Annotated in this window: 3 protein-coding genes and 4 pseudogenes (2 of these 7 only partly in view); all 7 read left to right on the top strand. The window is 72.5% G+C overall.

Annotated elements, in window-relative coordinates:
- Positions 1–1,576, top strand: partial view of a type I polyketide synthase gene (locus Pflav_RS47815; RefSeq protein WP_332107730.1) — the 3' portion only. 10,139 nt of this gene lie to the left of the window's left edge; the window shows 1,576 of its 11,715 coding nt (coding positions 10,140–11,715); the start codon falls outside the window, past its left edge; its stop codon occupies positions 1,574–1,576.
- Positions 1,577–1,592: 16 nt separating this feature from the next.
- A complete protein-coding gene (locus Pflav_RS43150) occupies positions 1,593–10,730 on the top strand; it encodes a type I polyketide synthase (RefSeq protein WP_173033780.1) in 9,138 nt (3,045 codons plus the stop codon).
- Positions 10,694–22,924, top strand: a complete 12,231-nt coding sequence (locus Pflav_RS44740) for a type I polyketide synthase (protein ID WP_173033782.1) — start codon at positions 10,694–10,696, stop codon at positions 22,922–22,924. The genes Pflav_RS43150 and Pflav_RS44740 overlap by 37 nt, the downstream gene beginning before the upstream one ends.
- A gap of 72 nt (positions 22,925–22,996) precedes the next feature.
- Positions 22,997–34,393 (top strand): annotated as a pseudogene (locus Pflav_RS48360) (type I polyketide synthase); the annotation flags it as partial.
- Positions 34,394–34,561: 168 nt separating this feature from the next.
- A pseudogene (locus Pflav_RS49225) lies at positions 34,562–35,338 on the top strand (polyketide synthase dehydratase domain-containing protein); the annotation flags it as partial.
- 366 nt (positions 35,339–35,704) lie between these two features.
- Positions 35,705–45,467, top strand: a pseudogene (locus Pflav_RS49230) (type I polyketide synthase).
- 10 nt (positions 45,468–45,477) lie between these two features.
- Positions 45,478–57,671: pseudogene (locus tag Pflav_RS48380) on the top strand (SDR family NAD(P)-dependent oxidoreductase); its annotated part runs 5,953 nt beyond the window's last position; the annotation flags it as partial.

Genomic DNA, 57,671 nt, shown 5'->3' on the forward strand with positions numbered 1-57,671 from the left:
CGAGCTGGACGGTGGCCTGGCTGGCACCGTCGTACTCGCCCAGGCGCTGCACGACGCGGGCCTGGCGGCTCCACTGTGGTGCCTCACCCACGGCGCGGTGGCGGTGCGGGAAGGTGAGGCCGCAAGCGCGTCCCAGGCCGAGATCTGGGGGCTCGGCCGGACCATCGCCGCCGAGCTGCCGCAGAGCTGGGGAGGCCTGCTCGACGTGCCCGAGGCGGTCGACGCGCGTCTGGCCACCCGGATCCGCGACGTACTGGCGAGCGCCGCCGGGAGCGAGGACCGGCTCGCCGTACGCGACACCGGTGTCTTCGCGCACCGGCTCGTACCGGCGCCACTCGACGAGGCCGGCCAGACACCGCCCGCCTGGCACCCCGAGGGCACGACACTTGTCATCGGAGGTACCGGCGAGGTCGGTGCCCACATCGCCCGCGAGCTGGCCCGGGCCGGCGCCCAGCGGCTGGTGCTCGCGAGCCGGCCAGACACGGACACCGGCCCACTGCGCGACGAACTCGCCGCGCTCGGCGCCGGTGACGTGCGCGGCGTCGACTGCGACGCGACCGACTACGCGGCACTGGCATCCCTGGCGGACCGGCTGGCGCAGGACGGGCCACCGCTGTCGACCATCGTGTACGCGGCGGCAGCCGGCGACCCGGTGGCGCTCGCCGACCTTGACCTCGCCACCTTCGCCACGGCCATCGGCGTCAAGACGGCCGGCGCCCGAAACGCCGTCGCGCTCGCCCAGGAGCGAAACGTCGACACGCTCCTGCTCGTCTCCTCCGGCGCCGACCTCTTCGCCGAACGGGGACAGGCGGCGAACGCCGTGGGCGACGCATACCTGCGGGCCGCCGGACCGTCGATCTCCGTGGCCTGGTGCCGGCCCTGGTCCGGCCTCCGCGCCCTCTCGCCCGACCTCGCCGCGCTCGCAGTGGTCCGTACGATCGCCGCGGGCGGACCGGACATCGTGCTGGCCGACGTCGAACCGGTCACCGCGACAGCCGCGACGGCCGACGAGGGGGAGGCACCGGACGCCGGCGAACAGTGGCGGGCCGCCGCGCTATGGCGAAACGCCGAAGACCGCGGCGCCGCACTCCTCGACCTCGTACGAGACCTGGCCGCCCAGGTGCTCGGCCACTCCACAGTGGACGGCATCGAAGTCGAGCGCGGCTTCCTGGAGCAGGGCTTCGACTCCCTCACCGGCGTCGAGCTGCGCAACCGGCTCAAGCAGGCGACCGGTCTGGCCATCCCGTCGACGCTCATCTTCAACTACCCGGCGCCGGTCAACGTCGCGCAGTACCTCGCCGACGTCCTGAAGCACCAGGAGGCGGCCGACGCGCCGGGCGCTGCCGAGCTCGACCGGCTCGAAAGCGTCCTCACCAGCGCCGACCCGGACGCCGCCGAGCGGGTCGTCGCGCGCATGCAGGACCTCCTCGCGAAATGGAGAGCCGTGCCAGATCTGGAGATCGGGGGCGTCCCGGAACGGGATCTCCAGTCCGCCACCGTCGACGAGGTCTTCGACTTCATCGACGAGGAACTCGGGCTGTCGCTACGCCACGCCAACGACGCCGACCCTGCCTGACCGCCGAGGTGCGCAAATGAGTAAAGAAGAGAAGCTCGTCGACTACCTGAAGGTCGTCACCGCGGACCTCCAGCGCACCCGCCGGCGGCTCAAGGAGCTCGAGTCCGACGACCAGGACCCGATCGTGGTCGTCGGCATGGGTTGCCGCTTCCCCGGAGACGTGCGCAGCCCCGAAGACCTCTGGCAGCTCGTCGCCACCGGCGGCGACGGCGTGACCGAGTTTCCGCCCGACCGGGGCTGGGACGTCGACGCCATCTACGACCCCGACCCGGACCAGCTCGGCAAGACGTACGTGAAGGAAGGCGGCTTCATCCACGGCGCCGGTGAGTTCGACGCGGACTTTTTCGGTATCAACCCGCGCGAAGCCCTGGCCATGGACCCCCAGCAGCGGCTGCTGCTGGAGACCTCGTGGGAGGCGTTCGAGCAGGCCGGGATCGACCCGGCCGGGATGCGCGGCGAGGCCGTCGGCGTCTTCGTCGGCACGAGCATGCAGGACTACGGCGCGCTGGTGAAGACCGCCCCGCAGGGCATCGAGGGCTACTTCACCGTCGGCAACGCCGCCAGCGTCATGTCGGGCCGGCTCGCGTACACGTTCGGGTTCGAGGGCCCGGCGATGACCGTCGACACCGCCTGCTCCTCGTCACTGGTGGCCCTGCACGTCGCGATCCAGGCGCTGCGCAAGCGGGAGTGCTCACTCGCTCTGGTCGGCGGCGTCGCCATCATGGCCACACCCGCCGGCTTTGTGGAGTTCAGCCGGCAGCGCGGGCTCGCCGCCAACGGCCGCTGCAAGTCCTTTGCCGCCGCCGCCGACGGGACCGGCTGGGGCGAGGGTGTCGGCGTCATCCTCGTCGAGCGCCTCTCCGAGGCCCGCAAGCACGGCCACCGGGTCCTCGCGATCGTCCGGGGCACCGCGGTCAACCAGGACGGTGCCAGCAGCGGCCTCACCGCGCCGAACGGTCCCGCGCAGGAACGGGTCATCCGGCAGGCCCTGGCCGAGGCCCGGCTGACCGCCGCCGACATCGACGTCGTGGAGGCGCACGGCACCGGCACCACCCTCGGCGACCCGATCGAGGCAGAGGCGCTGCTGGCCACGTACGGGCGGGGTCGGGAAAAGCCGCTGTGGCTCGGCTCGATGAAGTCGAACATCGGCCACACCCAGGCCGCCGCCGGCGTCGCCGGGATCATCAAGATGGTCATGGCGATGCGGCACGGCATGCTGCCACGGACGCTGCACGTCGACGCCCCGACACCCGAGGTCGACTGGACGGCCGGCGCGATCGAGCTGCTGACCGAGCCGGTCGAGTGGAGCCCCAACGGGCATCCGCGCCGGGCCGGTGTCTCCTCGTTCGGCGTGAGCGGCACCAACGCGCACGTGATCCTCGAAGAGGGCGACGCCCCGGAGCCGGTGGTGGAGGATTCGGCCCCGGTGGTGCCGTGGGTGCTCTCGGCCAGGAGCGAGGCGGCGCTGCGCGGCCAGGCCGCGCGGCTGGCGTCGTTCGTCGCCGGCGGCGAGTCGAAGCCGGTGGACGTGGGCTGGTCGCTGCTGTCCCGGTCGCGGATGCCGCACCGGGCGGTGGTCGCGGGTCGTGACGTGGCGGAGCTGAGCGCGGCGCTGCGGGGTTTCGCCGACGCCGATCCCGAAGGTGCGGGTCCGGGTGGGGGTGCTGGTCGGGGTGTGGTGTTCGTGTTCCCCGGTCAGGGCTCGCAGTGGGTCGGCATGGCCGTGGAAATGCTTGAGGACTCGCCGGTGTTCGCGGCGGCGTTCGACGATTGCGCGTCCGCCCTAGCGCCCTTCGTGGACTGGGATCTGCGGGACGCCGTCGCCGATCCGGAGCTGCTGGAGCGGGTCGACGTGGTCCAGCCGGTGCTGTGGGCGGTCATGGTCTCCCTGGCCCAGGTGTGGCAGTCCTACGATGTCAAGCCGGCCGCAGTCGTTGGTCACTCGCAGGGTGAGATCGCCGCCGCCTGTGTCGCGGGTGCGCTGTCGCTTGAGGACGGTGCGCGGGTGGTTGCGCTTCGGTCGAAGGCGTTGCGGGAGCTGGCCGGCGGCGGCGCGATGGTGTCGGTGGCGGCGTCGGTGGAGCGGGTCGAGGAGCTGCTCGAAGGCCACGACGGTGTGTCGATCGCAGCAGTCAACGGCCCTGGTTCGGTGGTGGTGGCTGGCCTTGTCGCGCCGGTGGACGAGTTCGTCAGGTTCCTGGACGCGCGGGAGGTACGCAACCGGCGAATCGCGGTGGACTATGCGTCGCACTCGGTGCAGGTGGAGGCGATCGAAGCTCAGCTCGTCGAGGTGCTGGCGCCGGTAAAGCCACGGGCCGCCCAAACAGCTTGGTACTCCACTGTGGAGCGCCGTTGGGTCGACGGTACGCAGGCGGATGCCGGTTACTGGTACCGAAACCTGCGCCAGACGGTGTGGTTCGCGGCCGCCACGGAAACGTTGCTGGACGAGGGTTTCCGGGGTTTCGTGGAGGCCAGCGCCCACCCGGTACTGACGATTGGCATCCAGGACAGCATCGACGCGGCCGCCGCGCCGGCGTGGGTGACCGGCACGCTGCGCCGCGACGAGGGCGGCCCGCAACGCCTGTTCACGAGCCTCGGCGTGGCGTACGCCAACGGGGTCGACGTCACCTGGAAGCACGCGTTCGACGGCGTGCAGCCACGGACCGTCGAGCTGCCCACGTACGCGTTCCAGCACAGCCGCTACTGGCTCACCCCGCCCGCCGGCTCCGGCGACGTCACCGCCGCCGGCCTCGGCAGCGCCGGCCACCCGCTGCTCGGCGCGGCCGTCACCCTCGCCGACGGCGACGGGGTGCTGCTCACGGGCAGGATCTCCCTCAAGACCCACCCGTGGCTCGCCGACCACGCCGTCATGGGCACCGTGCTGCTGCCCGGCACCGCCTTCGTCGAGCTGGCCGTCCGCGCCGGCGACGAGATCGGCGCCGACCACCTCGAAGAGCTCCTCATCCAGGCCCCGCTCGTGCTGCCCGAGCGCGGCGGCGTACAGGTGCAGATCAGCGTCGGCCAGCCCGGCCCCGCCGGCCGCCGCGAGATCGCCATCTGGTCCCGCGTCGAAGACGGCGACCCGGAGTGGACCCGGCACGCCGAGGGCGTCCTCGCCACGACCCGGACCACCCCGGCCAGCACCGACGAGCTGGCGACCTGGCCGCCGCCGGGCGCCGAACCGGTCGCCATGGACGGCTGGTACGAGCGGCTCGTCCCGCTCGGCTTCGAGTACGGGCCGGTGTTCCAGGGCCTGCGGGCGGTGTGGCGCCGCGGCGAGGAGGTCTTCGCCGAGGTGACGCTCCCGGAGAGCCACCGCGCCGACGCGGCCCGCTTCGGGCTCCACCCGGCCCTGCTCGACGCCGCCCTGCATGCCTCCGGCGCCGGTGACTGGCGGGGCAACGGACTCGAAGGCCTCCCGTTCACCTGGAACGGGGTCCGGCTCAACGCCGCCGGCGCCGCCACCCTGCACGTCCGCCTCAGCCCGGCGCCCGGCGGGGGCATGGCCCTGCTCGTCGCGGACGCGTCCGGTGCACCGGTTGCGCAGATCGACTCGCTCGTGCTGCGCCCGGTCTCGACGCAGCAGCTCGACACCGCCCGCGCCGGCTCCGACGCGCTCTACCGGATGGACTGGGTCACCCTGCCCACCCCTGAGCGCCCGGTCAGCGGCGACACCTGGGTCCTCGCCGGAGCCGGCACCACCGACCTGGCCGCCCGCCTCACCACGGCCGGCATCCGGGCCTTCTCCTACCCCGACCTGGCCACCGCCGCCGCCCAGCACCGCGACAAGCCCGCCACGGTCGTCCTCGCCACGCCCGCGGTACACGGCAACGCCGGCCGCCCGGCACTGCCCGACGAGGTACGCGCGGCGACCGCCCATGCCCTGGACGGACTCCGGACCTGGCTGGACGAGCAGCCCTGGCCCGACCTGCCGCTCGTCGTGCTGACCTGCGGCGCGGTACCCGCCACGGCCGGCGAACCCGTCACCGACCTGGCCGGCGCCGCCATCTGGGGCCTCGTCCGCTCGGCCCAGGCGGAAAACCCGGACCAGTTCGTGCTCGCCGACCTCGACGCCGCACCCGCCTCGGCGGCCACGCTCGCCGCCGCCGTCGACGGGGGCGAACCGCAGCTCGCCGTCCGGCAGGGGACGCTCGTCGTACCCCGGCTCGCCCGCGCCAACGCCGGCGGGCTGCTCGTACCACCGATCGGCTCGGCGGCTTGGCGGATCGAGACCACCGGCCGCGGCACGCTCGACGACGTCCACCTCGCCGACGCGCCGGCCGCCGCGGCGGCACTGGAGCCCGGCCAGGTGCGCATCGCGGTCCGCGCCGCCGGCCTCAACTTCCGCGACGTCCTCGTCGCCCTCGGCATGTACCCGGACAAGGCGGCACTGGCCGGCTCCGAGGGCGCCGGCGTCGTGGTCGAGGTCGGGCCGGACGTCACCGGCCTCGCCCCCGGCGACCGGGTCATGGGACTGCTCACCGGTGGCTTCGGCCCGCTCGCCGTCACCGATCAGCGGATGCTCGTGCGGATGCCGGACGGCTGGACGTTCGAGACCGCCGCGTCCGTGCCGATCGTCTACCTCACCGCCATGTACGGCCTCGTCGACCTGGCCGGCCTCCGGTCCGGCGAGACCGTGCTGATCCACGCCGGCACGGGCGGCGTCGGCATGGCCGCCACCCAGCTCGCCCGGCACCTCGGCGCCCGGGTACTGGCGACGGCGAGCCCCGGCAAGTGGGACACGCTGCGAGACAGCGGGTTCGCCGAGGGGGAGTACGCCACCTCCCGCGCCCTCGACTTCGAGGCCGCCTTCGCGGAGAGCACCGGCGGGCGGGGCGTCGACGTCGTGCTCAACTCGCTCGCCGGCCCGTTCGTCGATGCCTCGCTGCGGCTGATGCCGCGCGGTGGCCGGTTCGTCGACATGGGCAAGACCGACCCGCGCGACCCCGGCGAGGTCGCGGAGCAGCACCCCGGCGTCCGGTACCAGGCCTTCGACCTCATCCAGGCCGGCCCGGACCGGATCAACGCGATGCTCCGCGAGCTCCTCGCGCTCTTCGCTGCCGGCTCGCTCACCCCGCTGCCTGTGCGCACCTGGGACATCCACCGGGCGATCGACGCGTTCCGCCACCTCAGCCAGGCGCGGCACATCGGCAAGGTCGTGCTGACCGTCCCGACGGGCTGGGAGAAGACCGGCACCGTCCTCATCACCGGCGCCACCGGCGGGCTCGGCGGTGCGGTCGCCCGCCACCTCGTTTCCGCGCACGGCGTACGCCGGCTCGTGCTGGCCAGCCGTTCCGGCCCCGCGGCCAACGGCGCGGGCGAGCTGCGGGACGAGCTCGCCGGGCACGGCGCGACCGTGCAGATCGTCGCCTGCGACGTCGCCGACCGGTCCGCGCTGGCGACCGTCATCGACGCCATCCCGGCCGAACACCCGCTCACCGGGGTGGTCCACGCCGCCGGCGTACTCGACGACGGCCTCGTCACCTCGCTCACCCCCGAGCGGCTCGACCGGGTCATGCGCCCCAAGGTCGACGCGGCCTGGCACCTGCACGAGCTGACCCGCGACCTGCCGGTCACCACGTTCGTCTTCTTCTCCTCGACCGCCGGCCTCTTCGGCGGCCCGGGACAGGGCAACTACGCCGCCGCCAACACGTTCCTCGACGGCCTCGCCCACCTGCGCCACGCGGAAGGCCTCGCCGCCTCCGCGCTCGCCTGGGGCATGTGGGCCGAGCGCACCGGCATGACCGCCCACCTCAGCGAAGCCGACATGCAGCGGATCGCCCGCTCCGGCGCCGCCATCACCATCCCCGAAGGGCTCGCGCTGCTGGACACGGCCAGCGCTCTCGGCGAACCCGCGCTCGCTCCCACCCGGCTCGACCTCGCCACCCTCCGGGCGCAGGCCGCCGCGCGGCCGATCCCCGCGCCGCTGCGGAGCATGGTCCGCCCGCCGGCGCGGCGCGCCGTCCAATCGGACGGGGCCACCGACAGCACATCGCTCATCCAGCGCCTCGCCGGACTCACCCGCGGGGAGCAGGAAAAGCTTTTGATCGACATGGTACGAGGGCAGGCTGCCACGGTGCTCGGACACGCCTCGCCCGACACAGTCGACGCCGGCCGCGCTTTCAACGAGATGGGCTTCGACTCTCTCACCGCGGTCGAGCTGCGCAACGGCCTCAGCGCGGTCACCGGCCTGCGGCTCTCCACGACGCTGATCTTCGACTACCCCAACGTGACCGCGCTCGCCGAGCACCTGCGCTCGCAGATCGCCGGTTCGGCCGGCGAGGTCGTCGTCCGGGCCCCCACCGTCGTGGCTGCCTCCGACGACCCCATCGCGATCATCGGCATGAGCTGCCGCTTCCCGGGCGGGGTCGACTCGCCCGAGCAGCTGTGGGCGATGCTGGCCGCCGGCGGCGAGGGCATCACCGGCTTCCCGGGCGACCGCGGCTGGGACATCGACGCCCTCTTCCATCCGGACCCCGACCGGTACGGCACCAGCCACGCCCGCGAGGGCGGCTTCCTCACCGGCGCGGCGAGCTTCGACCCCGGCTTCTTCGGCATCAGCCCGCGCGAGGCCACCGCGATGGACCCGCAGCAGCGGCTCCTGCTGGAGGCGACCTGGGAGGCGATCGAACGCGCCGGGATCGACCCGGCCTCGCTGCGCGGCACGCCGACCGGCGTCTTCGCCGGTGCGGGTGCCACCGACTACGCGACCCTGCTGGCAAACGACCCCGCCACCTTCGAGGGGTACGTGCTGACCGGCAACGCGGGCAGCGTCGTCTCCGGGCGCCTCTCCTACATGTTCGGCCTGGAAGGGCCGGCGGTCACTGTGGACACCGCGTGTTCGTCGTCGCTGGTGGCGCTGCACCTGGCGGCGCAGGCGCTGCGGCAGGGGGAGTGCGACCTCGCACTGGCCGGCGGCGTGACCGTGATGTCGACACCCGGGCTGTTCCAGGAGTTCAGCCGGCAGGGCGGCCTCGCACTCGACGGGCGCTGCAAGGCCTTCTCCGCGTCCGCCGACGGCATGGGCGCCGCCGAGGGCGTCGGCATGGTGCTGGTGGAGCGGCTGTCGGACGCGCGGCGCAACGGTCACCGGGTCCTCGCGACACTGCGGGGTAGTGCGGTCAACCAGGACGGTGCCAGTAACGGCCTGACCGCGCCGAATGGTCCGTCTCAGGAGCGGGTGATCCGCCAGGCCTTGGCGAACGCTCGCCTGACGCCGTCCGATGTGGACGCTGTCGAGGCGCACGGCACTGGCACTCGGTTGGGTGATCCAATCGAGGCGCAAGCACTGCTGGCCACGTACGGGCAGGAACGTGAGCGTCCACTGTGGCTCGGCTCGGTGAAGTCGAACATCGGTCATACGCAGGCGGCCGCTGGTGTGGCGGGCGTGATCAAGATGGTGCTGGCGATGCGGCACGATCTTCTGCCGCAAACGTTGCACGTGGACGCGCCGACGCCGGAGGTGGACTGGTCGGCCGGTCGTGTGGAGTTGTTGACCGAGCCGGTGGAGTGGAAGGCGAATGGGCAGCCGCGTCGGGCAGCTGTGTCGTCGTTCGGGATCAGCGGCACCAACGCGCACGTGATCTTGGAGGAAGGGGATCCGCTGCCGGTCGCCGAGCCGGCGGCCGACCCTGGTCCGGTGCTGCCATGGCTGCTGTCGGCCAAGAGGGAGCCGGCGCTGCTGGATCAGGTCTCGCGGTTGGCGTCGTTCGTGGCGGATGCTGGTGTGCGGCCGGTGGATGCGGCCTACACGCTCGCGACTGCCCGGTCCCGGTTCACGCATCGGGCATACGCGGTCGGCTCGACAGTGGAAGGTGCGACGTTCTCCACCGGCGTAACGCCGAGCGTCGGTCGGCTGGCTGTGGTGTTCACCGGTCAGGGTTCGCAGCGGTTGGGTATGGGCCGGCAGCTGCATGGTGTGCTCCCGGTGTTCACGGCGAAGTTCGACGAGGTGTGTGCGGCCTTCGACGGTTTGCTGCCGCGTCCGCTGGTCGAGGTGATGTGGTCTGACGCCGACGCGTTGGGCCAGACGTTGTATGCGCAGCCGGCGATTTTCGCGGTCGAGGTGGCTCTGTTCGCCCAGTTCGAGGCGTGGGGCGTGAGCCCGGACTTTGTGGCGGGTCATTCGATTGGTCAGATCGCGGCGTCTTATGTGTCCGGCGTGTTTTCGTTGGAGGATGCGGCGCGGTTGGTGGCGGCGCGTTCGTCGTTGATGCAGGCGTTGCCGTCTGGTGGGGCGATGCTGGCGGTACGCGCGACCGAGGCGGAAGTCCTGCCGCATCTGACTGACCTCGTGTCGGTGGCGGCGGTGAACGGGCCGGCGTCGGTGGTGGTGGCCGGTGACGGTGGCCAGATTGACGCGCTCGAATCCCGTTGGAGGGGTGAGGGTCGGAAGGTCAAGCGGCTGACGGTCTCGCATGCGTTCCATTCGCCGTTGATGGATCCGATGCTGGACGATTTCGCCGCCGCGTTGGCCGGTGTGGAGTTCCGGGAGCCGTTGCTGCCGTTCGCGGAGCCGGTGGAGACGGTCGACTACTGGGTGCGGCATGTGCGGCAGCCGGTTCGTTTCGCTGACACGGTCTCCTGGCTGGCTGAGCAGGGTGTGGGCACGTTCCTCGAACTCGGGCCCGAGGGTGTGTTGACCGCGTTGATCCCCGAGTCGAGCCAGGACGCTGTCGCGGTCGCGTCGTTGCGGGGGGATCGGGACGAGGTCGAGGCTGCGGTCGCCGCGCTGGCCGGGCTGCACAGTCACGGCGTCGACGTCGACTGGGAAGCGTTCTTCAGCCCGTGGCAGCCGCACGTTGTCGACGTGCCCACATACGCGTTCCAGCACTCCCGCTTCTGGGTCGACGACGCGGCTGCCCGTACCGGTGACCCGGTCGGACTCGGCCTGGCAGACGTCGGGCACCCCCTGCTCGGTGCGGCGGTCAGCCTCGCCGACGGCGACGGGATCGTCCTCACCGGCCGCCTGTCGCTGTCGACGCGCCCCTGGCTGGCCGGCTACGAGGTAGGCGGCGTACACGTGCTCCCCAGCGCCGCCTTCCTCGAACTCGTCGTACGGGCCGGTGACGAGGTCGGCGCCGACCTGCTGGAGGAGCTGACGCTCGACACCCCCTCGTGCTGCCAGAGCGCGGCGCGGTACAGGTGCAGGTGACGGTCGGCGCGGCCGGCGAGCAGGGCAAGCGACCCGTGACCGTCCACTCCCGTACAGAGGACGGCGAGGCGGACTGGCGGCGCCACGCCACCGGCACGCTGAGCAGCGCATTCGGCGCGCCGGCCGACGACCTGAAGCAGTGGCCACCGGCCGGCGCCCAGCCGGTACCACCGGTGGACAGCGAACTTCTGGGCTCGATCTGGCGGCGCGACGACGAGCTCTTCGTCGAGGCTGGACTGGATGACGAGACCGGCGGCCGGTACGGCGTGCACCCGGCACTGCTGGAGGCACTCCTCGGCGTGATCGGCGAGCCCGACACGATGTACGCGCGATGGAACGGCGTACGGCTGCTGGCCACCGGTGCGCCCGCCATCCGCGCCCGCCTGACCCCCACCGGCACCGACACCTGGGCCCTGCTCGTCACGGACCCGTCCGGGGCGGCGGTGGCGGCGGTGGAGTCGTTGACCTTGCGGCCGGTGCCGGTCGAGCAGGTGCGGTCGGGCTCCGACTCGCTGTTCCGGGTCGATTGGGTGCCCGGTCCGGCCGGTGAGGCGCTGCCGGATTCGGCGATGTGGGTGGCGGATGCTGGCTCGCTCGCTGGTCTGGGCGAGGTGCCCGGGGTGGTGGCGCATCGTGCGGTTGATGTGGTTGTGGTGTTGGGGTTGGTGCAGGGGTGGCTTGCCGACGGGCGGTGTGAGTCGTCGCGTCTGGTTGTGGTGACGTCGGGTGCGGTGGAGCCGGTGAGTGATCTGGTGGCTGCTTCGGTGTGGGGTTTGGTGCGTTCGGCGCAGTCGGAGCATCCTGACCGGTTCGTGCTGGTCGACACCGACGGTGATGTTCTGCTGTCTGGTCAGGAGCCGCAGTTGGCGGTCCGCGACGCGCGGGTGTTGTTGCCAAGGCTGGCGCGGGCGACGCCTGGTGGGCCGGTCGAGGAGTCGCCGTGGTCGGCTGACGGCACCGTGTTGATTACCGGTGGCACGGGTGGGCTTGGTGCGCTGTTGGCCCGTCATTTGGTCGCTACGCATGGGGTGCGGAGCTTGCTGCTGCTGTCCCGTTCTGGTCTCTCCGCGCCCGGTGCGGCCGCTCTGGTGGAGGAGCTGGCCGGGGCTGGTGCTGAGGTGGTGGTCCGGTCTGTGGACGTCACGGATCGGGCGGCGTTGGCCGCCGCTATCGATGGGGTGGATCTGCGGGCGGTCGTGCACACGGCAGGTGTGCTGGACGACGGCCTGGTCGAGTCGCTTACGCCTGATCGGCTGGCTGCGGTGATGCGGGCGAAGGCCGAGTCGGCATGGCATCTGCACGAGTTGACCGCTGGGATGTCGCTGGAAGCGTTCGTACTGTACTCCTCCGTCGCCGGTACCCTCGGCGCCGCTGGTCAGGGCAACTACGCTGCGGCGAACAGCTTCTTGGACGCGCTCGCCTCGTTGCGCCGTGAGCAAGGCCTGCCCGGGCTGTCGCTCGCGTGGGGGCTCTGGGACGCCGATGGCATGGGCGGGCGCCTCTCCGCGGATAGTCACGATCGGGTTTCTCGGGTCGGTGCGGGGCTGTCGCCGGAGCTGGGCCTGGAGCTGTTCGATCTGGCGACTGGGCATGTGGACGTGGGTGCGGTGTTGGTGCCGACTCGTCTGGACCTGGCCGCGATCCGGGCGCAGGCCGCGACCCGGCCGATCCCCGCACTGCTGCGCGGACTCGTGAAAATCACCGCCCGGCGGACCGTCGAGGCGGCACTACCCGGTGGCGGCTCAGCTCTCGCCGAGCGGCTGGCGGGGCTGTCCCGTGTGGAGCAGGAGCGGCTGGTGCTAGATCTGGTGCGCGGCCAGGCGGCTGCGGTGCTGGGCCATGGCTCGGCTGATGCGGTGGATCCGGTGCGAGCGTTCAACGAGATGGGTTTCGACTCGCTGACCGCGGTGGAGTTGCGTAACGGCCTTGCTGCGGTCACTGGCCTGCGGTTGCCGTCGACGCTTGTCTTCGACCATCCCAACCCGACCGCGTTGGCGGCGCATCTGGTCAGCCAGGTGGCTGGCTCCGATGTGGTGGCGGTGCGCCGCCCGGTGGTGGTGGCCGAAGAAGACATCGCGATCGTCGGGATGAGTTGCCGTTTCCCTGGTGGGGTGTCGTCGCCGGAGGAGCTGTGGGCGTTGCTAGCGGCTGGCGGCGATGGCATGTCGGAGTTTCCGTCCGATCGTGGCTGGGATGTCGATGCGTTGTTCGATCCGGATCCGGATCGGCCGGGTACGAGCTATACCCGCACTGGTGGCTTTCTGTCCGATGTGAGTGGCTTCGATCCGGCGTTCTTTGGGATTAGTCCGCGTGAGGCGACGGCGATGGATCCGCAGCAGCGGTTGTTGCTGGAGACCTCGTGGGAGGTGTTCGAGCGGGCTGGTGTGGACCCGGTGTTGCTGCGGGGCAGCCAGACCGGTGTGTTCGTCGGTACCAACGGGCAGGACTATGCCGCGCTGCTGGCTGGTGCGCCGGCCGGCTCTGAGGGGTACGTGATGACGGGTAACGGCGCGAGTGTGGTGTCGGGCCGGTTGGCGTACTCGTTCGGCCTCGAAGGGCCTGCGGTCACTGTGGACACTGCGTGCTCGTCGTCGTTGGTGGCGTTGCATTTGGCGGCGCAGGCGTTGCGTCAGGGTGAGTGTGATCTGGCGTTGGCTGGTGGTGTGACGGTGATGTCGACGCCGGGTGCCTTCGTCGAGTTCAGTCGGCAGCGTGGTTTGGCGGTGGATGGCCGGTGCAAGGCGTTCGCGGCTGCCGCTGATGGCACTGGTTGGGGTGAGGGTGTCGGGCTGCTGCTGGTGGAGCGGCTGTCGGATGCGCGGGCCAGTGGGCGCAAGGTCCTGGCGGTGCTGCGTGGTAGTGCGGTCAACCAGGACGGTGCTAGCAACGGTCTGACCGCGCCGAATGGCCCGTCGCAGGAGCGCGTGATCCGCCAGGCCCTCGCCAGTGCACGGCTGTCACCGTCCGATGTAGACGCTGTAGAGGCCCACGGGACCGGCACCCGACTAGGTGACCCGATCGAGGCGCAGGCGTTGCTGGCCACGTATGGGCAGGGTCGTGAGCGTCCACTGTGGCTTGGCTCGGTGAAGTCGAACATCGGTCACACGCAAGCTGCTGCTGGTGTGGCCGGGATTATCAAGATGGTGATGGCGATGCGGCACGGGACGTTGCCGCGCACGTTGCACGTGGACGCGCCGACGCCTGAGGTCGATTGGTCGGCCGGGAAGGTCGAGTTGTTGACCGAGCCGGTGCGGTGGGAGGCGAACGGGCATCCGCGCCGGGCTGGTGTTTCCTCGTTCGGAGTGAGCGGCACCAACGCCCACGTGATCGTCGAGGAGGGTGACGCACCTTCCGTCGACATCGTGGACGATCCGGCGCCGGTGGTGCCGTGGCTGGTGTCGGGCAAGACCGAGTCGGCGCTGCTGGCTCAGGCTTCGCAGCTGGCGTCGTTCGTGGCGGATGCTGGTGTGCGGCCGGTGGATGTCGCGTACACGTTGGCGACGGCGCGGGCCCGGTTCGCGCATCGGGCGTACGCGGTCGGCTCCACAGCGGATGGCTTGGGCTTCTCGACCGGCGTGACACCGAGCGTTGGCCGGCTGGCTGTGGTGTTTACCGGTCAGGGTTCGCAGCGGCTGGGTATGGGCCGGCAGCTGCATGGTGTGCTGCCGGTGTTCACTGCCAGGTTCGACGAGGTGTGCGCCGCGTTCGACGGCCTGCTGCCGCGTCCGCTGGCTGAGGTGATGTGGTCCGATGCTGAGGCGTTGGGCCAGACCTTGTATGCCCAACCGGCGATTTTCGCGGTTGAGGTGGCGTTGTTCGCGCAGTTCGAGGCATGGGGTGTGAGCCCGGACTTTGTGGCCGGTCATTCGATCGGTCAGATCGCGGCGTCTTATGTGTCCGGTGTCTTCGACCTGGCGGATGCGGCTCGTCTGGTGGCGGCGCGTTCCTCGTTGATGCAGGTGCTGCCGTCTGGTGGGGCGATGCTGGCGGTCCGCGCCACCGAGGCCGAGGTGTTGCCGCATCTGACGGACCTGGTGAGCGTGGCTGCGGTGAACGGGCCCACGTCGGTCGTGGTGGCCGGTGACGGCGGCCAGGTCGACGCGCTCGAAGCCCTCTTCCGCGCTGAAGGCCGGCAGGTTAAGCGGTTGACGGTCTCGCATGCGTTCCATTCGCCGTTGATGGATCCGATGCTGGACGATTTCGCCGCCGCTCTGGCCGATGTGACGTTCCGGGAGCCGTTGCTGCCCTTCGCGGAGCCTGTCGCGACCGCCGGCTACTGGGTGCGGCACGTGCGGCAGACGGTTCGTTTCGCTGACACCGTTTCGTGGCTGGCTGGGCAGGGTGTGGGCACTTTCCTAGAGCTCGGGCCGGACGGAATCCTGACCGCGCTGATCCCCGAGTCGAGCCAGGACGCGGTCGCGGTCGCGTCGCTGCGCGGAGATCGGGACGAGGTCGAGGCCGCGGTTACCGCGTTGGCCGGGTTGCACAGTCATGGCGTCGAGGTGGACTGGGAGGCGTTCTTCGGCCCGTGGCAGCCCCGGATCGTCGACGTGCCGACGTACGCGTTCCAGCGCTCCAGGTACTGGATCGACGAGACCGGGACACCGGCCGATGTGGCCGCCGCAGGCCTCGGCGCCGCCGGGCACCCGCTGTTCGGCGCGGCGGTCAGCCTGGCTGATGGTGACGGTGTGGTGTTGACCGGTCGCCTGTCGCTGTCGACGCATCCGTGGTTGGCCGACCATGTGGTGGGTGGCGCGGTGTGGCTGCCGGGTACGGCGTTTGTGGAGATGGCGGTCCGGGCTGGTGACGAGGTCGGTGCCGATCTGCTCGAGGAGCTGACCCTCGAGGCGCCGCTGGTGTTGGCCGAGCGCGGCGCGATCCAGATCCAGGTGACGGTCGGAGGGGCGGACGGGCAGGGCCGCCGCACGCTGTCGATCCACTCCCGACCCCAGGACGGCGACCCCGGGTGGACCCGCCACGCCAGCGGCCTGCTCGCCACCGCACCCGCACACGCCGCTCCCGAGCTGCTCGCCCAGTGGCCGCCGGCGGGCGCGGTGGCGCAGTCGGTGGACGAGATCTACCCGGCGTTGGCGGCGCTGGGGCTGATGTACGGGCCGGTGTTCCAGGGCGTCCAGGCTGTGTGGAAGGCCGGCGACGACCTATTCGCGGAGGTCGCTCTGCCGCAGACGGCGGTGGATCAGGCGGGTCGGTTCGGGTTGCACCCGGCGTTGTTGGATGCGGCGCTGCATTCGTTGAACGTCAGTGGCTGGGATGGCCCTGGCTTGGCGGGTGTGCCGTTCGAATGGCGTGGCGTACGGCTGCACGCCGCCGGCGCCGGGGGCCTACGTGTACGCCTCTCCCGGGCAGCCGCTGGCGGGATCGCGCTCGCCATCGCCGACCCCACCGGCATGGCCGTCGCGTCGGTCGAGTCGCTGGCGTTGCGGCCGGCGACGGTCGAGCAGACCCGATCCAGCTCCGATTCCCTGTTCCGCGTCGATTGGGTGCCCGGCCCGGCCGGTGAGGCGTTGCCAGATTCGACCGTGTGGGTGGCCGATGCCGGCGCTCTGGCGGCGTTGGGCGAGGTGCCCGGGGTGGTGGCGCATCGGGCGCTGGATGTGGCTGTGGTGTTGGGGTTGGTGCAGGGGTGGCTTGCCGACGAGCGGTGTGAGTCGTCGCGCCTGGTTGTGGTGACGTCGGGTGCGGTGGAGCCGGTGAGTGACCTGGCTGCTGCTTCGGTGTGGGGTTTGGTGCGTTCGGCGCAGTCGGAGCATCCTGACCGGTTTGTGTTGGTGGACAGCGACGGTGATGTTCTGCTGTCTGGTCTGGAGCCGCAGTTGGCGGTCCGCGACGGGCGGGTGTTGTTGCCGAGGCTGGCGCGGGCGACGCCTGGTGGGCCGGTTGAGAAGTCGCCGTGGTCTGGCGATGGCACGGTGTTGATCACTGGTGGCACGGGTGGGCTGGGTGCGCTGTTGGCCCGTCATCTGGTCGCTGCGCATGGGGTGCGGAGCTTGCTGCTGCTATCCCGTTCTGGCCTTTCCGCGCCCGGTGCGGCTGGTCTAGTGGAGGAGCTGACCGAGGTCGGTGCCGATGTGGTGGTCCGGTCTGTGGACGTCACGGATCGGGTGGCGTTGGCGGCCGCTATCGATGGGGTGGATCTGCGGGCGGTCGTGCACACGGCTGGCGTGTTGGATGACGGGTTGGTCGAGTCGCTTACACCTGAGCGGTTGGCCGCGGTGATGCGGGCGAAGGCCGAGTCGGCATGGCATCTGCATGAGTTGACCGCGGGGATGTCGCTGGAAGCGTTTGTGCTGTACTCCTCGGTCGCCGGCACTCTCGGCGCCGCTGGTCAGGGCAATTACGCGGCTGCCAACAGCTACCTCGACGCGCTCGCGGCCATGCGACGCGAGCAAGGCCTGCCCGGGCTGTCGCTGGCGTGGGGGCTGTGGGACGCCGACGGCATGGGCGGACGCCTCTCGGCGGATAGTCACGACCGGGTTTCCCGGGTCGGCGCCGGGCTGTCGCCGGAGCTGGGGTTGGAGCTGTTCGACCTGGCGACCGGGCATGTGGATGTGGGTGCGGTGTTGGTGCCGACTCGTCTGGACCTGGCCGCGATCCGGGCGCAGGCCGCGACCCGGCCGATCCCCGCACTGCTGCGCGGACTTGTGCGGGCTCCGGCCCGCCGGACCGTCGCGGCCAATGCCGGCAACGTCGCGTTCGTCGAACAACTGGCCACATTGGACGCAGCCGAGCGGGAGCGGATCCTCGTCGACCTTGTGCGCGGCCACACCGCCGCCGTGCTCGGCCACACCAACCCAGCGGCGATCGACATCAGCAAGGAGTTCATGGAGCTCGGCTTCGACTCCCTCACCGCCGTCGAGCTCCGAAACGCCCTCACCGGTGCCACCGGCATGCGGCTCTCCGCGACCCTGATCTTCGACTATCCCAACCCGGCCGCCCTCGCCGCGCACCTCCACGCGCAGGTCTCCGGCACCCGCAGGGAGGTCGCCGTCCGAACCCGGCCCATCGCCGACGAGCCGGTCGCGATCGTGGGCATGAGCTGCCGGTACCCGGGAAGTGTCGAAACCCCCGACGACCTGTGGCGACTCGTCGCCACCGGCGGCGACGGCGTCTCCGCCTTCCCGGACGACCGCGGCTGGGACCTCGGCAGCGTCTTCGAAAGCAACTCCGACCACCCGGAGCGGGACTACCGCCCCGAAGGTGGGTTCCTGTACGAGGCGGCCCACTTCGACCCCGACTTCTTCGGGATCGGCCGGCGCGAGGCCCTGGCGATGGACCCGCAGCAGCGGCTCCTGCTGGAGACCTCGTGGGAGGCGTTCGAGAGCGCCGGCATCGACCCGACCTCGCTCAAGGGCAGCCCGACCGGCGTCTTCGCCGGTGTCATGTACCACGACTACGCCACCCGCCTCGCCAACATCCCCGAGCACGTGCAGGGATTCGTCGACACGGGCAACGCCGGCAGTGTCATCTCCGGCCGCCTGGCGTACTCGTTCGGGCTGGAAGGCCCGGCGGTCACAGTGGACACCGCGTGCTCGTCGTCGCTGGTGGCACTGCACCTGGCCGCCCAGGCGCTGCGGCAGGGGGAGTGCGACCTCGCGCTGGCCGGCGGCGTGACGGTCATGTTCACCCCGGTCACGTTCGCCGGGTTCAGCCGGCAGGGCGGGCTCTCCTCCGACGGCCGGTGCAAGTCGTTCTCCGCCTCGGCCGACGGTGTGGGCTGGGCCGAGGGCGCCGGCGTGCTCGTGGTCGAGCGGCTGTCGGACGCCCGCCGCAACGGGCACCGGGTGCTGGCCGTACTCCGGGGCAGCGCGGTCAACCAGGACGGTGCCAGCAACGGCCTCACCGCCCCCAACGGCCCGTCTCAGGAGCGGGTCATCCTCCAGGCGCTGGCGAACGCCCAGCTGACGCCCGCCGAGGTCGACGTCGTCGAGGCACACGGCACCGGCACGAAGCTCGGTGACCCCATCGAGGCGCAGGCACTGCTGGCCACGTACGGGCAGGGCCGTGAGCGTCCACTGTGGCTTGGCTCGATCAAGTCGAACATCGGCCACACCCAGGCCGCCGCGGGCGCCGCCGGTGTCATCAAGATGATCATGGCGATGCGGCACGAGATGTTGCCCCAGACGCTGCACCTCGACGCGCCGACACCGGAGGTCGACTGGACGGCCGGCGCCGTCGAGCTGCTGACCGAGCCGGTCGAGTGGAAGCCGAACGGGCGTCCCCGCCGGGCAGCCGTCTCCTCCTTCGGCATCAGCGGCACCAACGCCCACGTGATCCTGGAAGAGGGCGACGCGCCACAGTCCCCGGTCGAAGACCTCGCGCCCGCCGTCCCGTGGCTGGTGTCGGGCAAGAGCGAGGAGGCGCTAAGGGCGCAGGCGGCCCGGCTCACGGAGTTCGCGGCGGCTGCCTCGGGTGTGCGGGCCGTGGATGTGGCCTACACGCTCGCGACGGCCCGGGCCCGGTTCGCGCATCGGGCATACGCGGTCGGCTCCACTGTGGAGGAGGTGGCCGGCGGGTTCACGAACGGTGTGACCGCCGGTGGTGGTGGTCGCTTGGCTGTGGTGTTCACCGGTCAGGGTTCACAGCGCCTGGGTATGGGCCGGCAGTTGCATGGTGTGCTGCCGGTGTTCACGGAGAAATTCGACGAGGTGTGCGCGGCGTTCGACGGTCTGCTGCCGCGTCCACTGGCGGAGGCGATGTGGTCCGACGCCGACGCGTTGGGTCAGACCCTGTTTGCCCAGCCGGCGATCTTCGCGGTCGAGGTGGCGTTGTTCGCCCAGTTCGAGGCGTGGGGTGTGAGCCCCGACTTCGTGGCCGGTCACTCGATCGGGCAGATCGCGGCGTCCTATGTGTCCGGTGTGTTTTCGCTGGCGGATGCGGCGCGGTTGGTGGCGGCGCGTTCGTCGTTGATGCAGGCGCTGCCGTCTGGTGGGGCGATGCTGGCCGTGCGCGCGACCGAGGCGGAGGCGCTGCCGCGCCTGACCGATCTGGTCAGTGTCGCGGCGGTCAACGGGCCGTCGTCGGTGGTCATCGCCGGTGACGCCGCGCAGATCGACACCCTTGAGGCCCACTTCAGGGATGAAGGCCGGAAGGTGAAGCGGCTGGCGGTCTCGCACGCGTTCCACTCACCGCTGATGGACCCGATGCTCGACGATTTCGCCGCCGCCCTCACCGGCGTCACGTTCCGGGAGCCGCTGCTGCCGACACCCGAGCCGGTGAGTACCGCCGACTACTGGGTCCAGCACGTACGCCGGCCAGTCCGCTTCGCCGACACTGTCGCGTGGCTCACCGAGCAGGGCGTGACCACGTTCTTGGAGCTCGGCCCCGACGGCGTACTGACCGCGCTCATAGCCGAGTCCAATGAGGACGCGGCCGCGATCGCCTCGCTGCGCGCGGACCGGGACGAGGTCGAGGCTGCGGTCTCCGCGTTGGCCGGGTTGCACGGCCACGGTGTCGACGTCGACTGGGAGGCGTTCTTCGCCCCGCACCGGCCGCGGATCGTGGAGCTGCCCACGTACGCGTTCCAGCACGAGCGGTACTGGCTGGAGGAGGCACCGGGTGCCGCGGGCGACGTGGCCGCCGCCGGTCTCGGAGCCGCCGGGCACCCGCTGCTCGGCGCGGCGGTCAGCCTCGCCGACGGCGACGGTGTGGTGCTGACCGGCCGCCTGTCGCTGTCGACGCACCCATGGCTGGCCGACCACGCGGTCGCCGGCGCCGTATGGCTACCCGGCACCGCGCTGGTGGAGATGGCGGTCCGGGCCGGCGACGAGGTCGGCGCCGACCTGCTCGAAGAGCTGACCCTCCAGGCGCCGCTGGTGCTCCCCGAGCGTGGTGCCGTGCAGCTCCAGGTCAACGTCGGCGCGCCCGACGCCGAAGGCCGCCGGCCCGTCTTCGTCCACTCCCGCATCGCGGACGGCGACCCTGGGTGGACGCGGCACGCCAGCGGCCTGCTGGCCACCGCCTCCGCGCAGGTGCCGGAGCCGCTGGCTCAGTGGCCGCCGGCGGGAGCCGAGTCGCTGCCGGTGGACGAGATCTATCCGGAGCTGGCGGCGATCGGGCTGTCGTACGGGCCGGTGTTCCAGGGCGTCCAGGCGGTGTGGAAGGCCGGCGACGACCTGTTCGCGGAGGTGGCCCTGCCGCGGTCGGCTGTCGATCAGGCGGGCCGGTTCGGTCTGCACCCGGCTCTGTTGGACGCGGCGCTGCACGCGTTGAACCTCAGCGATTGGGAAGGCCCCGGTTTGGCGGGTGTGCCGTTCGAGTGGCGTGGCGTACGGCTGCACGCCGCCGGCGCGGCCGGCCTGCGGGTGCGCCTCTCCCAAGCGGCCGGCGGCGGGATCGCCCTGACCATCGCCGACCCCACCGGCATGGCCGTCGCCTCGGTCGAGTCGCTGGCGTTGCGGCCGGTCACCGCCACGGCGGCCCGGTCCGGCTCCGACTCGCTGTTCCGGGTCGATTGGGTGCCCGGCCCGGCCGGTGAGGTGTTGCCGGACTCGGCGATGTGGGTAGCGGATGCTGGCTCGCTCGCTGGTCTGGCCGAGGTGCCCGAGGTGGTGGCGCATCGGGCGCTGGATGTGGCTGCGGTGCTGGGGTTGGTGCAGGGGTGGCTTGCCGACGAGCGGTGTGCATCGTCGCGCCTGGTGATCGTGACTTCCGGTGCGGTGGAGCCGGTGACGGATCTGGTGGCTGCTTCGGTGTGGGGTTTGGTGCGTTCGGCGCAGTCGGAGCATCCTGACCGGTTCGTGCTGGTCGACACCGACGGCGACGTTCTGCTGTCTGGCCTGGAGCCGCAGTTGGCGGTCCGCGACGGGCAGGTGTTGTTGCCGAGGCTTGCGCGGGCCGCTGTTGGTGGGCCGGTCGAGAGGTCGCCGTGGTCTGGTGACGGCACGGTGTTGATCACCGGTGGCACGGGTGGACTGGGCGCGCTGTTGGCCCGGCATCTTGTTGCCGTACATGGGGTGCGGAGCCTTCTGCTGCTGTCCCGGTCTGGAATGGACGCCGCGGGTGCGACCGGTTTGGTGGAGGAGCTGGCCGGGGCTGGTGCTGAGGTGGTGGTCCGGTCTGTGGACGTCACCGATCGGGCGGCGTTGGCCGCCGCTATCGATGGGGTGGATCTGCGGGCGGTCGTGCACACGGCTGGCGTGCTGGACGACGGGCTGATCGAGTCGCTCACTCCTGAGCGGTTGGCCACGGTGATGCGGGTGAAGGCGGAGTCGGCGTGGCATCTGCATGAGTTGACCGCGGGGATGTCGCTGGAAGCGTTTGTGTTGTACTCCTCGGTCGCCGGCACTCTCGGCGCTGCGGGGCAGGGCAATTACGCGGCTGCCAACAGCTACCTCGACGCGCTCGCGGCCGTGCGACGCGGCCAGGGTTTGCCGGGGTTGTCGCTGGCGTGGGGGCTGTGGGACGCCGATGGCATGGGCGGACGCCTCTCCGCGGACAGCCATGACCGGGTTTCCCGGGTCGGCGCCGGGCTGTCGCCAGAGCTGGGCTTGGAGCTGTTCGATCTGGCGACCGGGCATGCGGATGTGGGTGCGGTGTTGGTGCCGACCCGTCTGGACCTGGCCGCGATCCGGGCGCAAGCCACCACCAGGCCCGTACCCGCCCTACTGCGCGGACTTGTGAAAACCACCGCCCGGCGCACGGTGGACACCGGCGCGGTCGACACCGGGTTCGCTGAGCGACTGGCCACTGTGGACGCAGCGGAGCGGGAGCGGATCCTCGTCGACCTGGTGCGCGGCCACACCGCCGCCGTGCTCGGCCACACCAACCCGGCCGCGGTCGACATCAGCAAGGAGTTTCTCGAGTTGGGCTTCGACTCCCTCACCGCCGTAGAACTGCGCAACGGGCTCAGCACCGCCGTCGGGACACGGCTCCCGACCACGCTCGTCTTCGACTACCCGACGCCCCAGGCGCTCGCGGCCCGGCTCGGTGCCATCCTCGGGCCGGACGAGGAACGGGAAGTCACGGCCGAGTCCAGCGACGCCGACATCAGGCGCGTACTGGCCGCCATCCCGGTCAGCCGCTTCCGGGACGCCGGCCTCATGGAGACCCTGCTCCAGCTGTCCCGCCCCGACTACAAGGGCCCGGCGGAAACCAGCGCCGGCAGCGGAGAAGTCATCGACGAGCTGGACGTCGACAGCCTCGTGCAGCGAGCGCTGGGCAGCTCACAGTCCTGATCGGTTCTGAACCACGGAGGTCGAAACATGGCCACATCGGCCGACCAGGTCGTCGAGGCACTGCGGGCGTCGCTGAAAGAGAACGAGCGGCTGCGGCAGCGCAACGAGCAGCTCGCCGCGCTCTCGTCGGAGCCGATCGCGATCGTCGGCATGAGCTGCCGGTACCCGGGCGGAGTGAGCAGCCCCGAGGAGCTGTGGCAGCTCGTCGCCACCGGTACCGACGCGATCGGGCCCTTCCCCTCCGACCGCGGCTGGGACAACGGCAGCCTGTTCGACAGCGACGCCGAGCGGCAGGGCACGAGCTACGTCCGCGAGGGCGGGTTCGTGTACGAGGCCGCCCAGTTCGACCCCGCGTTCTTCGGGATCAGCCCGCGCGAGGCCCTGGCGATGGACCCGCAGCAGCGGCTGCTCCTGGAGACCTCGTGGGAGGCCTTCGAACGCGCCGGCCTCGACCCCACCTCCCTCAAGGGCAGCAAGACAGGTGTCTTCGCCGGGGTGATGCTCCACGACTACGCCGCCGGCGTGGAGAAGGTACCCAACGACGTCGAGGGCTACCTCGGCACCGGCAACGCCGGCAGCGTGGCGTCGGGCCGCATCGCCTACGTCTTCGGTCTCGAAGGTCCGGCGGTCACAGTGGACACCGCCTGCTCCTCCTCGCTCGTCGCGCTGCACCTCGCCGGCCAGGCACTGCGGCAGGGGGAGTGCGACCTGGCGCTCGTCGGCGGCGTCACCATCATGGCGACCCCGACCACGTTCGTGGAGTTCAGCCGGCAGCGAGGGCTCGCGGTCGACGGACGGTGCAAGTCGTTCGCCGGCGCGGCCGACGGCACCGGCTGGGGCGAGGGCATCGGCATGCTCGTCGTCGAGCGGCTCACCGACGCCCGCCGCAACGGTCACCACGTGCTCGCGATCGTCCGGGGCAGCGCGGTCAACCAGGACGGTGCCAGCAACGGCCTCACCGCCCCCAACGGGCCGTCGCAGGAGCGGGTCATCCGCCACGCCCTCGCCAGCGCACGGCTGTCCATCAGCGACGTCGACGTCGTCGAGGCGCACGGCACCGGCACCCGGCTCGGCGACCCGATCGAGGCGCAGGCCCTGCTCGCCACCTACGGCCAGGGGCGCGACGCCGACCGCCCGCTCCGCCTCGGCTCGGTGAAGTCGAACATCGGCCACACCCAGGCCGCCGCCGGCGTCGCCGGCATCATCAAGATGGCGATGGCGATGCGGCACGCCACCATGCCGCAAACCCTGCACGTCGACGAGCCCACCCCCGAGGTCGACTGGTCGCAGGGCAACGTCTCCCTGCTCACCGAAGCTGCGCCGTGGACCACCGACGGGGAACGTCCCCGCCGCGCCGGCGTGTCCTCGTTCGGCGTCAGCGGTACCAACGCGCACGTGATCCTGGAGGAGGGCGACCCCGACCCGGCGCCCGCCCCCGCGCTCGACGCCGCCCCGATCGTGCCGTGGGTGCTTTCCGCCCGGTCGGAGCCGGCGCTGCGGGCGCAGGCGGCCCGGCTGGCCGGATACGCGGAAGGCGGCGACGCGCGGCTCGGCGACATCGCGTCGTCGCTGCTGACCGCGCGTGCGGCGATGCCGCACCGGGCCGTGGTCGTCGGCGACGACCGCGACGACCTCGTGCGTTCGCTGCGCGAACTCGCCGCCGGTGAGGCGGGGGCCCGCGTGCTCACCGGCCCGGCCGGCGCCGTGTCCGGCGCCAAGGCCGTCTTCGTCTTCCCCGGCCAGGGCTCGCAGTGGGCCGGCATGGCCGCCGAGATGCTTCAGGACTCGCCGGTATTCGCGGCGGCGATCGACGAGTGCGCGGTGGCTTTCTCGCCGTACGTGGACTGGGACTTGCGTACCGCGCTGGCAGACCCCGAGCTGCTGGAACGGGTCGACGTCGTGCAGCCCGCCCTGTTCGCGGTGATGGTCTCGCTCGCGGCGCTCTGGCGGTCGTACGGCGTCGAGCCGGCCGCCGTCGTCGGCCATTCTCAGGGCGAGATCGCGGCGGCCTACGTGGCCGGAGCACTCTCCATAGAGGACGCCGCCCGGGTGGTCGCCCTGCGCTCCAAGGCGTTGATCCGGCTCGCCGGCACCGGGGCGATGCTCTCCGTCGCGGCCCCGGTCGGCGACGTCGAGGCGTGGCTGGCCGGCCACGACGAGGTCGCGATCGCGGCAGTGAACGGGCCGGCCTCCGTCGTCGTCGCGGGCGCCACCGCGGCAGTGGAGGCCTTCCAGGAAACGCTGACGGCGCGTACGCGGCGGGTCGCCGTGGACTACGCCTCGCACTCGCCCCAGGTCGAGGCGATCGAAGTCGAGCTGGCCGCGCTGCTCGCCCCCGTCCGGCCCCAGCGGGCACACACCGCGTGGTACTCCACAGTGGAGCGCGACTGGGTCGATGGTACGCAGGCGGACGCCGGTTACTGGTATCGCAACCTGCGCCAGACGGTGTGGTTCGCCCAGGCCACCAGCGCGCTGCTCGACGCCGGCCACCTCGCCTTCGTCGAGGCGAGCGCCCACCCCGTGCTGACCGCGGGCATCCAGGAGAGCGCCGACGCCGCGGGTGTGACGGCACTTGTCACGGGTACGCTGCGCCGGGACGAGGGCGGCCCGGAGCGCCTCTATGCCAGCCTCGGTACCGCCTGGGTCCACGGTCTTGCGGTCGACTGGACCCCGGCCGTCGCCTCGTGGCAGCCGCGCGTTGTCGACCTGCCGACCTACCCGTTCCAGCGTTCCCGGTACTGGCTGGACGCTCCCGCGGTGACGGCCGTGTTCTCGGACGCGGGCGACGCGCGGTTCTGGGAGCTGGTCGGCCGGGGTGAGATGGAGCCGCTGGCCCTGGAGTTGGGTGTGCCCGCCGACTCGGAGGCCTTGCGCGAGCTGGTGCCGGTGCTCGCCTCCTGGCGTGAGCGGGACACCCGCCGCGCCCTGGTTGACGGCTGGCGCTACGAGATCGCGTGGAAGCCCTGGACACCGGCGGCCGCGCCTGCTCGCCTCGAAGGTCGGTGGCTTGTCGCCGGCGACCCGGCCACGGTCGAGCACCTGGCTGCTGCCGGTGCCGAGGTGGTGCGTGTCGAGGGTGATCTGACCGACCGGCCTGCTCTGGTGGCTCAGCTGGTGCAGGCCGGTCCGTGTGCTGGTGTGGTGTATGCCGGTGGTGATGCGCGGTCGGTGCTGGTGTTGGCGCAGGCGCTTGGTGAGGCCGGTGTTGATGCTCCACTGTGGCTTGTCACGAGTGGGGCGGTGTGGACTGGCGACACCGATCGGGACGTGGACGCTGATGCTGCGCAGGTGTGGGGTCTTGGCCGGGTCGTGGGCTTGGAGGCGGCGGGCCGGTGGGGTGGCCTGATCGACGTCCGGGACGCCGGCTGGGATCGGCTGGTCGGCATCCTGGCGGGCGGGGGTGCGGAGGACCAGTTCGCGGTACGGCCGGCGGGTGTGTTCGTGCGCCGGCTGCGGCACGCCGCACCGGCACCGGCGGCGGTGGAGGAGCTGGCGATCGGCGGCACGGTGGTCGTCACCGGTGGCACCGGAGCCCTCGGTGGTCACGTGGCCCGCTGGCTGGCGGGGCGTGGTGTCGAGCGGTTGGTGCTGACCAGCCGGCGCGGCCTCGACAGTCCGGGTGCGGCGGAGCTGCGTGAGGAACTGCTCGCCGCGGGTGTGTCCCGCGTCGATGTGGTGGCGTGCGACGTGTCCGACCGCGACGCCCTCGCCGTGCTGCTGGCGGATATCCCGGACCTGACTGGTGTGGTGCACGCCGCCGGAGCCGGTCAGCTGACCGCGCTCGCCGATTGCGGGTTGGACGAGTTCGACGCCGTCCTGGCGGCGAAGGTCGACGGTGCCCGAAACCTGGACGAGCTGCTGGGTGACCGGCCGCTGCGACTGTTCGTGCTGTTCTCGTCGATCGCGGCGGTCTGGGGCAGCGGCGGTCAGGGCGCCTACGCGGCCGCGAACGCCTACCTGGACGCCCTCGCCGCCAACCGGGCCGCACGCGGGCTCGCGGCGACGTCGGTGGCGTGGGGCGCCTGGGAGGGCGACGGGATGGCAGCCGGCGGCTCGGCCGAGCAGGAGCTACGCCGCCGCGGCATCTACGGCATGGCACCCGACCTCGCCGTCACCGCCCTCCAGGACGCCGTCGAGCAGCGCGCCACCGTGATCGCCGTCGCCAACATGGGCTGGGACCTCTTCGCACCCGGGTACGCCTCGGCGCGCCCCCGGCCACTGCTCGACGACATCGAGGAGGCGCGCCATGCCCTCGACCCCGGTCCCGCCGGCGGCGCCGGGCCGGACGGTGCCGGCGACACCCCGCTCGGCCAGCAGCTCGCCGGACTGAGCGGCCCAGAGCGGGAGAACTTCCTCGTCGACCTGGTACGCGGCCACGCCGCCGCCGTACTCCGCTACGACTCGGCCGCCCCGATCGCCGCCGAGCGAGCGTTCAACGAGCTCGGCTTCGACTCGATGACCGCGGTCGAGCTGCGCAACCGGCTCACCGCGGCCACCGGGCTCCGGCTGCCCACCACGCTCATCTTCGACTATCCGAACCCACGAGCCCTCGCCGGCTACCTCGACGGGCAGGTCGCCGGCACCCGCCGCGAGGTCGTCGTCCACGCCGCCGTCGCCGCCGACGAGCCGATCGCCATCGTCGCGATGAGCTGCCGGTATCCCGGCGGCGTCGGCTCACCCGACGACCTGTGGCGGCTCGTCGAAGGCGGCGTCGACGGGCTCTCCGCGTACCCCACCGACCGGGGATGGGAGGTCACCGGCCCGCGCGACATCCGCCGGACCGGGCTCGGCGGCTTCGTGTACGACGCGGTGGAGTTCGACCCGGCGTTCTTCGGGATCAGCCCGCGCGAAGCACTGGCCATGGACCCGCAGCAGCGGCTTCTGCTGGAGGCGTCGTGGGAGGCGTTCGAGCGGGCCGGCCTGGATATCGGCGGGCTCAAGGGCAGCCGTACCGGCGTGTTCGTCGGCGCCGACAGCAAGGACTATGCGGCACTGCACGCCGCCGACCCGGCCAGCGTCGAGGGGTACGCGCTGACCGGTATGGCCGGCAGCGCGGTGTCGGGCCGGGTGTCGTACACGTTCGGGCTCGAAGGGCCGGCGGTCACTGTGGACACCGCGTGCTCGTCGTCGCTGGTGGCACTCCACCTGGCGGCGCAGGCGCTGCGCCAGGGCGAGTGTGATCTGGCGCTGGCCGGTGGTGTGACGGTGATGTCGACGCCAGGAGCGTTCGTGGAGTTTTCCCGGCAGGGAGGGCTGGCCGGCGACGGGCGGTGCAAGGCCTTCGCGGCGGCCGCCGACGGCACCGGCTGGGGTGAAGGCGTCGGACTTCTGCTGGTCGAAAGGCTCTCGGACGCGCGGGCCAAGGGGCACCAGGTGCTGGCGGTACTGCGGGGGAGTGCGGTCAACCAGGACGGTGCCAGCAACGGCCTCACCGCGCCGAACGGTCCGTCGCAGGAGCGGGTGATCCGGCAGGCCCTGGCGAACGCGCGACTGGCCCCGTCCGAGGTGGACGCCGTCGAGGCCCACGGTACGGGTACCCGGTTGGGTGATCCGATCGAGGCGCAGGCGTTGCTGGCCACGTACGGGCAAGGCCGCGAGCGTCCACTGTGGTTCGGCTCGGTCAAGTCGAACATCGGTCACACGCAAGCGGCCGCTGGCGCCGCCGGGATCATCAAGATGGTGATGGCCATGCGGCACGGAATGTTGCCGCGCACGTTGCACGTGGACGCGCCAACGCCTGAGGTGGACTGGTCGGCCGGAAGCGTCGAGTTGTTGACCGAGCCGGTGCAGTGGACTCCGAACGGGCATCCGCGCCGAGCGGGCGTGTCGTCGTTCGGCGTCAGCGGCACCAACGCGCACGTGATCCTGGAAGAGGGCGACGCCCCCGCGCTTGCACCGGCCGAGGATGTGGCGCCGGTGGTGCCGTGGCTGGTGTCGGCGAAGACCGAAGAGTCGTTGCGGGGTCAGGTTCTTCGTCTGGCTGACTTCGCTACTGGGGCTGGTGTGCGGCCGGTGGACGTGGCGTACACGCTCGCGACGGCCCGGACCCGGTTCGCGCATCGGGCATACGCGGTCGGCTCCACAGTGGAGAATCTGAGGTTTTCGACGGGCGTAACGCCTAGCGTCGGTCGGTTGGCTGTGGTGTTCACCGGTCAGGGTTCGCAGCGGCTGGGTATGGGCCGGCAGTTGCATGGTGTGCTGCCGGTTTTCACTGCCAGGTTCGACGAGGTGTGTGCCGCGTTCGACGGTTTGCTGCCGCGTCCGCTGGCGGAGGTGATGTGGTCCGACGTCGATGCGTTGGGCCAGACCTTGTATGCGCAGCCGGCGATTTTCGCGGTCGAGGTGGCGTTGTTCGCCCAGTTCGAGGCGTGGGGTGTGAGCCCGGACTTTGTGGCGGGTCATTCGATTGGTCAGATCGCGGCGTCTTATGTGTCGGGTGTCTTCGACTTGGCGGATGCGGCTCGTCTGGTGGCGGCGCGTTCGTCGTTGATGCAGGCGCTGCCGTCTGGTGGGGCGATGCTGGCGGTCCGCGCTACCGAGGCCGAGGTGTTGCCGCATCTGACGGACCTGGTGAGCGTGGCTGCGGTGAACGGGCCCACGTCGGTGGTGGTGGCCGGTGACGGCGGCCAGATCGACGCCCTCGAAAGCTTCTTCAGGGGTGAGGGCCGCAAGGTCAAGCGGTTGACGGTCTCGCATGCGTTCCATTCGCCGCTGATGGAACCGATGCTGGACGATTTCGCCGCCGCTCTGGCCGGGGTGACGTTCCGGGAGCCGTTGCTGCCCTTCGCGGAGCCGGTGGACACGGTCGATTACTGGGTGCGGCACGTGCGGCAGCCGGTTCGTTTCGCTGACACGGTCTCGTGGCTGGTTGGGCAGGGTGTGGGCACGTTCCTGGAGCTCGGGCCCGAGGGCGTGTTGACCGCGCTGATTCCGGAATGCGCACCGGACGGTGTGGCCCTCGCGTCGCTGCGGGGAGATCGGGACGAGGTCGAGGCCGCCGTCGCCGCGTTGGCCGGGCTACACAGCCACGGCGTCGGCGTGGACTGGGAGGCGTTCTTCAGTCCGTGGCAGCCCCGGATCGTCGACGTGCCAACGTACGCGTTCCAGCACTCCCGCTTCTGGATCGACGTGACCCGTCCAGCGGGAGGGCTGGATGCGGTCGATTCGCGGTTCTGGGAGCTGGTCGGCGGCGAGGTCGAGCCGCTGGCCCTGGAGTTGGGTGTGCCCGCCGAGTCAGAGGCGTTGCGGGAGCTGTTGCCGGCGTTGGCGTCGTGGCGTGAGCGTGATGCCCGTAAGGCGGTGATCGACGGCTGGCGGTACGAGGTCGCCTGGAAGCCGTGGACTGTGGCGACGGCGTCGGGCGCTCTGGCTGGTCGGTGGCTTGTCGCCGGCGACCCGGCGGCGGTCGAGCACCTGGCTGCTGCCGGCGCGGAGGTTGTGCGTGTCGAGGGTGATCTGACCGATCGGGATGCCCTCACCGGGCAGCTCGGCCCGTGCGCGGGTGTGGTGTACGCCGGTAGTGACCCGCGTGCGGTGTTGGTGCTGGCTCAGGCGTTGGGCGATGCCGGTGTGCAGGCGCCGCTGTGGCTGATCACTACCAACGGAGTCTGGACCGGCGACACCGAAGCTGATGTGGATGCCGACGCCGCTCAGGTGTGGGGGTTGGGTCGGGTCATCGGGCTGGAGGCGGCGGGCCGGTGGGGTGGCCTGATCGACCTGCACGACAACACGGGCTGGGACCGGGTGATCGGCATCCTGGCCGGCGAGAGTGCGGAGGACCAGTTCGCCGTCCGCCCGGCAGGTGTGTTCGTGCGTCGGCTGCGGCACGCCGCCCCGGCACCGGCAGCGTCACAGGAGCTGACGGTCGACGGCACGGTGGTCGTGACCGGTGGCACTGGCGCCCTCGGCGGTCACGTGGCCCGCTGGCTGGCCGGGCGTGGTGTCGAGCGGCTGGTGTTGACCAGCCGCCGCGGCCTCGACAGTCCGGGTGCGGCCGAACTGTGTGAGGAGCTACGAACCGCCGGCGTCGCGCAGGTCGATGTGGTCGCCTGTGACGTCGCCGACCGTGATGCCCTGGCCGCGTTGCTGGCGGACATCCAGGACTTGACTGGTGTGGTGCACGCGGCCGGTGCCGGTCAGTTGACCCCGTTGGCCGATTGTGGCTTGGAGGAGTTCGACGCGGTTCTCGCGGCGAAGGTCGATGGTGCCCGAAACCTGGACGAGCTGCTGGGTGACCGGCCGTTGAAGCTGTTCGTGTTGTTCTCGTCGATCGCGGCGGTTTGGGGCAGCGGTGGTCAGGGCGCGTATGCGGCCGCGAACGCCTACCTAGACGCGTTGGCCGCTAACCGGGCCGCACGCGGTCTCGCGGCGACGTCGGTGGCGTGGGGTGCGTGGGCTGGTGACGGTATGGCGGCCGGTGAGACCACCGACTATCTGCGTAAGCGTGGTGTGGTGCCGTTGGACCCGGCTACCGCGATCGCTGGGCTGCAAGCCAGTGTGGAGGCCGGCTACACCACCACGGTGCTGGCCGGCATGGACTGGGAGCCGTTTATTGCCGGGTTCACCGCGGCCCGCCCCCGTCCCCTGCTGGACGACCTGCCCGAGGTCCAAGCCGCCGCCCAGACACAGCCGGATGCCGGTGGCGAGTCACGACTGGCTACCCAACTGGCTGGCCTGGACAACGCCGGCCAGCAGGCACACATCCTGGAGCTGGTACGCGACCAGGTCGCCCGGGTGCTCGGGCACGCCGGACCCGAGGCGGTCGATGCGGCGGTGGCGTTCAACGACATGGGCTTCGACTCGTTGACTGCGGTCGAGTTGCGCAACCTGCTGACCGAGACCACGGGCCTTCGCCTGCCGGCCACCCTCGTCTTCGACTATCCGAATGCGGCGGTGCTGGCCGAGTTCGTGCTCGGGCAGTTGTCCGGTGCCCGTGCTGAGGTGGTGGTGCATGCCGCGGCGGTGGTGGATGAGCCGATCGCGATTGTCGGGATGAGCTGCCGGCTGCCTGGTGGTATCGATTCGCCGGAGGAGTTCTGGTCGCTGCTGGCCGACGGCGACGTCGCGGTGACCGATTTCCCTGATGATCGTGGTTGGGACCTGACGCGGTTGTTCGACGACGACCCCGACCAGTCCGGCACGTCGTATGTGCGGCAGGGCGGGTTCGTGTCCGCCGCACAGTTCGACCCGGGCTTCTTCGGGATCAGCCCGCGCGAGGCCATGGGCATGGACCCGCAGCAGCGGCTGCTGTTGGAGGCCTGCTGGGAGGCCCTAGAGCGGGCCGGCCTCGACCCGGCCGGACTGCGGGGAAGCCGTACCGGTGTGTTCGTGGGCGCCGCTTCCACCGATTACACGGCGCTGCTGGCCGGGAGTGACCCCGGCAGCGTCGAGGGCTACGTGCTGACCGGAAATGTCGGCAGTGTGATTTCTGGACGGGTGTCGTACACGTTTGGGCTTGAGGGTCCGGCGGTGACGGTGGATACGGCGTGTTCGTCGTCGTTGGTGGCGTTGCATTTGGCTGCGCAGGCGTTGCGGCAGGGTGAGTGCACGCTGGCGTTGGCTGGTGGTGTGGCGGTGATGTCGACGCCGGCGACGTTTGTGGAGTTTTCTCGGCAGCGTGGTCTGGCGCCGGACGGGTTGTGTAAGTCGTTCGCGGCCGGTGCGGATGGCACGGCGTGGGCCGAGGGTGTCGGTGTGCTGGTGGTGGAGCGGCTTTCGGACGCGCGCCGTAACGGCCACAACATTCTCGCGATCGTGCGGGGTAGCGCGGTCAATCAGGATGGTGCGAGCAACGGTTTGACGGCGCCGAACGGACCGGCCCAGGAGAAGGTGATCCGGCAGGCGCTGGCCAGTGCCGACCTCACCACTGGTGACGTGGACGTGGTGGAGGCCCACGGCACCGGGACTGTGCTGGGTGACCCGATCGAGGCCCAGGCGTTGCTGGCCACCTACGGGCAGGGCCGGGAACGTCCACTGTGGTTGGGCTCGGTGAAGTCGAACCTCGGTCACACCCAGGCAGCAGCTGGAGTTACCGGGATCATCAAAACGGTCCTGGCGATGCGGCACGGGATGCTGCCCCGTACCTTGCACGTGGACGCCCCGACCGATCAGGTCGACTGGACCGACGGCGCGATCGAACTACTCACCGAACCCGTCGAATGGACTCCCAACGGCCGGCCCCGCCGAGCGGGCATCTCCGCCTTCGGCGTGAGCGGCACCAACGCCCACGTCATCCTGGAAGAAGGCGACACCCCCGAACCCCCACCAGCCGAGGATGCGGCACCGGTCGTGCCGTGGGTGCTGAGCGCCAGGACCGAGGAGTCGTTGCGCGGCCAGGCGGCCCGGTTGGCGTCGTTCACCGCCGGCGGAGTTCAACGGCCCGCTGATGTGGGCTGGTCGCTGTTGTCCCGGTCGCGGATGCCGTTCCGGGCGGTCGTCGCAGGTCGTGACGTGGCGGAGCTGAGCGCCGCGCTGCGGGGTTTCGCCGACGCCGACCCCGAAGGTGCGGGCCCGGGTGGGGGTGCTGGTCGGGGTGTGGTGTTCGTGTTCCCCGGTCAGGGCTCGCAGTGGGTCGGCATGGCCGTGCAAATGCTTGAGGACTCACCAGTCTTCGCGGCGGCGTTCGACGAGTGCGCGGCGGCTCTGTCGCCGTTCGTGGACTGGGATCTGCGGGACGCCGTAGCCGACCCGGAGCTGCTGGAGCGGGTCGACATCGTCCAGCCGGTGCTGTGGGCGGTGATGGTTTCGCTGGCGCAGGTGTGGCGGTCCTACGGGGTGAAGCCGGCTGCGGTGGTGGGTCATTCGCAGGGTGAGATCGCGGCGGCGTGTGTCGCGGGTGCGTTGTCGCTTGAGGACGGTGCGCGGGTCGTAGCGCTGCGGTCGAAGGCGTTGCGGGAGCTGGCTGGTGGCGGTGCGATGGTGTCGGTGGCGGCGTCGGTGGAGCGGGTCGAGGAACTGCTCGAAGGCCACGACGGAGTGTCCATCGCCGCCGTCAACGGTCCCGGATCCGTGGTGGTCGCCGGCCTGACCGGGCCGGTGGACAAGTTCCTGCGGTTCCTGGACGCGCGGGAGGTGCGTAACCGGCGAATCGCGGTGGACTATGCCTCTCACTCGGTGCAGGTGGAGGCGATCGAGGCGCAGCTTGCCGAGGTCCTGGCACCGGTCCGGCCGCGCCGGGCACAGACCGCCTGGTACTCCACCGTGGAGCGAGGATGGGTCGACGGATCGCAGGCGGACGCCGGTTACTGGTATCGGAATCTGCGCCAGACGGTGTGGTTCGCCACCGCCACCGAAACCTTGCTGGGCGAGGGCTTCCGGGGTTTCGTGGAGGCCAGCGCCCACCCGGTACTGACGATCGGCGTCCAGGACAGCATCGACGCAGCGGGTGCCCCGGCGTGGCTGACCGGCACGCTGCGCCGCGACGAGGGCGGCCTCCAGCGCCTGTACACGAGCCTTGGCGTGGCGTACGCCAACGGGGTCGACGTCACCTGGAAGTCGGCGTTCGACGGTGTGCGGCCGCGGACGGTCGAGCTGCCCACGTACGCGTTCCAGCACAACCGCTACTGGCTCGACATCGCGGCCAACTCCACAGGGGACGTGACCGGCGCCGGCCTGACCGCAGCCGACCACCCGATCCTCGGCGCGGCCGTGGCGCTCGCCGACGGTGACCGGGTCGTGCTCACCGGCAGGATCTCCGTCAAGACCCACCCGTGGCTCGCCGACCACGCGGTCATGGGCACCGCGCTGCTGCCCGGCACCGCCTTCGTGGAGCTCGCCATCCGGGCCGGCGACGAGGTCGGGGCAGCACACCTCGACTCGCTCACCGTCGAGAGGCCGCTGGTGCTCACCGCCGCCGTACGGCTGATCCAGGTCACCGTCGCGGCCGCCGGGGAGGCGGGCCGGCGCGAGGTGGCCATCTGGTCCCGGCCCGAGGGCGACGAACACGGCTGGACCCGCCACGCGGCCGGCGTGCTCACCGCCGCCACCGACGAGGCGCCCGCCGCCGGCGACCTCGACACCTGGCCGCCCGCCGGCGCCGAGAGCATCCCGCTGGAGGGCTGGTACGACGGCGAGGACGAGGTCGGGTACGGCCCGGCGTTCCAGAACCTGCGCGCCGCGTGGCGCCGCGGCGACGACATCTTCGCCGAGGTCGCCCTGGCCGAGGAACAGCGCCGCGACGTCGCCCGCTTCGGGCTGCACCCCGCGCTGCTCGACGCCGCCTTCCACGCCGCCGCAGCCGCCGGGCTCCAAGGCGCCGGCGTGCGAGGTGTGGCGCTCGACTGGCGAGGCTTCGACCTCGTGGCCGGTGGCGCCGCCGAGCTGCGGGTACGGCTGTCCCGCGTACCCGATGGGCTCGAACTGCTGGCCGCGGACCCGTCAGGGGCCCCCGTCGCCGCCGCCCGCGCGGTGACCCTGCGGCCCGTCGCCTCCGACCAGCTGAACGCGACCGACGTCGCCGGCTCCCTCCTGCGCCTGGACTGGACGGCGGCGCAGGCGGAATCCGGTGTCGCGCCGCTCTTCGTCGACGACCTGTCCGAGCTGGACGAGCGGCTGGAGGTGCCGCCGATCGTGGCGATCCGGGTGTCGCGGCCCGACGTGGCGGCACCCGCACCCCTGGCCGTACGGGAGGTCACAGCCGCCGTGCTCGCCCCGGTGCAAGCCTGGCTCGCCGACGAGCGGTGGGCCGCCACCACCCTGGCCGTCGTGACCACCGGCGCGGTCACCACCGGACCGGGAGACCTGGCTGACCGGCCGACCGAGGCGCGGCTCGCCGGGGCGGCGGTGTGGGGCCTGCTCCGCTCGGCACAGGCGGAAAACCCGGATCGGCTGCTGCTCGTCGACACCGACGGCAGCGCCGCGTCGCAGAGTGTCCTGGCGGCCGGTCTGCCTGGCGGCGAACCGCAGCTGGCCCTCCGGGAAGGCGCGGTCCTGGTGCCCCGGCTCGGCCGGGTCGACGCCGCCGACACCGGCCTGCCGTGGGACCCCGACGGCACGGTGCTGATCACCGGCGCCACTGGTGGCCTCGGCGGCTCGCTCGCGCGTCACCTCGTCACCCGGCACGGCGTGCGGCACCTGGTGCTGGCCAGCCGGTCCGGCGAGGCCGCGGCCGGCGCGGGGCAGCTGCGCGACGAGCTCACCGAGGCGGGCGCGCGGGTGTCCATCGTGGCCTGTGACGTTGCCGACCGCGACGCCCTCGCCGCGGTCCTGGCAGGGATACCTGGCGAGCATCCGCTGACGGCGGTGGTGCACGCGGCCGGTGCCCTCGCCGACGGGCTCGTCGCCGGGATGACCACCGCCCAGCTCGAGACCGCGTTCCGGCCCAAGGTGGACGCCGCCTGGCACCTGCACGAGCTGACGCGCGACCTGCCGCTCACCCGCTTCGTGCTCTTCTCCGCGCTGGCCGGTGTCGTCGGCGCGCCCGGGCAGGGCAACTACTCCGCCGCTAACGCGTTCCTCGACGCGCTCGCCCAGCACCGCCGCGACCTCGGCCTGCCCGCCGTCGCACTCGCCTGGGGCCTGTGGGCCCAGCAGACCGGCATGACCGCGCACATGAGCGACACCGACCGTGCCCGGGTGGCCCGCGCCGGCATCGCACTCTCCACCGTGGACGGTCTGGCCCTTTTCGACGCCGCGGACGGACGGGACGAGGCCCTGCTCGTAGCCACCCGGTTCAGTGCCGCCGCGATCCGGGCGGAGGCCGGGCCGCGACCGGTGCCACCGCTCTTCCGCGAGCTCGTGCGGGGCCGCACCCGGCGTACGGCGAACGCGGCTGGCGGCGACTCCGGCGCCTCCGCGCTGGCCCGCCGGCTGGCCACGCTCGACGCCGCCGAGCAGAGCAAGGTCGTGCTCGACCTGGTACGCGCGCAGGCCGCCGGGGTGCTCGGGCACAGCGGTGCCGCCGACGTCGACCCGGCGCGGGCGTTCAACGAGATGGGCTTCGACTCGCTGACCGCCGTCGAGCTGCGCAACAGGATCGCCGCGGTCACCGGGCTCACGCTCGCCTCCACCGTCGTCTTCGACCACCCGACCGCGACCGCCCTCGCCGAACACCTCCGGGCCCAGGTCGCCGGCACCCGCCGCGACGTCGTGGTGCACACCGCGGCGGCGGCCGACGAGCCGATCGCGATCGTGTCGATGAGCTGCCGCTTCCCGGGCGGGGTGCGCAGTCCCGAGGACCTGTGGCGGTTCGTCGCCCAGGACGGCGACGCGGTCAGCGGCTTCCCGGACGACCGGGGCTGGGACCTCGACGGCCTCTTCGGGGCGGGCGAGGGCGCCGGTACCGGCTTCGGTGACAGCGCCACGAGGGGCGGTGCGTTCGTCTACGACGCCGCTGAGTTCGACCCGGCGTTCTTCGGTATCAGCCCGCGCGAGGCCCTTGGTATGGACCCGCAGCAGCGGCTGTTGCTGGAGGCGTCGTGGGAGGCGATCGAGCGCGCGGCCATCGACCCGGCCACGCTTCAAGGCAGCTACACCGGTGTCTTCATCGGCGCCGCGGCACCGGACTACTCCGCGCTCCTCGCGGCCAACCCATCCGGCGCCGAGGGGTACCTCATGACTGGCAACGCGGGCAGCGTCATCTCCGGCCGCCTCTCCTACGTCTTCGGCCTCGAAGGCCCGGCGGTCACAGTGGACACCGCGTGCTCGTCGTCGCTCGTCGCGCTCCACCTGGCGGCGCAGGCGCTGCGGCAGGGCGACTGCGACCTCGCGGTCGTGGGCGGCGTGGCGGTCATGGCCACCCCCGGCACGTTCGTGGAGTTCAGCCGGCAGCGCGGCCTCGCCGCCGACGGCCGCTGCAAGGCATTCGCCGCCGGCGCCGACGGGACCGGCTGGGGCGAGGGCGTCGGCGTACTCGTGGTGGAGCGGCTATCCGACGCCCGGCGCAACGGCCACAAGGTCCTGGCGGTCGTACGCGGCAGCGCGGTCAACCAGGACGGTGCCAGCAACGGTCTCACCGCGCCGAACGGGCCGTCGCAGGAACGCGTCATCCGGCAGGCGCTCACCAATGCCCGCCTCACACCCTCCGAAGTGGACGCGGTGGAGGCGCACGGTACCGGCACCACGCTCGGCGATCCGATCGAGGCGCAGGCGCTGCTGGCCACGTACGGGCAGGACCGGGAGGAGCCGCTCTGGCTCGGCTCGGTCAAGTCGAACATCGGCCACACCCAGGCCGCGGCCGGCATGGCGGGCGTCATCAAGATGGTCATGGCGATGCGGCACGGTGTCCTGCCTCGTACGCTGCACGTCGACACGCCGAGCCCGCACGTGGACTGGAGCGCGGGCGCGGTCGAGCTGCTCACCGACCCGGTCGACTGGGCGCCCAACGGGCATCCCCGCCGGGCAGGTGTCTCGTCGTTCGGGGTCAGCGGCACCAACGCGCACGTGATCATCGAAGAGGGCGAGCCGACGACGGCCGGGCCGGAGCAGCCGGAGCAGCCGGTACCGGTCCCATGGGTGCTGGCCGCGAAGTCCGAGGCCGCGCTGCGGGCGCAGGCCGCCCGCCTCGCGAACCACCTCGGTGAAGACCGGGCCACCGAAGACCGGGTCGCCGAGGACCGCGTCACCGACATCGCGTTCTCGCTGGCCACCACGCGGAGCCGATTCGCCCACCGGGCCGCGGTCGTAGCGACAGACCGGGAGGAGTTCGCGGGCAAGCTCGCGGCGTTCGCCGAGGGCCGCCCGGTCGCCGGGGTGACGACCGGCACCGCCGGCACGGGCGGTGGCCTGGCGGTGCTCTTCACCGGCCAGGGCGCGCAGCGGCTCGGCATGGGCCGCGAACTGTACGGGGTGCTGCCGGCCTACACCGAGACGTTCGACCTGGTCTGCGCCGCGTTCGACGGCCGGCTGCCCCGTCCCCTCGCCGAGGTCGTCGACGACGAGGAGCTGCACCAGACCCTGTACGCCCAGCCGGCCATCTTCGCCGTCGAGGTGGCCCTCTACGCCCAGCTGCGCGCCTGGGGCCTGCGGCCGGACATCGTGACTGGCCACTCGATCGGCGAGATCGCCGCGGCCCACGTCGCCGGCGTCTTCACGCTCGACGACGCGGCCGCCCTGATCGCCGCGCGGAGCAGCCTGATGCAGGCGCTCCCGGCCGGCGGGGCGATGCTCGCGGTGCAGGCCACTGAGGCCGACGTGCTGCCGCACCTGACCGCTGGCGTCGACATCGCGGCGGTCAACGGGCCCACCTCGGTCGTCGTCGCCGGCGCCGAGACCGGCATCGGCGCGCTGGAGGAGCTCTGGCGGGCCGAGGGGCGCAAGGTGAAGCGGCTCAACGTCAGCCACGCGTTCCACTCGCCACTGATGGAGCCGATGCTCGACGACTTCGCCGCCGCCATCGCCGGTGTCACCTTCCACGAGCCGTCGATGCCGTTTCCGACCGGCGTCGCCAACGCCGACTATTGGGTGTCGCACGTACGCCGCCCGGTCCGCTTCGCCGACACCGTCGCGTGGCTGGCCGAGCAGGGCGTCCAGACCTACCTGGAGGTCGGCCCCGACGCGGTGCTGAGCGCGCTCGTACCCGAGTGCGCACCGGCCGCCGTCACGGTCGCCACGCTCCGCGCGGACCGGCCCGAGCTGGAGATGATCGCCACCGCTCTGGGCGGCCTGCACAACGCCGGTGTGGAGGTCGACTGGACGGCGTACTTCGCGCCGCACCGGCCGCGGACCGTCGACCTGCCGACGTATGCCTTCCAGCACAGCCGCTACTGGGCCGCCGGCACGACCGGACCGGTCGCGGCCCGGGTACCCGCGCAGCCCGCCGCCGCCCTGGCCGCACCCACCGGCGACTCGGACCTGGCCCGGCGGCTCGCCCCGCTCACCGAGCCGGAGCGCGAGCGGCTGCTGCTCGACCTCGTACGGGCGGAGGCGGCGGTCGTGCTCGGCCACTCCTCCGGCGACGAGGTAGACCCCGAGCTGGCGTTCAACGAGATGGGCGTCGACTCGATGACCGCGGTCGACCTGCGCAACCGGCTCAGCGAGGCCACCGGTCTGCGGCTGCCGGCGACAGCCGTCTTCGACTACCCCAACTCCGTGGCCCTGGCCGGTTTCCTGCGCACGGAGGTCTCCGGCGGGCGTGCCGAGGTGGCCGTACGCACCGTCCGGGCGGCCGACGAGCCGATCGCGATCGTCGGCATCAGCTGCCGGTTCCCGGGCGGCGTGGCGTCCCCGGAAGACCTGTGGCGCCTGGTCGTCGCCGGCGGCGACGGCACCTCCGAGGTGCCGGACGACCGTGGCTGGGACCTCGACCGGCTCGCCGCCGACAGCTCGGGTGTGCTGCCGCGCGGCGGGTTCGTCAGCGGCGCCGGCGAGTTCGACCCGGCGTTCTTCGGGATCAGCCCGCGCGAGGCGGTCAGCATGGACCCGCAGCAGCGGCTGCTGCTGGAGACGGCGTGGGAGGCGTTCGAGCGGGCCGGCATCGATCCGGCCGCGCTGCGCGGCAGCCAGACCGGCGTCTTCACCGGAACCGCCGGCCAGGACTACGGCAGCGCGCTGCGCAACATCCCGAAGGACCTGGAGGGCTACCTCAGCACCGGGGTCGGCGCGAGCGTCATCTCCGGCCGCCTCGCGTACGTCTTCGGCCTCGAAGGTCCGGCGGTCACAGTGGACACCGCGTGCTCGTCGTCGCTCGTCGCGCTGCACCTGGCGGCGCAGGCGCTGCGGCAGGGGAGTGTGACCTGGCACTGGCCAGCGGCGTGATGGTGCTGTCCAGCCCGGTGCTGTTCGTCGACTTCGGCGCGCAGGGCGGCCTGGCCGCCGACGGCCGGTGCAAGGCGTTCTCCTCCGCCGCCGACGGCATGGGTACCGCCGAGGGTGTCGGTGTGCTCGTGGTGGAGCGGCTCTCCGACGCCCGCGCCAACGGCCACCAGGTGCTGGCGATCGTGCGGGGCAGCGCGATCAACCAGGACGGCGCCAGCAACGGCCTCACCGCGCCGAACGGCCCGTCGCAGGAGCGGGTGATCCGGCAGGCGCTCGCGAACGCCCGGCTGGCTCCGTCCGATGTGGACGCGGTGGAGGCGCACGGGACCGGTACCGCGCTCGGCGACCCGATCGAGGCGCGGGCGCTGCTGGCCACGTACGGGCAGGACCGTGAGCGTCCACTGTGGCTCGGCTCGGTGAAGTCGAACATCGGGCACCCGCAGGCCGCCGCCGGTGTCGCCGGGATCATCAAGATGGTGATGGCGCTGCGGCACGAGATGCTGCCGCCCACGCTGCTGCACGCCGACGAGCCGTCCCCGCACATCGACTGGTCGACCGGTGCCGTCGAGCTGCTGACCGCACCCGTCGAGTGGGCGCCGAACGGGCACCCTCGGCGGGCCGGCGTCTCCGCGTTCGGCTTCAGCGGTACCAACGCGCACGTGATCCTGGAGGAGGGTGACCCGCTGCCGGAGCCGGTGGCCGGCGGCGAGCAAGCACCGGTCGTGCCGTGGGCCTTCTCCGCCCGGTCGGAGGCGGCCCTGCGCGATCAGGCGCTGCGGCTGGCCGGCGTCGCCGAGGGCGGCGGTGCGCGGCCGGCGGAGGTGGGCTGGTCGCTGCTGGCGCGGTCGCGGATGCCGTACCGGGCGGTGGCCGCCGGCCGCGACACCGGCGCGCTCGCCGAGGCGCTGCGCGGGTTCGCCGGCGGGGAGTCGCTCGCCGCGGGCGCCGGCGCGGTGGTCTCGGGTTCGGGATCCACGGCCGGGGAGTGGTCTTCGTCTTCCCGGGCCAGGGATCGCAGTGGTCCGGGATGGCGGTGGAGCTGCTGGACAGCTCGCCGGTCTTCGCGGCCCGGTTCGACGCCTGCGCGGCGGCCCTGGCCCCGTACGTCGACTGGGATCCGCGGGCCGCCCTGACCGACCCGGTGCTGTCGGAACGGGTCGACGTGGTGCAGCCGCTGCTGTGGGCCGTCATGGTCTCGCTCGCCGAGCTGTGGCGCTCGTACGGCGTGACGCCGTCCGCGGTCGTCGGCCACTCGCAGGGTGAGATCGCCGCCGCCTGCGTCGCCGGCGCGCTGTCGCTGGAGGACGCGGCGCTCGTGGTGGCATTGCGTTCGCAGGCGCTGCTCGAGCTGGCCGGCGGCGGCGCGATGGTCTCCGTCTCCGCCCCGCTGACCCAGGTCGAGGAGCTGCTCGCCAGCCACCCGGAGGTGTCGGTCGCGGCGGTGAACGGCCCCGGTTCGGTGGTCGTCGCCGGTGTGGTCGCGGCGGTGGACGCGTTCGTCGCCGCCCTGGAGGCGGCCGGCGTGCGCAACCGCCGGATCGCGGTGGACTACGCGTCGCACTCCGCTCATGTGGAGGCGATCGAGGCGCGGCTGGCCGAGCTGCTCGCCCCCGTACGGCCCCGGCGGGCAGACACCCGGTGGTACTCCACTGTGGAACGGGAGTGGGTGGACGGCACCGGGGCGGACGCGGACTACTGGTATCGCAACCTGCGCCAGACGGTCTGGTTCGCCGCGGCGACGCAGACCCTGCTGGCGGAGGGATTCCGCGGGTTCGTGGAGGCGAGCGCCCACCCGGTGCTGACCGTCGGCATGCAGGAGAGTGTCGACGCCGCCGCCGCGCCCGCCTGGGTCACCGGCACCCTGCGCCGCGACGAGGGCGGCCTGGACAGGTTCTACGCCAGTCTCGGCACCGCGTACACGCGCGGCGTCGACGTCGACTGGACGCCCGCGTTCGGCTCGCCCCGGCCGCGGGTCGTGGACCTGCCGACGTACGCGTTCCAGCACGAGCGGTACTGGCTGGAGGACGGCACGGAGACCTTCGACGGGTCGGCGAGCGGGCTCGGGCTCACCGCGGCCGAACACCCGATCCTGGGCGCGGCGGTCACCCTCGCCGACGGCGACGGCGTACTGCTCACCGGCCGGCTCTCCGCCAAGACCCATCCCTGGCTCGCCGACCACTCCGTCGCCGGTGTCACGCTGCTGCCCGGCGCGGCCTTCGTGGAGCTCGCCGTGCGGGCCGCCGACGAGGCCGGTGCCGACCGTATCGAGGAGCTGGTCCTCGCGGAGCCGCTGATCATCCCGGAGCGGGGCGCGGTGCACCTCCAGGTGTCCGTGGCCGTACCGGACGCGGACGGGCGCCGTGGCATCACCGTCCACTCCCGACTCGAAGACGGCGGCCAGCAGTGGACCTGCCATGCCACCGGCGTCCTCGCCACCGGCGACAGCGCAGCGGTGTCCGCGGCCGACGTGGCGACGTGGCCGCCGGTCGACGCGGCCCCGCTCGACGTCGACGAGATCCGCGACCAGATTTCCGAGTCCGGCGTGCGGCACGGTCCGGCGTTCCAGGGCCTCAAAGCCGCCTGGGTACGCGGGGACGACCTCTTCGCCGAGGTGGCGCTGCCCGACGACCGGCGTGCCGAGGCCGAGCGGTTCGGCCTGCATCCGGCGCTGCTGGACGCGGTGACGCACGCGGTCGCTGCCGCGGGCTGGGACGGCGACGGGTTCGCCGGCCTGCCCCAGCAGTGGCACGGCGTACGCTGCTACGCGGCTGGCGCCTCGGTGCTGCGGGTGCGGCTGAGGCCAGGTCCGGACCGGGACGGGATCACGGTCGTCGCCGCCGACCACACCGGGTCGCCGGTGTGGAGCGCCGACGCGCTGCGCCTGCGGCCCGTCGCCGCCGACCAGCTCACCGCCGGGGTCAGCAACCCGTACCGGGACTCGCTTTTCACGCTCGACTGGGTGCCGGTGCCACCGGCCACGCTCGTGCCGGCCGCCGGGCCGTGGGTGCTCGCCGGCGACAGCGACCGGCTGGCGGCGGCACTGGGCGCCACCGGCACACCGGTCACCGCGTACCCCGATCTCGCCACCGCGATGGCCGAGCACGTGGACACGCCGGCGGTCGTCGCGTACTGCCTGCCGGCCGCCACCACCGGCGAGAGCGACCGGGGCGCGCGAGCCCGGGAGGCGACGGCGGCCGTCCTCGCCGCGATCCAGTCCTGGCTGAGTGACCAGCCCTGGCCGGCGGCCCGGCTCGTCGTCGTCACCACCGGCGCGGTGCCGGCCGGCCCAGAGGTGCCGGTCACCGACCTCTCCGGCGCGACCGTCTGGGGCCTGCTCCGGTCCGCGCAGGCGGAGAACCCCGACCAGTTCCTCCTCGCCGACCTCGACGACCCGGACACCGCGGCCGCCGCGCTGGTCGCCGCGGCCGGTGGCGACGAGCCGCAGCTGGCGATCCGGGGCGGCGAGGTACGGGCTCCCCGGCTCGCCCGGGCCACCGTCGAACCGGCCGGCGACGACCCGGTGTGGCCGGCGGACGGGACCGTGCTGCTCACGGGTGCGACCGGCGGCCTCGGCGGCCTGCTGGCCCGTCACCTCGTGTCCCAGCACGGGGTCCGGCACCTGGTCATGGCGAGCCGCTCCGGCCTCAAGGCCACCGGCGCCACCGACCTGCGCGACGAGCTGACCGCGCTCGGGGCGGACGTCCAGATCGTCGCCTGCGACGTCACCGACCGGGACGCCCTCGCCGGGGTCATCGCCGGGATCCCCGCCGCCGCGCCGCTCGCCGGCGTCGTGCACGCGGCCGGTGTGATCGACGACGGCCTGCTCGGCTCGCTGACACCGGAACGCCTCGACCGCGTGATGCGGCCCAAGGCGGACGCGGCCTGGCACCTGCACGAGCTCACCCGCGACCTGCCGATCTCCACGTTCGTGCTGTTCTCGTCGGCGTCGCACGTGTTCGGTTCGGCCGGCCAGAGCAACTACGCGGCGGCCAACGCGTTCCTCGACGCGCTGGCCGAGCTGCGGCACCGGGAAGGGCTGCCGGCGGTCGCCCTCGCCTGGGGCATGTGGGCCGAGCGGACCGGCATGACCGCGCACATGAGCGACACCGACCTCGCCCGGGTGGCCCGGGTCGGCTCGGCGCTCACCGGCGAGCACGGCCTGGCGCTGTTCGACGTCGCCTGCGCCGGCTCCGCGCCGGCGCTCGTACCCACGCCGCTGGACATCGCCACGATCCGGTCGCAGATCGGCGCGGCGCCCGTACCGCCGCTGTTCCGGGGTCTGATCCGGGCCGCCACCCGGCGGACCGTCCAGGCCGGCGGTGCCGGTGCCGACGGGGCCTCGCTCGCCGAGCGGCTCGCCAAGCTGAGCGTGCCCGAGCGCGACGCCATGCTGCTGGACCTGGTTCGCGGCCTCGCCGCCGGGGTGCTCGGCCACGGCACGGTGGACGCGGTCGCGCCGGAGCGGGCGTTCAACGAGATCGGCTTCGACTCGCTCACCGCGGTCGAGCTGCGCAACAGGCTCACCGTGGCCACCGGCCTCCGGCTGGTCACCACGCTGATCTTCGACCACCCCACGCCCGCCGACCTCGTCGCGCACCTGAGCGGCCAGCTGGTCCAGGACGGCACGGGCGTGGGAACGGTCATCTCCGAACTGGAGAAGCTCGAAACGATGCTCAGCGAGCTGAGCCTCGACACCGGTGACCGCGCCAGGGTCACCACACGACTGCACGCGCTCTTCGCCGGCTGGACCGGCACGGCGGCGGCGGTCGAGGAGGACGACGCTGGCGCACTCGAAACGGCGACGGACGACGAGCTGTTCGCCATGGTCGACGACGCATTCGGCGAAGGCTGAGGGGTAGCAGATGTCAAACGAGGAAAAGCTCCGTTCCTACCTCAAGCGGGTCCTCGCCGAGGCGCGCCAGACCCAGCGGCAGCTACAGAGCATGGAGGAGCGGGCCGGCGAGCCCATCGCGATCGTGGGGATGGCGTGCCGGTTCCCCGGTGGCGTACGCAGCCCGGAGGACCTGTGGGAAATGGTCCACAGTGGACGCGACGCGATCGGGGCGTTTCCCGAGGACCGCGGCTGGGACCTGGACAAGCTGAGCGGTGAGGGCGGCTTCCTCTACGACGCCGCCGAATTCGACCCGGGCTTCTTCGGGATCAACCCCCGCGAGGCGCTGGCGATGGACCCGCAGCAGCGGCTGCTGCTGGAGGTGGCGTGGGAGGTCTTCGAGCGCGCCGGGATCGACCCGGGCACGCTGCACCGCACCCCGACCGGCGTCTTCGTCGGCACCAACGGCCACGACTACCTCTTCCGGCTGCGCCACTTCCCGCCGGGCGTCGAGGGCTACCTCATGACCGGCAACGGGTCCAGCGTGATGTCCGGCCGCGTCTCGTACGTCTTCGGCCTCGAAGGGCCCGCTGTCTCCGTCGACACGGCCTGCTCCTCCTCGCTCGTCGCGATGCACCTCGCCGCGCAGGCCCTGCGCCAGGGGAGTGCAACCTCGCGCTCGCCGGCGGCGTCACCGTGATGTCCGCACCCGGCTCCTTTGTGGAGTTCGAGCGGCAGGGCGGCCTGGCCGGCGACAGCCGCTGCAAGGCGTTCGCGGCCGGCGCCGACGGCACGGGCTGGTCCGAGGGCGTCGGCATCCTGCTGCTCGAACGCCTCTCCGACGCCCGCCGCAACGGCCACCAGATCCTCGCCACGATCCGCGGCTCGGCCACCAACCAGGACGGCGCCAGCAACGGCCTCACCGCGCCGAACGGGCCGTCGCAGGAGCGGGTCATCCTGCAAAGCCTCGTCAACGCGCGGCTCGCCCCGGGCGACATCGACGCGGTCGAGGCGCACGGCACCGGCACCGCTCTCGGCGACCCGATCGAGGCGCACGCGCTGCTGGCCACGTACGGGCAGGGGCGTGACCCGTCCCGGCCGCTGAAGCTCGGCTCGATCAAGTCGAACATCGGTCACACGCAGGCCGCGGCCGGTGTCGCCGGCGTCATCAAGATGGTCATGGCGATGCGGCACGGCACCTTGCCCCGCACGCTGCACGTCGACGAGCCGTCGCCGCAGATCGACTGGTCCGCCGGGGCGGTCTCGCTGCTGACCGCGCCGGAGCCGTGGCAGCAGCTCGGGCGCCCGCGCCGGGCCGGCGTGTCGTCGTTCGGGATCAGCGGCACCAACGCCCACGTCATCATCGAGGAGCCGGTCGCCCCGAGCCCGCCGCCGACCCCGACGAGGCCGACGCGGATGCCGTGCCCGCCGCCGTCCTGGCCGAGCCGATGATCCCGGACGCGGTGCCGTGGCTGATCTCCGCGAAGTCCGAGGCGGCCCTGCGGGATCAGGCCGCGCGCCTGGCGTCGTTCGTCGCCACGACGGACGCCCGGCCGGTCGACATCGGGTACTCGCTCGCGACCGCCCGCGCACACCTGCCCTACCGTGCCTCCGTCGCCGGTACGGACCGGGCGGACCTGGCGGCCAAGCTGTCCGCGATCGCCGGTGGCGCCACGGCGGAGCGGACCGGGGCCTCGCCGTCCTGTTCACCGGGCAGGGCTCGCAGCGCCTGGGCATGGGCCGCCAGCTGCACGGCGTGCTGCCGGCCTTCACCGCGAAGTTCGACGAGGTGTGCGCGGCTTTCGAGGGACGGCTGCCGCGCTCGCTGACCGAGGTGATCTGGTCGGACGAGGAGGCGCTGGGCCAGACCCAGTACGCCCAGCCGGCCATCTTCGCGGTCGAGGTGGCCCTGTTCGCCCAGTTCGAGGCGTGGGGCGTACGGCCCGTCGCCGTCGCCGGCCACTCGATCGGCGAGATCGCCGCGGCCCACGTGGCCGGCGTGTTCTCGCTCGCCGACGCGGCCAAGCTCGTCGCGGCGCGGGGCTCGCTGATGCAGGCGCTGCCGGCCGGCGGCGCGATGCTCGCCGTACAGGCGACCGAGGCCGACGTGCTGCCCCACCTGACCGACCTGGTCAGCGTCGCGGCCGTGAACGGACCCTCGTCGGTCGTGGTGGCCGGCGACGGCGGCCAGATCGACGCCCTCGAAGAGCTCTTCCGCGGCCAGGGGCGGAAGGTCAAGCGGCTGGCGGTGTCGCACGCCTTCCACTCGCCGCTGATGGATCCGATGCTCGACGACTTCGCCGCCGCCCTCGCGGACGTCACCTTCCAGCAGCCGCGGCTGCCGTTCCCCGAGCCCGTCGAGACCGCCGACCACTGGGTGCGGCACGTGCGCCGGCCGGTGCGCTTCGCCGACACCGTGGAATGGCTGGCCGCTCAGGGTGTGGGCACGTTCCTCGAGCTCGGCCCGGACGGGGTGCTCACCGCGCTGGTCCCCGACTCGGCGCCGGACGGTGTCGCGATCGCCTCGCTGCGCGCCGACCGGCCCGAGGTCGAGGCCGTGGCCAGCGCCGCCGCGGCCCTGCACGACAACGGCGTGACCGTCGACTGGACGGCGTACTTCGCGCCGGCCCGCCCCAACCGCGTCGACCTGCCCACGTACGCCTTTCAGCACAGCCGGTACTGGATGGAGGCCCCGCCCGGATCGCCCGCCGACATCGCCTCCGCCGGGCTCGGCGCGGCCGGCCACCCGCTGCTCGGCGCGGCGGTCACCCTCGCCGGCGGCGACGGGGTGGTGCTCACCGGCCGGCTGGCGCTCGGCACCCACCAGTGGCTGGCCGGTCACGAGGTCGCCGGGGTGCCCGTGCTGCCCGGTGCCGCGTTCCTGGAGCTGGCCGTCCGCGCGGGCGACGAGGTCGGCGCCAGCGTCCTGGAGGAGCTGACCCTCGACACCCCGCTCGTGCTCCCCGAGCGCGGCGGCGTGCAGGTGCAGGTGGCGGTCGGCCCGGCCGGCGAGAGCGGCCGGCGCCCGGTGACCGTCTACTCCCGCACCGAGGACGGGGACACCGACTGGCTGCGGCACGCCACGGGCACGCTCACCAGCGGCAGCGGCGGGCCGGTCGACAGCCTGGCCCAGTGGCCGCCGGCCGGTGCCCAGCCCGAGCCGGCGGTGGCCGGGCAGGTGTGGCGGCGGGGCGACGAGATCTTCGTCGAGGCGGCACACGACGACGACTCCGCCGCCCGGTACGGCGTACACCCGGCCCTGTTGGAGGCGCTTCGCGAGGCGGCCGGCGAGCCGGACACGATGTTCACCCACTGGGAGGGCTTCCGGCTGCTCGCCACCGGCGCGACCGCCATCCGCGCCCGGCTCAACCCGATCGGCACCGGCACCTGGGCCCTGCTCGTCACCGACGAGACCGGCGCGCCCGTGGCGACCGCCGACGCGGTCGGTACGCGCACCCTGACCGCGGCCGAGCTGGGCACCGCACAGGGCGCCGGCACCGACGCGCTCTTCCAGCTCGACTGGGTCGCGGCACCCCGGCGACCGCCACCGCCGGCCGCGGCTGGGTCGCCGTGGACGCGCGCCCGGACAGCCTCTTCGCGCGGGCGGACGGGGTCGACGTGTACCCGGATCTCGCCACCGCCGTCGAACGGCACACCGGCGTCCCCGAGGTGGTCGCCTACGTGCTGCCGGCCACCGACTCCGGCTCGCCGCTCACCACCGCCGTGCGCGACGTCACCGGCGGCGTGCTCGACACCCTGCGCGCCTGGCTCGGCGGGCACCCCTGGGACGCGGCGAAGCTCGTCGTGGTCACCCAGAACGCGATCGCCACCGGCCCGGACGACGCCGTCACCGGCCTCGCCGCCTCCTCGACCTGGGGACTGCTCCGGTCCGCCCAGTCGGAGAACCCGGGCCGGTTCGTGGTCGCCGACATCGACGGCACCACCGAGTCGGTGGTCGCGCTGGTCGGCGCCGCCGGCGGCGACGAACCGCAGCTGGCCGTCCGCGGTGGTGCCGTCCGCGTGCCGCGCCTGGCCCGCGCGGTCGTCACCGGCGGCGGGACGCCGGGCACCAGCTGGGACCCGGACGGCACGGTGCTCGTCACCGGAGCCACCGGCGGCCTGGGTACGCTCGTCGCCCGCCACCTCGTCAACACCCACGGGGTACGGCACCTGCTGCTGGTCAGCCGCTCCGGCCCGGACGCCCCCGGCGCGGCCGCACTTGTCGACGAGCTGGCCGAGGCGGGCGCGCGGGCCGAGGTCGTGGCCGGTGACGTCGCCGACCGGGACGCGCTCGCCGGGATCCTGGCGGCGGTACCGGCCGCGCACCCGCTGACCGGGATCGTGCACACCGCCGGTGTCGTCGACGACGGTGTCATCGAGTCGATCACCGCCGACCGGCTCGACACCGTACTCCGCCCCAAAGTCGACGCCGCCTGGCACCTGCACGAGCTGACCCGCGACCTGCCGCTGGCCGCGTTCGTGCTCTTCTCCGCCGGCGCCGGCATCTTCGGCGGCCCCGGGCAGGGCAACTACGCCGCCGCCAACACGTTCCTCGACGCCCTCGCCCACCTGCGCCGCCAGGCCGGGCTGCCGGCACAGTCGCTCGCCTGGGGCATGTGGGCCGAGGAGGGGGCATGGCCGGCCGGCTCAGCGAGGCCGACCGTACCCGCCTGATGCGCACCGCCACCCCGCTCTCCGCCGAGCTGGGCCTCACCCTCTTCGACCTCGCCGGTACCACCGACCGGGCGCTGCTCGTGCCCACCCGGATCGACCTCGCCGGGCTCCGCGTGCAGGCCAGCACCGCGCCCGTACCCCGATGTTCCGCGGTCTCGTCCGCGGTACCGCCCGGCGCGTGGTCCGCCCCGGCGACCTCGACACCGGCCGCTCGCCCCTGGCCGCGCAGCTCGCCGGCCTGGACCGGGCCGGCCAGGAGTCCCTGCTGGTCGAGCTGGTACGCACCCGGGCCGCCGCGGTGCTCGGCCACTCCACCGCCGACCTCGTCGAGCCCAACCGCGCCTTCAACGAGATGGGCTTCGACTCGCTCACCGCGGTCGAGCTGCGCAACGGGCTCAACCTGCTCACCGGCCTGCGGCTGCCGGCCACGCTGCTATTCGACTACCCGAACCCGGCCGTGCTCGCCGGGCACCTGCGCATCCAGCTCGCCGGCGGCGCCGAGCCGGCCGTCGCCGCCACGACCACCGCGGTCGCGGCCGACGAACCCATCGCGATCGTCGGCATGAGCTGCCGCTTCCCGGGAGGGGTGGACTCGCCGGAGGAGCTGTGGCGGCTGCTCGCCACCGGCACCGACGGGCTGAGCGGCATGCCCGACGACCGCGGCTGGGACCTGGCCGCGCTCTTCGATCCAGAGCCGGGCCAGTCCGGACGCAGCTACGTCAAGGAGGGCGGCTTCCTCACCGAGGCCAGCCGCTTCGACACCGAGTTCTTCGGCATCAGCCCCCGCGAGGCGCTCGCCACCGACCCCCAGCAGCGGCTGCTGCTGGAGGCGTCGTGGGAGGCGATCGAGCGGGCCGGCATCGACCCCGGCACGCTGCGCGGCAGCCACACCGGCGTCTTCGTCGGCTCCAACGGGCAGGACTACTCCGCCCTGCTCGTCGGCAAGACCTCCGAAGTGGACGGATACCTCGCCACGGGCAGCGCCGGCAGTGTGGTCTCCGGCCGCATCTCGTACACGTTCGGCCTCGAAGGGCCGGCGGTCACCGTCGATACCGCCTGCTCGTCGTCGCTGGTGGCGATGCACCTGGCGGCCCAGTCGCTGCGGCAGGGCGAGTGCACGCTGGCCATCGCCGGCGGCGTGACCGTGATGTCGACCCCCGCGCTGTTCGTCGAGTTCAGCCAGCAGCGAGGGCTCGCCGCCGACGGCCGGTGCAAGGCCTTCGCGGCCGCCGCCGACGGCACCGGCTGGGGTGAGGGCGTCGGCCTGCTGCTGCTGGAGCGGCTCTCTGACGCCCGCGCCAACGGCCACACGATCCTCGCCGTGCTGCGGGGGAGCGCGGTCAACCAGGACGGTGCGAGCAACGGTCTCACCGCCCGAACGGCCCGTCGCAGGAGCGGGTGATCCGGCAGGCGCTCGCGAACGCCCGGCTGGCTCCGTCCGATGTGGACGCGGTGGAGGCGCACGGCACGGGTACGAAGCTCGGTGACCCCATCGAGGCGCAGGCTCTGCTGGCCACGTACGGGCAAGGTCGCGAGCGTCCACTGTGGCTCGGCTCGGTGAAGTCGAACATCGGCCACACCCAGGCGGCCGCTGGTGTGGCCGGTGTGATCAAGATGGTGCTGGCGATGCGGCACGGGACGCTGCCGCAGACCCTGCACGTCGACGCGCCCACGCCCGAGGTGGACTGGACGGCTGGCGCGGTGTCGCTGCTGACCGAGCCGGTCGAGTGGTCCGCCAACGGGCACCCGCGCCGGGCCGGCGTGTCGTCGTTCGGCATCAGCGGCACCAACGCCCACGTGATCATCGAGGAAGGCGACGCGCCCTCACCCGCGGCCGACGTCGCGCCGCAGGACCCGCAGGCGCCGGTGGTGCCGTGGGTGCTGTCGGCCAAGAGCGAGGCGGCGCTGCGCGGCCAGGCCGCACGGCTGGCGTCGTTCGCCTCCGGCGGCGCCCAGAGCCCGGCGGACGTCGGCTGGTCGCTGCTGTCCCGTTCGCGGATGCCGTGGCGTGCGGTGGTGGCCGGCCGCGACGGCGCCGAGCTGGCGGCCGCGCTCCGCGACTTCGCCGCGGCCGATCCGGCCGCGGGCGTGGTCTCCGGCCCCGGTACGGGCGCCGGCGCGGGTGTCGTGTTCGTCTTCCCCGGCCAGGGCTCGCAGTGGGCCGGCATGGCGGCAGAGCTGCTGGCGTCGTCGCCGGTGTTCGCCGCGGCGTTCGACGAGTGCGCGACCGCGCTGTCGTCCTTTGTGGACTGGGATCCGCGGGCCGTCCTCACCGATCCGGAGCTGCTGGAGCGGGTCGAGATGGTCCAGCCGGTCCTGTGGGCCGTGATGGTCTCGCTCGCGGAGGTCTGGCAGTCCTACGGGGTGCGGCCGGCAGCCGTCGTCGGCCACTCCCAGGGTGAGATCGCCGCCGCGTGTGTCGCGGGTGCACTGTCGCTTGAGGACGGCGCCCGGGTCGTCGCGCTGCGGGCGAGGGCGGTGCGGAAGCTGGCCGGCGGCGGCGCGATGGTCTCGGTGGCGGCGCCCACGGAACGGGTAGCGGAGCTGCTGGCCGGCCACGACGGCGTCTCCATCGCCGCGGTCAACGGTCCCGGCTCGGTGGTCGTGGCCGGGCTGACCGGTCCGGTGGACGAGTTCGTCCGTTACCTCGACGAGCGGGAGGTGCGCAACAAGCGGATCCCGGTCGACTACGCCGCCCACTCGGTGCAGGTCGAGCCGATCAGGGACGAGTTGCTGGCGATGATGGCCGCGGTGCGGCCCCGGGCCGCGCGGGTGCCGTGGTACTCCACCGCGGACCGGCGCTGGATGGACGGCACGCAGGCCGACGCCGAGTACTGGTACCGGATGACCCGGCAGGCGGTGTGGTTCGGCCCGGCGATCGAGGCGCTGCTCGACGGGCGCTACCACGGGTTCGTCGAGGTCAGCCCGCACCCGGTACTGACGGTCGGCATCCAGGAGAGCATCGACGCGGCCGCCGCGCCAGCCTGGGTGACCGGCACTCTGCGGCGCGACGAGGGCGGCACCCAGCGCCTCTACACCAGCCTCGGCACCGCGTACGCGAACGGCGTCGAGGTGGACTGGCACCGGGCGTTCGCCGGGATCCAGCCGCGCACCGTCGACCTGCCCACGTACGCGTTCCAGGGCAACCGGTACTGGCTCAGCCCGCCGCCCGCGGGCTCCGGCGACGTCACCGCCGCCGGCCTGGGCAGCGCCGAGCATCCGCTGCTCGGCGCCTCGGTCACGCTCGCCGACGGCGACGGGGTCCTGCTCACGGGCAGGCTCTCCGTCAAGACCCACCCGTGGCTCGCCGATCACGCCGTATCCGGTGCGATCTTCCTGCCCGGCACCGCCTTCGTGGAGCTGGCCGTCCGGGCTGGCGACGAGGTGGGCGCCAACCTCCTCGACGACCTCACCCTCAACGCGCCGCTCGTGCTCCCGGAAAACGGGGCGCGGCAGCTCCAGATCACCGTCGGCGCACCGGACCACACCGGAAACCGCGAGCTGGCGATCTGGTCCCGGCTCGAAGACGGCGACCCGGAGTGGATCCGCCATGCCGAGGGCGTCCTCGCCACGACCAGCGAGGCACCCGAGAGCACGGACGACCTCGTCGCGTGGCCCCGGCCGGCGCCGACAGTGTCCCCTCGACGGCTGGTACGAAGGCCTCGCCCAGGGCGGGCTCGCATACGGCCCGGCGTTCCAGGGCCTGCGCGGGGTGTGGCGGCGCGACAACGACCTCTACGTCGAGGTCGCGCTCCCGGCCGGCGGGCACGGCGACGCCGATCGCTTCGGGCTGCACCCGGCTCTGCTCGACTCCGTCCTGCACGCCGTCGCCCTCGGCGGCTGGAGCGGCGACAACCTCAACGGGCTTCCGTTTGCCTGGAGCGGTGTCCGCCTCCACGCGGCCGGAGCGGCGATCCTGCGCGCCCGGCTCTCCCGGGCCGACGGCGGTCGCGGACTGACCGTGCTTGCCGCCGACGAGACCGGCGCACCCGTCGCCGAGGTGCGGTCCCTCGCCCTCCGCGCGATCTCCTCCGACCAGCTCGACGCCGGCCACGGCAGCACCGTCGAGTCGATGTTCCGCTTCGACTGGGCGGCCCTCGACGCGCCGGCGCCGGGCACCCCGCGCCGCTGGGCACTGATCGGCGACCCCGTCCCGGGGCTAGCAGGCCTCCCCGCCGAGATTCACCCGGACCTCGCCGCCGTACGGGCTGCCGGCGCCCCGGACGTGCTCGTCTACCGGGTACCCACAGCGGGGGAGGACGTCGCCGCCGCCGCGCACCGGGCCACCGTGCGGACGCTCGCGCTGGTTCAGCAGTGGCAGGCCGACGAGCAGTTCGCGGACAGCCGTCTGATCGTCCTCACCAGCGGTGCCGCCGCCGTACCCGGGGAGCCGGTCTTTGATCTGGCCGGTGCCGCCGTGTGGGGACTCGTCCGCTCCGCACAGTCGGAAAACCCTGGCCGCGTCATGCTCGTGGACATCGACGACTCGGCCGCCTCGCTCGAAGTCCTCGAACTGCTGGCCGAGGTCGACGAGCCGCAGGTGGCGATCCGCGACGGTGCCGCCCGGGCGCCACGCCTGGCGCGGGTCGCCGCCCCGGCCCGCGACGACGCGGCGCCACCGGTCTGGGACGCCGAGGGCACGGTGCTGATCACCGGCGCCACCGGCGGTCTCGGCCGCGCGGTCGCCCGGCATCTGGTGACCGTGCACGGCATCCGCCGGCTCGTGCTCACCAGCCGGTCAGGGATCGCCGCCACCGGCGCGGTGGAACTGCGCGACGAGCTCACCGCCCTCGGCGCCCACGTCGACGTGTTCGCCTGCGACGCCGCCAACCGGGAGGCGCTGGCCGCCGTGCTGGCCGCCATCCCCGGCGACACGCCGCTCACCGGCATCGTGCACGCGGCCGGCGTACTCGACGACGGCATGCTCGCCTCGCTGACACCTGAGCGGGTGGCGAAGGTCATGCGGCCCAAGGTCGACGCCGCCTGGCACCTGCACGAGCTGACCCGCGACATGCCGGTCACCGCGTTCGTCAACTTCTCCGGCGCGGCCGGCGTGTTCGGCGCCACCGGGCAGGGCAACTACGCCGCGGGCAACGCCTTCCTCGACGCGCTCGCCCACCGGCGGCGGCACGAGGGGCTGGCCGGCATCTCGCTCGCCTGGGGCCTGTGGGCCGAGCGCACCGGCATGACCGGCCACCTCGACGACGTCAACGTCGGCCGCATCTCCCGTGCCGGCGACGCGATCGGCACCGAGGAAGGGTTGGCGCTCCTCGACACCGCCATGCTGGTCGGCGAGCCACTGCTCGTACCGACCCGCATCGACATCGCGACGATCCGCAAGCAGACCGGCGCCGGACCGGTGCCCCCGCTCTTCCGCGGCCTCATCCGCACGCCGGCCCGGCGCAGCGTACGCACCGGCGACGGCGCCGACTCGCTCGAGCGGCGGCTCGGCGGGCTCAGCCGCCCGGAGCAGGAGCGGTTCCTGCTTGACCTGGTACGCGCACAGGCCGCCAGCGTGCTCGGCCACGCGAACGCCGCCACCGTGCCGCCCACGCAGGCGTTCAAGGAGCTGGGCTTCGACTCCCTCACCGCGGTCGAGCTGCGCAACGGGCTCAACGCCGCCACCGGCCTCCGCCTGCCCGCGACACTCGTCTTCGACTACCCCAACCCGACCGTGCTCAGCGCGCACCTGCGTACCGAACTCGTCGGCACCGACCCGGACGCGGCCACCCGGTCGCCCAGCCGGGCCCGCAAGCGCGGCGGCGACGAGCCCATCGCGATCGTCGGGATGAGCTGCCGCCTCCCCGGCGACGTCCGCTCACCCGACGACCTGTGGCGGCTCGTCGCCGGCGGCGCCGACGGGATGTCCGGCTTCCCCGAGGACCGGGGCTGGGACCTCGACGGGCTGTTCGGCACCGGCCCAAGGCCCTTGGGCGGCTTCGTCCATGACGCCGCCGACTTCGACCCTGACTTCTTCGGCATAAGCCCCCGCGAGGCCCTGGCGATGGACCCGCAGCAGCGGCTGCTCCTCGAAGCCGGGTGGGAGGCGATCGAACAGGCCGGTATCGACCCGACCTCGCTCCAGGGCAGCCAGACCGGTGTCTTCGCCGGCCTCATGTACCACGACTACGTCAACCGGCTCCCCACCCTCCCCGAACACGTCTTGGCCTTCGTCGACACCGGCAACGCGGGCAGTGTCCTTTCCGGACGGCTCTCCTACATGCTCGGCCTTGAAGGGCCGGCGGTCACAGTGGACACCGCGTGCTCGTCGTCGCTGGTGGCGCTCCATCTGGCGGCGCAGGCGCTGCGGCAGGGCGAGTGCGACCTCGCCCTGGCGGGTGGAGTCTCGGTGATGCACACCCCGTCGACGTTCGCCGGCTTCATCCAGCAGGGCGCGCTCGCATCCGACGGCCGGTGCAAGTCGTTCGCCGCGGCGGCCGACGGTACCGGCTTCAGCGAGGGCGTCGGCATGGTGCTGGTGGAGCGGCTGTCAGACGCGCGGCGCAACGGTCATCGGGTGTTGGCGGTGTTGCGGGGGAGTGCGGTCAATCAGGACGGTGCGAGTAACGGCCTGACCGCGCCGAATGGTCCGTCTCAGGAGCGGGTGATCCGCCAGGCTCTGGCGAACGCTCGTCTGTCGCCGTCCGATGTGGACGCTATTGAGGCGCATGGCACCGGTACTCGGTTGGGTGACCCGATCGAGGCGCAGGCGTTGCTGGCCACGTATGGTCAGGGTCGGGAGCGTCCACTGTGGCTCGGCTCGGTGAAGTCGAACATCGGCCACACCCAGGCTGCGGCCGGGGTCGCCGGTGTGATCAAGGTGATCATGTCGATGCGCCACGGGACGCTGCCGCGCACGTTGCACGTGGACGCGCCGACGCCGGAGGTGGACTGGTCGGCCGGCAACGTCGAGTTGTTGACCGAACCGGTGCGGTGGGCGGTGAACGGGCACCCGCGGCGGGCGGCGGTGTCGTCGTTCGGGATCAGCGGTACGAACGCGCACGTGATCTTGGAGGAGGGTGACCCGCAGCCGGTCGTGGAGCCGGCGGTCGGCCCTGGTCCGGTGGTGCCGTGGCTGGTGTCCGGTAAGACCGAGTCGGCGCTGCTGGCTCAGGCTTCGCGGTTGGCGTCGTTCGCGGCGGATGCTGGTCTGCGGCCGGTAGATGTGGCGTACACGTTGGCGACGGCTCGGGCCCGGTTCGCGCATCGGGCGTACGCGGTCGGCTCCACAGTGGAGGACCTGAGGTTTTCAGCCGGCGTAACGCCGAGCGCTGGCCGCCTGGCCGTGGTCTTTACCGGTCAGGGGTCGCAGCGGCTGGGTATGGGCCGCGAGCTGCACGGCGTCCTGCCGGTGTTCACCGCCAGGTTCGACGAGGTGTGTGCGGCGTTCGACGGTTTGCTGCCGCGTCCGCTGGCGGAGGTGATGTCGTCCGATGCTGACGCGTTGGGCCAAACGTTGTATGCCCAGCCGGCGATTTTTGCGGTTGAGGTGGCGTTGTTCGCGCAGTTCGAGGCGTGGGGTGTGAGCCCGGACTTTGTGGCGGGTCATTC

It is taken from the genome of Phytohabitans flavus (assembly GCF_011764545.1).
In the GTDB taxonomy this organism is placed as follows: domain Bacteria; phylum Actinomycetota; class Actinomycetes; order Mycobacteriales; family Micromonosporaceae; genus Phytohabitans; species Phytohabitans flavus.

Coding starts and splice junctions, on each gene's coding strand:
- Pflav_RS43150 (WP_173033780.1), top strand. CDS start 1,593: ATGAGTAAAGAAGAGAAGCTCGTCGACTACCTGAAGGTCGTCACCGCG.